This is a genomic window from Pelagibius sp. 7325, from assembly GCF_037652055.1.
Classification (GTDB): domain Bacteria; phylum Pseudomonadota; class Alphaproteobacteria; order Kiloniellales; family Kiloniellaceae; genus Pelagibius.
In genome coordinates this window covers 224,823-281,118 of record NZ_JBBKAH010000003.1, presented here as the reverse complement: position 1 = coordinate 281,118, position 56,296 = coordinate 224,823, and the positions used below count along the sequence as shown (strand labels likewise).

Genomic DNA, 56,296 nt, shown 5'->3' with positions numbered 1-56,296 from the left:
TGCTGTTCGCCACGGGGCTGCGCATCGACGACATCGGGAGCTATCGCCGGTGGCAGCCGACCGTGCGCCTGCTGCTGATCGCCATGCCGCTCACCGTGGCCGCGGTCGGCGGCCTCGCCTGGGGGCTGGCCGGCATGACGGTGGCCGGTGCGGTGATGTTGGGCGCGGTGCTGGCACCGACCGATCCGGTCCTGGCCGGCGACGTCCAGGTCGGACCACCGCAAGAGGGCAATGAACACCCCGTGCGCTTTACGCTCACCGCGGAGGCCGGGCTGAATGACGGCCTCGCCTTTCCTTTTGTCTATCTGGGGTTGCTCATCGCCGCGCTTGGCCCCGACCCCTCGGCCTGGCTAGGCGAGTGGCTGCTGCGCGACGTGCTGTACCGAATCGTGGTGGGCGCGGCGGTGGGTGCGGCAGTCGGCTGGCTGCTGGGCCGCAGCCTGTTCGCCACCTGGAGCGCCGGTGCCATCGAGAAAAGCGGACCTGGCGTGATCGCCTTGGGCGCGGTCTTTCTGTGCTACGGCATCGTGGAGCTGGCGGAGGGCTACGGCTTCATCGGCGCCTTCGTCGCCGGCCTCGTCTGCCGGCGGGTCCGGCAGGAGCATCATTTCCACCAGCGCCTTCATGCCTTCAGTGAGGCGATCGAGCACGCGCTGACCGCCATCCTGCTGTTTCTCGTCGGCAGCACTTTGCCAACTCAGTGGGGTGCGCTTGACTGGCGCCATTCCGTGATCGGCTTTAGTCTTCTGCTCGTCATCCGTCCACTCGTCAGCTGGTTGTCTTTGAAGGGCACCGATCTCGTTTCGCGCGACCGCTGGATCGTCTGCTTCTTCGGCGTTCGTGGTATCGGTTCGATCTATTACATTGCCTATGCCACCGGCCACGTCGAATTCATCAACGAGCGACCGCTGTGGGCGCTCGTCGCCTACACCGTGTTCGCCTCCACCGTTATCCACGGGACAACCAGCTTCCTGGTCGACCGCTTCGCATCAAAGCGCGGGACGATGTGAGTGCCGCCACATCCTCTAGTTGGGGCGGGAGCGTCAACTTCTTCCCCCTTCAGGACTTGTCGTCTCTCAATCGCTGGTAAGGTGGGGGAGATGGCCAGCACCGCTTTCAGTATAGGAGGGGGGCCGTCCGTCGGCGAATCAGTGAAGGTGGCAGAAGGCAATCGTCGCCGCGGCGAAGCGACGCTCGCTTCTGACAAGTCGGCCGAGTTTTTTCTTTTAATCACCGGGGCTTCGCAAAAGCGAAAAGCGGCCTATACTATGCGCTTCGGGGATAGGGAGACGCATCCGAAAGGACAGTGGATGTCCAGGAATGCGAAAGCGTACTGCGCCGCGTTGGCAGTCTTGATTGCCTTTCCGCTTCTACTCAGCCTGTGGAGCGGAAGCGTGGCGTTGCTGGCGATTTTGATTATCGGCATGGGCGCCTATGCGCTTGGCGTGTGCTTCTTGGCTGTTGCCTTCTGGTATCGCTACCGCAACGGAACCTGGCCGGTCGAACTGCCGGAGGAGCCGCGGGATCCGCAGTACCAGTCGTGGGAGGAGGCGCGGTAAATCCGCTCCGGCGGACCCTCCGCCCGGCGCCGCCTGCGGCCATGCGGCTGCTTTGCCTGGCGATGCGGCGCAGGGCTGTAGCGACCGGCTGAGTGTGAACGGCGCATGAAACAAGGCCCTGGTGCGGCGATACCAGGGCCTTGTCCCGTTCTGGAAGAGCCGTTCCCTCGTTGCGCGGCGGCTACATCGCCGGCTGCCAGTCCTTCAGGGTGTCGTACTTCATCTGCCGCTTCTCCTCGTCCGGGGCGCCCCAGTTGAAGCCGAAGGAAGCGCCTTCCCAGGAGCCGTAGCTGGGATTGGGCAGCATGATCCACTCGCGGCCCCAGCGCGCGGCGTTGTCCCGGTAGAGCTTCAGGCGCTCGGCCTCTGAGACCTCAACGCCGTCCACGAAGTCGCCGAGGTTGTCGCCGATCGAAAGCACGATCCGGTACTTCTCGGCGATCGCGGCGCGGCGCGTGCCTTTCTCGGAGGTCCATGCCTCCTTCTCGCCGCGCAGCAGCACCCTGTCCTCGCCGGCATCCCGGCCCTCGACCGGATAGCCGAGGGCGGCCAGGTTCGCCCGCGTGGCCGCTTCTTCCGGACCCTTGCGGTTGGAGACGTAGAACACCGCGACCTCGTTGGCGACGGCGTAGCGGATGAACTCCAGGCTGCCCGGGATGGGGTCCGAGACCTCGGCGCCGACGAAGGCCGCCCAGGTCTTGGAGCCGTAGTGCTCGCCGTTCTCGACGATCCAGGCCTGGTATTCGGAGTTGTCCAGCACGGTCTCGTCGACGTCGAGGATCACCGCCGCCGGCTTCTGCTCATAGCCGCTGCCCTGCTCCGGGGCCGCGGTCCAGGTCGGGTCGGCCAGGGCCTGGTTGAGGCGCAGCATCGCCAGGGCGTAGAGCGCCTGGGTGCTGGCCTTGTACTCGACCGACTGCTGCATCCAGTAGGCGGCATTGGTGCCGTCGTTGGCGGCCGGTGCCGGGGCGGCACTCTGGGCCATGGCCGCCCCGGCCGAGAGGGCGCCGGCCAGCACGAGGCCCAGGGTGACGCCGGTTTTGGGGGCAATGCCGCTCTGGAGGGCAACGCCGGGCCCGGCCAGCGGGCGGCTGCTGATTCCTGTTTGCATGTTTCGAGGATCCCTATCCGTTGTTTGCCCGCGGCGCTGTCCGCCGCGCCGGCTTTTGCGGATTTTGCCCCAGCGGGCGGCCGCCGCCAAGCGGCCCCCTTCCAATGCGCAACGGCAGAGGTGCCGGCCGAGCGGGCCATCCCAGCCGGTTTGCCAAGCGGCTCTAGAATTGGAATTCCGCGCGCGGCAGCTTGTTGTCCTCGATGCTGTAGGCGGTGCGGCACTCGGGGATCTGGCTGGGATCGATGCCGTATTTGGCCTGGAGGTACTTGCGTACGGCGGCCCCACGTTCGGTCGCCAGGGCCAGCAGGGCTTCGACCTCCGCGTCGCTGGGCTTGGCGATCGGCTGTGATTCCGGGGCGGGCGCGATCCCTTTGTCCGGCGGTGCGAGCGCCGCCGCGGCGTCCTCGCTTGCGGCGCCGCTATCTGGCGCCGGCAGAGGCTCCTCCAGCGGGTCGCCCCGCAGCGCCACCAGGTCGGCGCGGCCAGCGCGCCCGCAGGTGCGGATGCTGATGCCCGGCTTGCTGGCGAAGAGTCCGCCCATCTGGTCGGCGACGCTCTTGCCGTCCTCGGTAAGTTCCGCAGTGCCGGGTATGAAGGGTGCGGGCTGCATCTCGAAGGTATTGCCGTCGGACCCGAACCAGTTGGTTGGGAAGACCGATGCCATCGCACCGGAGATCGCCTTGCTGATCGCTTCACTGTAGTCGACCTGCGGTTCAGCGACGGTTCCGCTTAGCGGCAGGCCGAAGGCGATTACGCCTTTGTCATCCTTCAGAATGCTGACTGCGAAGCCGACCGGCAGGCCGATGTCGGCTTTGATTTCCTCGGCGGTCTGTTCGGAGATGGGCGTCACGAAAAGATCGTCTATGCGAAGATCGATCGCACCACCCAGGTCGCCTTCGGCGGCGTTGGCATCAATCGCAGCGGTGAGTTCGCCGCTTTCGATGTTCACGCCGGTCATCTTTGCCGCATAGGGCGAGAGTATGGCCAAGAGCAGACCGTCGATCTGGGAGGACAGCTCGAAGTCGGGCTTCGTCTTCAGCGGCGCCCCCCAACCCTGCAGCTGCACCTTCGATGTTTCGTTCACGGCAAGCGCCAGGACGATGTCGGTGCGGGTCTCCGGCGCGGCGGTATCGAAGGGACCGGCCTTCAGTTCCTCCAGCATGATGTTCGCCTGCAGCGGCGGCTCGACACTGCGGTCGGTGATCTCGATCGTCGAACCCGCTGCCAGCGTCAGCGTGCCCAGCTTGAACTGCATGTCGAAGCCGGCGGGCGCGGCGTCGTCCGGCGCCGTCGCCGCCTGCGCAGAGTCGGTTTGGGCCGCCGTGGTCTCGCTTGAGGCGGTCGCGCTTTCGGCCATGCCCGGCAGGGGCAGGGCGAGCTTCGCGGTCAGCTCGCCGAGCGCGATCTGTTCGACCGCCGCACCCTCGGCAGAGTTGCCGCTGAGGCCGGTGATCGAGAGGCCGGCGAGGTCGACGCTCTGCGGTGTCTCACCGCCGGTGTGCGCCGCGATGCCGGTCACCTCCACCGCGCCCTCGGCGCGCACGGCGCCGTCCGCGAAAGCGAGCTCGGTGAGCGGCGCCTGCAGTGTCGCCACCGACGCCTCCGCCATTTCGCCACCGGGCAGCGGCAGACGCGCCGCGAGGCCCGCGAGGCGGGTCTCGGTGGCGAGGGTGACGCCGGGCGCCGCAGTGTCGAAGCCGGAGGCCTTCAGTCCGGCCAGCTCGTTCTCGAGGGAGTCGATCGACAGCGAGAACGCTTCAGGGGCGGCGCCGGCTGAGAGCGTGACGCCGGACAGCTGCGTGGCGAGGCCGCCCTCGACCGTCGCCTGTTTGTTCAAGGGGGCGACCCTCACGTCCTGCAGGTCGCTGCGTGTGCTCGCAAGCGAGAAGGAGAGCGGGGCGTTCCCACCGCGATCCACCGACAATCCGGTCAGTTCCAGGCTGCCGGCGACCCGGGCCGCTTCGCCCTGCTTGCCGGTCAGCGTGAAGGTCGGGAGGTCGAGCGCCAAGCTGTCGCCGGTCAGCGTGACAGCGCCGGCATCGCCCGGCAGGGTCGCCGCCAGACCCTTGAGGCCGACGGTCAGCGGCCCGCCGGCCTCTTCGTCGCTCGGCGTCTCGCCGATGCGGAAGCGGTCGGTGGTGAGGGAGAAACTGTCGAGGTCGAGCGCGGTACCCTGGTCGTCCTTGGCCGCGAGCCCCTGGAGCGCGACGGCGAAGTCGAAGTTCAGCGCCGTCTCCTCCGGCGTCAGGTCGAAATCGATGGCGCGAGAATTGGCGCGGAATTCGGCGAGGTTCATCTCGGCCCGGCCGTTCTCCACCGCCAGGCGCAGGCCCGAGATCACGGTGTCGAGGGAGCCGTTGGCAACCCAGCCGGTGTCGAGCGCCTGGCTCGCCACCTCGCCCAGATGGACGCTGACCTGATCGAAGCTGAGTTCCTGCCCGGGTACGCCATCACGGGCGGCGACGCGCAGCAGACCGTCTTTGAGGGTGAGGGTCGGTTCGCCATCGGCCGAGAGGTGGTGCCGCAGGGCGTCTTCGCCCAGCTGCCGCGCCCAGCCGATCAGCAACTGAACGATGCTGGATGCCGGCCCACCGCCCGGCGCCGCTTCCTGGCGGGTTTCGCTCGTCGTGCCTTGGCGCAGCTGGGCGCCCTTCTCGAAGTCCAGGCTGTCGACGGCGAGGTCCACTGCACCGATCTCCAAAGCATCGCCGGTGGCGGTGGCAAAGGTCAGTTTGCCGCCGGTCAGCCTGAACTGCCCGGTTGCCGTGGCGCTGCTGTCCGGCTGCAGCTGTTGGCGCAGGTCGACCTTCAGGGTGGCGTCGTCAAGGGTGACGGTCTCGCCGGTTTCCGTGGCGATATCGAAGTCTTTGAGATGGTAGGTTCCGTCTACCGTCCCTTCCAGGCGGCCGTCGCCGAAGATTGAGTAGTCGTAACGCACTTCCGTCACGACGGTGCCGTTCTGCCGCGCGAGGCCTGTCGGCCCGATGAAGCGCGCGATGCGGTCCAGCGTGATTCCCTCCGCGCGCGTGCTCAGTGTGGCGACCAGAGGATCGCCGAGGGGAATGATGGTGCCGTCGAGGGTAAGGTCGATGTCGTTCAGGCGGCCCTGCAGTGCGAAGGTCGTCGGTTCGTCGGGCGTCCAGCTGCGCAGTCTTTCCAGAGTCATGCGCTGAAGGTCGATGGTCAGCGTGCCGCCGCTGAGATCTTCGAAGACAAGGCGGCTATCGGAGAACTCAAAATTGTCGCCGCCGAAGCCAAAGTCCGATCCGCCTTCGGTTTCCTCTTCGCGCTCCGCTGAGATTGTTTCCTCTTCTTCCCCATTGGCAGCGGCGAGGTCGCGCAGGTTGATTCCGTTGATCTCGATAGCGCCGTCCTCCAGCCGCGTGATGTAAAGGTCGACGCCCTTCAGAAAGAAGGTGCGCACGAAGGCACGGCCTTCGAAGAGCTGCTTGAAGCTATAGTCGAAGCCGGTCTCGCCGAGTTGACCCTGCTGCGCCTCGCCCGCGTGGAAGGTCACCGGACCGGCGCGCACTTCGCTGTTCCAGAGGTCGATATCGACCGTGTCGATGCCGTCGTGCTGGATACCCAGTTCTTCCAACTGGGATTCGATGACGTAGCGCGCCAGCGGGGTGGGCAGCACGAAGACCACCAGGACGAAAAGGACAACGGCAATGCCGGTGCCGATGCCCGCACGGATCGCCAGTCGCCGCCGCCGGGCGTGGGGGGAGGAGGCTGCGCTTGCCGGCTTGCTGCGGCCCGTCGCCGTGTCCGTCTTGTCCGACTTGTCAGTCAAGGCGCTGGTCCTCCCTGATCTTCCGCCCTTCGGCCGCCGTCCTGACGGGCCGCTACCGCGTTTGATCAGAGCCTAGCGCAAAACCTCAGGCGGAGTGGACTCGCAATCCGCCCAGGGCAGGGGACCAAATTCCCATACCCGGCTGGGGCGGCGCGCTACCAGCTCCGCAGAGCGCGCAGTTGGGGCGTTTTCTTGTGCTGGTTCTCCTCCATACGGCCCAGCAGGGTGTCGAGCTCGGCGATGGCGTCCAGCAGGTAGGGCCCCTTGTTCAGCATGACGCATTCGGCCCGGGCGGCCATGGCGGCGTCGGTCATTTCACCGCGCGAGGGCGTGCCCTTCTTGATGAGATGTTCCAGCACCTGGGTCGCCCAGATCACCGGTACGTGGGCGGCCTCGCCGATCCACAGGATTTCCTCCTGCATCTCGGCCAGGCGGGCGAAACCGATCTCCACGGCGAGATCGCCGCGCGCGATCATGATGGCGGTCGGCTGACGTCCCGCTGCCTGCACCAGAATGTCCGGCAGATTCCTCACCGCGCGCGGCGTTTCGATCTTCAGGATGAGGGAGAGTTCGCGCCAGTCGTCGGGCCGGCGATCGGCGAGCGCGGCCTGCAGCAATGCGACGTCCCCGGCGGACTGCACGAAGGAGAAGCCGATGCCGTCGGCGTGAGCCGCGACGAAATCAAGGTCGCCGCGGTCCTTGTCGGTCAGGGCGGCGACCTGCAGGTCGCTGTCGGGGAAATTCAGGCCTTTCTCCGACTTCAGGCGCAGGCCCTTGTCTTCGGCGCGGGTGACGCGGGCGAGAAAGCCCCAGTCGGCGACGCTCTCGACCACGGCGCCGAGCTTGCCGTCGTCGACGAAGAGGCGATGGCCCGGGCGCGCCGCCGCCAGCGCCTGGGGCAGAGTGCACTCGACCGCGAAGGCCTTGATGGCGACGTCGATGGCGTCGAGCCCGCCCGGGGGCACGACGGCCAGCAGGTCGTCCCTGGCAATGCGCTTTTCCTTCCGCGGCAGGCGGACCGCGCCGGTCCGGATCTTGGGACCGGCGAGATCCATGAGGATCTTGAACCGCCGCCCGGTGGCGCGCTCGGCGGCCCGCGCGTGGTCGATCATCCGCTGCCAGGCTGCGGCGTCGTCGTGCGCACAGTTGATGCGCAGGGCCTCGACGCCGCGCGCGGCGAGTTCCAGCATGAAGGACGGGTCCTCAGCCGCCGTGGCAGGACAGGTGACCAGCAGGCTGACAGGGCGGTTGGGATTGGGCGGGCCAAAGACCGCGCGGGAACGCTCCGCCAGGCGCGCCTCGCCGGCGAAGAAGGCATCCGGTGCGGGCTCGACCTCGGCAGGCCGCCCGGCCAGGGCCGCGAGCGCGCCGCGCACCGCCCGCAGGCCGGGCAGCACGCGGCTTTCCAGGCGACCGAGCGAGGAAAGGCCGAGCTGCATCAGCGGGCGCTGCAGCGGCCGCAGATCGCGGTGGCGCAGCGCCAGGTAATGCGCCAGGTTGCGCGCGCTTTCGGCGAAATCCGGGTGCTCGATGCAGGATTGCCAGCCCGCGGCGCGGGCGTCGCCCTCGCGACTTACCTCCGACAGCAGGCTGTCGATCTGACGCGAGAGCTCGGCGATATCGGACATGAAAGACGCTCCAGGACACTAGGGACTGGGACGGCCGGAGGGGCGCCCGGTGGGGAGCCTACCCAAGGTCCCGGTCAATTTCGTGACAGGCGTCCCGCCGGCAGCCAGAGGCCACGGTTGACCCCGATCTTTGGACTGGATTCTCGATGTATGGGAAATCGAATCATCGCTATTGCGGAAAGGGGCCTCTTCTTGGCTCCATAGGGCTGGCTCATCTGGCTCTTGGGACGGGGCCAGGGCTTGCCCTATACCAGGGGCAGCTTACGCGCAGCCGCGCGGCGGGGCGCTGCATGACGGAGCGATCCTGACGGAACGATCCCCAGAAGAACCCAGGGAAGAGGAATCTCATCCAATGAAAATGACGACCGAGGAAGCCTTCGTGAAGGTGCTGCAGATGCACGGCATCCAGCACGGCTTCGGGATCATCGGCTCGGCCTTCATGCCGATCTCGGACCTCTTCCCCCAGGCCGGAATCAAGTTCTGGGACGTCGCCCACGAAACCAACGGCGGCCTGATCTGCGACGGCTACACCCGCTCGACCGGCAAGATGGCCATGGCCATCGCCCAGAACGGCCCCGGCGTTACCGGCTTCGTCACCGCCGTGAAGACCGCCTACTGGAACCACACGCCGATGCTGCTGGTGACGCCGCAGGCGGCCAACAGAACCATCGGCCAGGGCGGCTTCCAGGAAGTCGACCAGATGCCTATGTTCCGCGAGATGGTGTGCTACCAGGAGGAGGTGCGCGACGCCTCGCGCATCGCCGAGGTGCTGAACCGCGTCATCGAGAAGGCCTGGCGCGGCTCGGCGCCGGCGCAGATCAATGTGCCGCGCGACTACTGGACCCAGGTGATCGACATCGAATTGCCGCAGATCGTGCGCCTGGAGCGTCCGGCCGGCGGCAAGCGCGCCATCGCCGAGGCGGCGGCGATCCTGTCCAAGGCCAAGTTCCCGGTCATCCTGAACGGTGCCGGCGTGATCCTCGCCGGCGCCATTGCGGCCTCAAAGGCCCTGGCCGAGCGGCTCGACGCGCCGGTGTGCTGCGGCTACCAGCACAACGACGCCTTCCCCGGCTCGCATCCGCTGTCTGTCGGACCGCTCGGCTACAACGGCTCCAAGGCGGCGATGGAATTGATCGCCAAGGCCGACGTGGTGCTGGCTCTGGGCACGCGGCTCAATCCTTTCTCGACGCTGCCCGGCTACGGCATCGACTATTGGCCGAAGTCAGCGGCGATCATCCAGGTCGACATCAATGCCGACCGCATCGGCCTCACCAAGAAGGTCTCCGTCGGCATCCAGGGCGACGCCAAGCTGGTCGCCGAGCAGATTCTGGCGCAGCTGTCGCCCGATGCCGGCAATGCCGGGCGCGAGGAGCGCAAGGCGCTGATCCACCAGACCAAGTCGGCCTGGCTGCAGGCGCTTTCCTCGATGGACCACGAGGACGACGATCCCGGCACCACCTGGAACGAGCGCGCGCGCCAGCGCGACGCCGACCGCATGTCGCCGCGCCAAGCCTGGCGGGCCATCCAGGCGGGCCTGCCGAAGGACGCCATCATCTCCTCGGACATCGGCAACAACTGCGCCATCGGCAACGCCTATCCGACCTTTGAGCAAGGCCGCAAGTACCTGGCGCCGGGCCTCTTCGGCCCCTGCGGCTACGGCTTCCCCTCGATCATCGGCGCCAAGATCGGCTGCCCCGACGTGCCGGTGGTGGGCTTCGCCGGCGACGGCGCCTTCGGCATCTCCATGAACGAGATGTCGTCGATCGGCCGCGAGGAGTGGCCGGCCATCACCATGGTGATCTTCCGCAACTACCAGTGGGGCGCCGAGAAGCGCAACACGACGCTGTGGTATGACGACAACTTCGTCGGCACCGAGCTCGATCCGCACCTCAGCTACGCGCGCGTCGCCGAGGGCTGCGGCCTGAAGGGCGTCACCGTGAAGACTCAGGAAGATCTCACCCGCGAGCTGGCCGCCGCCTGCAAGGCGCAGGACGACGGCGTCACCACCTTCATCGAGGTGATCCTGAACCAGGAACTGGGCGAGCCGTTCCGCCGCGACGCGATGAAGAAGCCGGTCGCCGTCGCCGGCATCGATGCAAAGGACATGCGCCCGCAGACGCCGGCCTAATGCGGTGATGCGGGCGGCGCAGAGAGTGAGCCCCCTGCGCGCCGCCGAAGAAAACAGCCCCGGCGTTTCCGCGCCGGGGCTTTTTCTTTGTCACGCCCGGTAGTCGGGGTTCTCGTAGCCGAAGCGGCAGCCGGCAGCCCAGGCCTTGCGGTCGTTGCCGTGGCTGGGCAGGCCGCCGGCATTCTTAAGCAGGCGCGCCGTGTGCAACAGGTTCCAGGCCATGATGGTGGTGTTGCGCTGGGTGAATTCGTTATCAAAGCCGGCCGGTCTGCCGTCGACGTCGTCGCCGTAGGAGGGACCGGGGCCGGCCTCGCCGATCCAGCCGCAGTCAGCTTGGGGCGGGATCATGCAGCCGAGGTGCTGCAGGGCGTAGAGGATGGTCATGCCGCAATGCTTGATGCCGTCCTCGTTGCCGGTGACCACCGCGCCGCCGGTCTTGCCATAGAAGACGCTCTGGCCTTTGTCGTTCAACTCACCGGACATGCCGTAGAGCCGCTCGATGAGCACGCGGCAGACCGAGCTTTCCTCGCCCAGCCAGATCGGCGTGCCGATGACCAGGATGTCGGCTGCCTGAACCTTGGTCCAGAGTTGCGGCCAGTCGTCATGGTCCCAGCCGTGCTCGGTCATGTCGGGATAGACGCCGTAGGGAACGCGCTGGGAGGCCATGTGGACGTTCTCCACGTCAACGCCGACGCGGCTCATGATCTGCTCGACCACCGAGAGCAATACCCGGGTGTGCGACTGCGCCGGCGCCTTCTTCAGGGTGCAATTGAAGACCACGGCCGACAGGTCGGAAAAGTCGGTGGGGTTGTCGTTGCAGAGTTGTTCCTGCTGCGCTGTAAGAGTCATGGCGCTTCATGCTCCGTCGCTGGTTCGGAGATCCCGAAAGGGGCATGAGGTTAAGGTTGTGCCGCCTCGCCGAGAGAACAAGGACTCTTGTTTTGGCGCGTGCAGGAACCATCACGCCCGGGTTGCGTTCGAATCTCCAAGTGTCGGCGCCGGGTCGGTGGCCGGCCGTTCCACATCAGGAAAGGGAGACGGCGACATGGCGGCAAGCAAGTCCCGCGGCAAGACGGTTCAGTATGGCGAGCAAAAAATTTCGCGGGGCGAAGGCGGCGAGACCCACCAGACAGCCGGTGGAGATGTGCCCACGCTGACGACCCAGCAGGGCGTGCCTGTTGCCGACGACCAGAACAGCCTGAAGGTCGGCGAGCGCGGGCCTACCGCCCTCGAAGACTTCCATTTCCGCGAGAAGATTTTTCACTTCGACCACGAGCGCATTCCCGAGCGCGTGGTGCATGCCCGCGGTTTCGGCGCGCACGGCTATTTCGAGGCCTACGAATCGCTCAGCGATATCACGCGAGCCGACATCTTCCAGCGCGCGGGCGAGAAGACGCCCGCTTTTGTGCGCTTCTCGACCGTGGCCGGGAACAAAGGCTCGGCCGACCTGGCGCGCGACGTGCGCGGCTTCGCGGTGAAGCTCTATACCAAGGAAGGCAACTGGGACATCGTCGGCAACAACATCCCGGTGTTCTTCATCCAGGACGCCATCAAGTTTCCCGACCTGATTCATGCCGCCAAGCAGGAGCCCGACCGCGGCTTCCCGCAGGCGCAGACGGCGCACGACAACTTCTGGGACTTCATCTCCCTGACGCCGGAAAGCATCAACATGGCGCTGTGGATCATGTCCGACCGTACCATTCCGCGCTCGCTGCGCTTCATGGAAGGCTTCGGCGTGCACAGCTTCCGGCTGGTGAACGCCAAGGGCAAGTCGACTTACGTGAAGTTCCACTGGAAGCCGAAGCAGGGCATGCAGTCCGTGGTGTGGAACGAGGCGCTGAAGATCAACGGCGCCGATCCGGATTTCCATCGCCGCGACATGTGGGACGCCATCAAGTCCGGCGACTATCCGGAGTGGGAACTGGGCCTGCAGCTGTTCGACGACAGCTTCGCCGACCGCTTCGACTTCGATATTCTGGATCCGACGAAGATCATCCCGGAAGAGGAAGTGCCGGTGCGCATCGTCGGGCGGCTGGTCCTCGACCGCTGCGTCGACAATTTCTTCGCCGAGACCGAGCAGGTGGCCTTCTGTACCCAGAACATCGTGCCGGGGGTCGACTTCACCAACGACCCGCTGCTGCAGGGCCGTAACTTCTCCTACCTCGACACCCAGCTGAAGCGCCTGGGCAGCCCGAACTTCACGCACCTTCCGGTCAATGCGCCGAAGTGTCCGTTCCACCACTTCCAGCAGGACGGCCACATGGCCTTCCACAATCCGGCGGGACGCGCCAACTACGAACCCAACTCCTGGGGCGGCAAGGAAGGGGGGCCGCGTGAAAATCCGGAAAGGGGATTCACCTCCTATCCCGCGCCCGAGGCCGGCGACAAGCGACGCGTGCGCTCGGAAACCTTCGCCGACCACTACAGCCAGGCGCGCCAGTTCTATATCAGTCAGACCGACGTCGAGCAGGCGCACATCGTGTCCGCCTTCGTGTTCGAGCTCAGCAAGGTCGAGACTCCCGCGATCCGCGCGCGCATGGTGTCGCACCTGCTGAACGTCGACAAAGACCTGGCAAAGGCGGTCGCCGAGGGACTGCGTCTCGACGAGATGCCGAAGCCGGCGCCGGCCGCCAAGCCCACCAAGACGGACCTGAAAGAATCGCCGGCGCTCAGCATTCTGCGCAATCCGCCGGAGAGCTTCCGCGGCCGCAAGGTCGGCGCGCTGGTTACCGACGGCGCCGATGCCGCGCTGCTCGGCGCGCTGAAGAAGGCCCTGGAAAAGGAAGGCGCCACGCTGAAAATCGTCGCGCCCCACATCGGCGGCGTGAAGGCCAGCGACGGCACCTGGATCAAAGCCGATGAGAAGATCGACGGCGGTCCTTCGGTGGTGTTCGACGCCGTGGCCGTGCTGACGGACCAGGCCGGCGCTGCGAAACTGGCCAAGCACCCGGTGGCACGCGACTTTATCACCGACGCCTTCGCGCACCTGAAGTTCATCGCTTATGCGCCCGCGGCCAAGGACCTGCTGGAAGGAGAAGGCGTCGATACGGCGGAAGGCGCCGGAGTCATCGCCCTGGCGAAGAAGCCGGATGCGGACCGCTTCGTGACGGCCTGCCGCGACCTGCGGTGCTGGGCCCGCAATCCCTGAGGTGATGACGCAGAGCGTGGTTCGGCGCGTCGGCGCCGGCTCGAAGGAAGGGCACAGGCTGCGCCTTTTCCCGCCGCCTGCTAGTAGGCCCCGGCCACTTCGGCGCGGACCGCCGCGCGCAGGTCCGGCGGCAGGCCCCAGGAGTACTGCGTGAGGATGTCGCGGTAGATCTGCGTCCACGCCGGACTCTCGGGGGCTGCGAGACGGTCCTGGCGGTTTCGCAGGGTGCGTGCCAGCTCCGCGACGTTGTGATAATCCGGCCAGATGATGTGTGCCGCCTCGAAGGCCGCCAGGGCGGCCTCGGCGTCGCGGTCGATCAACGCCTCGAAGCCGCGCCGCTCGGCGGCGGCGGCGCGGGCCTCGCGGCTCTCCCCGGCTGCCGCCGCCAGGTCCTGCTGTACCCCGGCGGGTGCCGGGGCTGGCGCCTGCTGCGCGGCCTGCACCTGCGATATCTCGCGCGACAGGTTGCGCTCCAGACTGCTCAGCTTGGTCTGGATGTCGCCGCTCAATTGCGGGTTCGGCGCGGCCTCCCCGGTCGCCTGACGCTGGGTCTCCAGCAGCAGCCGGATGTCTTCGATCTCCGCCATCGTCTGGGATTCGATCTGCTCGACCCGCTCGCCGATCCTGAGACCGAAGATGTCGACCTGGCGTTCGGAGAGGATCTGGCGGACGTCGTCCTGGTAGATGACGACGACGACCAGCGCGACCGCCGGCCACATGAAAGCCTTGATGTAGTCGAGCACCAGGCGCCCCAGCGCGTAGCCCTTGCCGCTGTCATCCGCCATGCTTGCCTGCCGCCATATTTCCCTGCCTCCGCGATCGCTGCCTGGGCGCAGGCTAGAGCCTTCTGCCGCCGCATAACGTGGCGAATGCCACATTGCGAGAGAGACCCATGCTGATGCGGCTTCGCGCGGATCTTCCGCGGCGGGCCGGTCCAGCCGGCTGCGTCTCCGCAAGGCAGCCCTAGTCGAGAGCCGCCGGAGCGGCTAGGATCGCCGCCCAGTCAAAGGTTTAGCCCGCCACCGGATTCCCCTTGCCGAAGATCTTCAGCAGAGCGATTGCCGCCGCGCTCGGTGCGGTGTTCCTGGCCTCCGTCGCGCTCGGCGCGGCGCCGCTGGTTTCGATCGCGATCCTGGCCGTGCTGACCGCCTTCCTGTGGGCGACGCTGGCGATCCCGGCGGAGCTCACGGCCCTGGTGTTCTTCACCGCCCTGCTGCTGACCGGCCTGGCGCCGGACCACGTGGCCCTGGCGGGCTTTGAATCCAAGGCGGTGTGGCTGGTGTTCGCCGGCCTGGTGCTGAGCGAGGTCATCGGCCGCCACGACATGGGCCATGCGCTGTTCGACCGCCTGCTCGGGCGTCTCCGGTCCTACCCGGCGCTGATTTGGCTGGTGGCCGCGACCGGCCTGATGATGTCCTTCCTGATCCCCTCGGCCATGGGCCGCGTGCTGCTCTTGGCGCCGCTGGTGCTGGCGCTGGCCGACCGGCTGGGCTTCGCCGAGAACGATCCACGCCGTCACGGCCTTTTCATCGCCACGGTGCTGGGCGCCGTGGTGCCGGCCTTCACCATCATAACTTCCAACGTGCCGAACCTGGTGCTGATGGGCGCGGCCGAGGCGATCTACGACCGCACGCTGACCTACGGCGAATACCTGGCGCTGAACTTTCCGATCCTGGGCCTCGGCGCTTTCCTGCTGATCCCCACCCTGGTCCTGTATCTGTTCCCGGGTGAGAGACGCATCGTGCTGCCGGAAAGCCGCCCGGCACCCTGGACCCGCGACCAGGTGAAGATCGGCTTCCTGCTGGCGGTGACCCTGGCGTTCTGGACCACCGACAAGCTGCACGGCATCTCCTCGGCCTGGATCGGTCTTACCGCCGCGGTGTTCTGCCTGATGCCGGGCGTCGGCCTCATCCCGCCGCAGTCGATCGGCAAGCTGAACTTTGGACCGTGGTTCTTCGCCGCCGGCTCCATCGGGCTGGGCGGCGTGGTCAGCCACAGCGGCCTCGGTGCGCTGCTGTGGGGCCAGGTCGACGCCGTTGTGCCCTTCGCGGGGCTCAGCGATCCGGTCAAGTACGCAGTGGTGCAGGGCACCGCCATGCTGATGGCGACGGTCACCACGCTGCCGGCGATCCCGGCGGTCTTCACGCCGCTGGCCGGTGCCATCGCCGAGAGCCTGCACTGGCCGCTCGACGCCGCGCTGCTGGCGCAGGTGCCGGCCTTCGTTATCTTCGGATTTCCCTTCCAGGCGCCGCCGGTGCTGGTGGGACTGACCTTTCTCGGCGTGCCGCTCTCGGCTGCCATGGGGGTGATGCTGCGCTATCTCGTCATCGCGACGCTGGTACTCTCGCCGCTGCACTATCTCTGGGGCCGCCTGCTCGGCGTGTTTCCCTAGACCGCCGTGGCGCTCCGGAGGGCGTCCGGTGACGCCGCGATGCGCCAGGCGGGGAGGATGAGAGTGGCGGTGGTGCCCTCGCCGAGGCGGCTTTCCAACTCCAGGCTGCCGCCGTGCATCTCGATCAGCGCTTTGGTCAGCGGCAGGCCGAGACCGGTACCCTCGTACTTGCGGTTCAGCGCGCTGTCGATCTGGCCGAACTGGCGCAGCGCGACCGGAATGTCCTCGGGCGCCATGCCGATGCCGTTGTCACGCACCTCGAAGACGTATCCGCTGTCCCCGCCGCAGCGGATGTGGAGTTCGACCTCGCCGCCTTCGGGTGTGAACTTGATCGCGTTGACCAGCAGGTTCAGCAGCGCCTGCTTCAGCTTGCGCTCGTCGGCGCGCAGTGCCGGAAGTTCCGCGGCCGCACTGCAGGCGATCCTCACGCCGGAAGTCTCGGCCCGCTGGCGCACCACCCGCATGACCGTGCCGGCCAGTTCGCCGACGTTGAGGATTTCCTCGTCGAGCTCGTCGGCACCGGCCTCGATCTTGGAGAGGTCGAGAATGTCGTTGATGAGGCTCAGCAGGTGCAGGCCGGAGCTGTGGATGTCCTCCAGGTAACCCTGGTGCTTGGGATTGCCGCCAAGTCCCGGCTGCTGTGCCATCATCAGTTCGGAAAAGCCGATGATGGCATTCAGGGGCGTGCGCAGCTCGTGGCTGATGTTGGCGAGGAACTCCGACTTCGTGCGGTTGGCGGTTTCCGCTTCTTCCTTGGCCGTCAGCAAGGCTTTCTGGATCGCCACCTGGTCGGTGATGTCGCGCCCGGTGCCGCGGTAGCCGCGGAAGGTGCCGTCCTTGTCGAACCAGGGATTGCCGTTGATCGACAGCCACACCGTCTCGCCGTTCGGCTTCTGGCGCGGGTGCACGAAGTTGCGGAAGGGGCGGTGCGCGTCCAGGTCTTCCAGCTGTTGCTGCCAGACCTTGGGATCGACATTGGGAATGCCGGTTTCCCGGCGCGTCTTGCCCATCAGCAAGCTCTCGGGGACGCCGGTGACGGCGGTGTAGCGCTCGGAGAAAAAGCAAAAGCGTAGCTCTTCGTCCATCTCCCAGAACCAGTCGGAGCTGGAAGCGGCAAAATCCTCGAACCGCTTTTCGCGCGCGTGCAGGTCTTTGCGCCGAATGTCGGACAGGCGGCTGAGCAGGGCGTTCAGCGCGGTGACCGTCTCGCCGATCTCGTTGTCCGCCTCGATGTCGAGCTTATAGTGCTCCGCGTTCAGCGGATCGGCGTGCGCCGCCGTGAGGTTGCGGTGGATCGCCAGCAGCGGGTTCAGCACGCTGCGGCCGATCACCGCGACGGTCACGCCGGAGACAATGAGGGAGAGGATCAGGATCAGTGCCGCGATGCGCAGCACGTAGGCGGCCAGGTCCCGTTCGATCGCGGTGGTGTCGAGCCGGGCGACGGCGGTGAAGGGCAGGCCGCTGACCACCGGCGGCCACAGGATCTCGTGGCTGTTGCCGTCGGAGCGGCGCACGGTCGGGTCGTCGCCGCGGGCGAGCGAGCGCTCCGTTGCGCCGCTGCGCGCCAGGGGGGCCAGGACGGGACGCCTGCCTGCGGCGGCCAGCAGCCTTCCGTCCTCGGCGTAGATCGCCATGCCTTCGACAGAGACCTGGGCAAAGGCGGGCCAGCTCTGTTCCAGGATCTCCGCCGGGCTGTGCTTCTCGTACCAGCCCAGCGCCGCCTTCGTTATCTGCAGGGCCTCCGTTTCCTGGTGCTCGTAGAGCGCCTCCTGGCGCTTCAGGTAGGAGGGCAGCAGGAACGCCATCTCGACCGCGAGAATGCTGAGGCAGACCAACAGGGTGATTCGCCGGCACAGGCGGCAGGCAAGCAGTTCGCGAGCTTGCGTCAGTGAGAGGAACCCGGTGGGCATGAAGAGGCCTGCGGCGCGGCTGTGGTCGAGCGCACCCTTTGTACCGCTTTCGCCTTCAGCCTTGGTTAATCGAAGCGGACAATATTCCCGCGCAGATCGTATCCCGGCGGCAACCCGGCCAAAGCCTTGAAACCGTTACAAACTGGCGGCCAAAGTGCTGGAATGCATAGGCCTTTGAAGCCCCAGAGGTCCCGGTCTATGCGACTTTAGTAGGGTGGGCGCTCCCGGGGGCCTTCGTTAACATGGCGCCACGGTGCTCAGGGAACCGAGCAGGTCACGGGAAACCGCCTACCGGTTCGCCAGACAGGGCATCGCGCGAAAGGTCGGATTAAAGAAGGGCCGCCGGGACAGCGCCCAGAAGCCCCTATCCCCAGAGGAGGAATGCATGAGCTGGACTACCCCGAAAATCGTCGAAATCTCCGTCGGCATGGAAATCAACAGCTACGCCTGCGCGGATCTTTGATTCTGCCCCCGACGGGAGCACGATAGAGGCCGGGATCGCTGTCGGACGCCCGTTCGGCGGAGCCCCGGCCTTTTTCTTTTGTTGATCGCCCCGGTGCTTGGCGGCCGGCGGCTCTCCCCCATGCGAGGAGCATGCGGTTGTGGCCGGACGGCTGACACGGGGCCAGCCTTGGGTCGAGGGGTGGTGCTACAGGTCCTGGTACTGGGCGCCGCGGCCGGCGGCGGCTTTCCGCAGTGGAACAGCAACAACGAAGCTTCGCAGCGTGCGCGGCGCGGCGATCCGCTGGCGCGCCCGTCGAGCCAGTCGTCCGTGGCGGTTTCGGCCGACGGCGACAACTGGGTGCTGCTGAACGCTTCGCCCGACCTGCGCCAGCAGATCAACGACAACCGCCCGATGCATCCGCGCGCCGGGGTGCGGCACAGCCCGATCCGCGCCGTGGTGCTGACCAATGGCGACGTCGACCACGTGACCGGCCTGCTCACCCTGCGCGAGCGGCACCCACTGGCGGTCTATGCCACCGGGCGCGTGCTCGCGGTGCTGCGCGACAACACGATCTTCAACGTGCTGAATCCGGAATTCGTCGACCGCCGGCAGATCCGCCTGGGCGAGGGCTTCCGGCCGCAGAGCAAGGAGGGCGAGGATCTCGGCGTCGTCATCACGCCCTTTGCGGTGCCCGGCAAGGTGGCGCTGTACCTGGAGGACGACAAGGCCGGCGACGGCAACTTCGGCACCGTCGAGGAAGACACCATCGCGCTGAGGATCGAGACCGGCAGCAGCAATGGACACGGCCCGCGCCGCTTCCTCTATGTGCCGGCCTGTGCGCAGCCTTGCGACACCCTGCGCACCGAAATGCAGGGCGCCGACCTGATGATGTTCGATGGCACCCTGTGGCAGGACGACGAGATGCGGTTGCAGGGCGCCGGCAGCAAGACCGGACGCCGCATGGGCCACATGAGCCTTTCCGGTCCTGATGGCACGCTGGCGACCTTCGCCGACAGCCCCGTCGCCCGCAAGGTGTTCATCCACATCAACAATACCAATCCGATCCTGCTGGCCGACTCGCCCGAGCGGGCCGCGGTGGAGCAGGCGGGCTGGGAAGTCGCCTACGACGGCATGGAGATCACGTTATGACCCCGGCATCTACTTCAGCGGCTTCGCCTGCCGCAGATATCGTGACTCCTCTGGCGCCGTCGCCTTCCGGGGGGCGCCTGCTGTCGCGGGAGGAGTTCGAGGAGCGCATCCGCCAGATCGGTGCCGAGCGCTACCACTCGCTGCATCCCTTCCACAAGCTGTTGCACGGCGGCAGGTGCAACCACGGCCAGGTGCAGGCCTGGGTTCTGAACCGCTACTGCTACCAGAGCCATATCCCCTTGAAGGACGCGACCATTCTATCGCGTATGGAGGATCTCGAGTTGCGCCGAGAATGGCGCAAGCGCATCGAGGACCATGACGGATCGGCCCAGGGCGAGGGGGGTAACGAGGGCGGTATCGAGCGCTGGCTGGTGCTGGCCGAGGGCGTCGGCCTGGACCGTGCATATGTCGTCTCCGGCGCCGGCATGCTGCCGGCCACGCGCTTTGCGGTGCAGGCTTACGTGCACTTCGTGGGTGAGAAGTCGCTTCTAGAAGCCATCGCTTCCTCGCTCACCGAACTCTTCGCGCCGAAGATCCACAAGGAGCGTATCGCCGGCCTGCTGGAGCACTACGACTTCGCCAATGAGCGCACCATCGCCTACTTCAAGCGCAGGCTCACCGAGGCGCCCGACGACGTGAAGTTCGGCCTCGACTACGTGCTGCGCGAGGCGCGCACGCGCGACCAGCAGGAACAGGTGCTGGCAGCGGTGCGCTTCAAGACCGACGTCTTGTGGGCGCAGCTCGATGCGCTCTACCATGCCTATGTGTCGCCCGGACACATCCCGCCCGGCGCTTTCGTGCCGGAGGGCTGCGTGCCGGTGACGGAACTGGATCTCTAGCGAGGCGACATGGCGGAGCGCATCACCATCACCGAGAAGTCGGTGCCCGGCCTGCCGGTGGGCGTGAAGCTGCGCTTCGACAAGCAGCGCGACCAGTGGGTCATCCTGGCGCCGGAGCGGCTTTTCGTGCTGGACACCATCGCACTGGAGATCGTCAAGCGCTGCGACGGCGCCGCCTCGGTGGGCGAAATCGTCGACGACCTGGCGGCGACCTTCGCGGCGCCGCGCGACGTCATTCTGAAGGACGTCGGCGCTCTGCTGCAGGACCTCGCCGACAAGCGGATACTGGCGGCATGAGCGATCTCGGTTTTCCTCTCGCCATCCTCGCCGAGCTGACGCACCGCTGTCCGCTGCAGTGCCCCTATTGCTCCAACCCGCTGGCGCTGGAGGCGGCGAGCGCCGAACTCACCACCGCGCAGTGGCGGGCGGTGATCGAGGAAGCCGCCGACCTCGGCGTGCTGCAGATTCACTTCTCCGGGGGGGAGCCGACGGCGCGCCGCGACCTGGAAGAGCTGGTCGCGGCCGCCTCGGCGGCGGGGATCTACACCAATCTCATCACCGCCGGCGTGCTATTGAGCCGCGATCGTCTTCAGGCGCTCGTGAAGGCGGGACTCGACCACGTGCAGCTCAGCTTCCAGGACAGCGAGGCAGCGGGTTGCGATCGTATCGGCGGCTATCAGGGCGGCTTCGCCAAGAAACTGGAGTGCGCGCGCTGGGTGAAGGACAGCGGCCTGCCGCTGACCCTCAACATGGTGGTGCATCGCCAGAACCTGGCGCATCTGGAGGACCTGCTGACGCTGGCCGAGGACCTCGGCGCACAGCGCGTCGAGATCGCCCACGTGCAGTACTACGGCTGGGCCTACCTCAACCGCGCCGCCCTGATGCCGAGCCGTGCACAGCTGGAAGACGCGACGGCGGTGGTGGAGGCGGCGCGCGAGCGCCTCAAGGGGATCATGGTGATCGACTACGTGGTGCCGGACTACTACGCGCGGCGTCCGAAGTCCTGCATGGGCGGCTGGGGCCGCCAGTTCCTGAATATTTCACCAGCGGGCAAGGTGCTGCCCTGCCACGCGGCAGAGTCCATCACCAGCCTGACCTTCGACCGCGTGACCGAGCGCGGCCTGCGCGACATCTGGGAGAACTCGGAAGCTTTCAAGGCCTACCGCGGCACGGCGTGGATGCCGGAACCCTGCCGCTCCTGCGAGCGCAAGGAGATCGACTGGGGCGGCTGCCGCTGCCAGGCCTTCGCGCTGACCGGCGAGGCGGGGACCGTCGATCCGGCCTGCGCAAAGTCGCCGTTGCACGCCGAGATGCAGGCGCTGGCGACGGCGGAGTCCGGCAAGGACGTGCAGGACTTCACCTACCGCACCCGAAAGGCCGGCGAGGCGGCGGCGCAGAAGGTACCGGAGACGCTCGTCTAGCTCAGCCGGTTAGTTCAGCGGATTGGAGCCGTCACGCAGGCGGAAGCCGCCGAAGCCCAGTGCCTTCGCCTTGTCGAAGTCGGCTTTGGCGCGTTCGCTTTGCGCGCCGCGCTGGTAGGCGGTGCCGCGGTTGGAGTAGGCGCCGGCGAAGCCGGGGTCCAGGAAGATTGCCACGCTGAATTTCACGATGGCGTCGTCGTACTGCGCGGCCTGCAGCAGCTTGCGGCCTTCGTCGTTGAACCGCTTCGCCAGCGCCGCGGTCGTCAGGCTGCCGCTGTCGAGTTCCTGCCGATAAGGCGCCAGCTCGGCGTCGATCCGCCCCTGCGCTTCGGCGGAGGGGCCGGCTTCCGGCGCCGCTTCGGCGTCTGGCGGCGGCAGGGCGGCGACTTGGTCTTGCGGCTCGACAGGCACCGGCGCGGCGTCGAGGGGCTTCAGCTTGGGCGGCGCCGGCGGTGGCGGCACGATAACCTTTTCCGCGACGAGTTCTGGTGCTGGTGTTTCCTCCGGCCCGGCACCCAAGTCTGGCAAGGGGACGGGGAGGGGCGGCGGCATGGTGTCCGCCGTGGCGGGCTTCACCTTGGCCGCGTTCAAGGCCGCGAAGGCGGCGGCGACGCCGCGCAGTTCGTCCAGCAACGCCGCGCTGGGCTCCGGCGCACCGGGCGCCACCGCGAAATCCTTGTACCGGCGGATAGCCTCGGTGGTATCGGCGTCGACGATGCCGTCGACCGGCCCGGGGTCGAAGCCGAGGTCGCGCAGCAGGGTCTCCATCTCCGTCAGTGCCGCCGGGTCGAGAGCGCGCGCCGGGGCGGCCGCGAGCAGCAGTGCGGCGGTGGAGAAGAGCAGGAGCGAGAAGCGCCGAGACCCGACCATGCGGCCATTCTACCGCCGGATGAGCCGGAATCGACCCCCTTAAGCGGCCGGACTCAGGGGCTTGGAGTTCGAACCATTTTGGCCGGCATTGCCCGCTGGGCCAGCCAGTCCCGCGGCGCCAGGCCGAACTGGCGCTGGAAGGCGCGGGCCAAGGCCGTCGGGCTGGCGTAGCCGGCCTCCGCGGCCACCGCCTTGAGGGGCCGGCCGGCCAGCAGCGCCTGCTTGGCAAGCGCCAGGCGCAGGGTGGTCAGGTAGTCGCCGGGAGAGACCCCGACCCGGGCCTTGAAGGCGGCGGCGAAGGTGGAGCGCGACATGCCGGCGATCTCCGCCAGGCGCTCAAGATTCAGTGCACGCTCCGGCGCGCCGTGCATCGCGGACAAGGCGCGCGCCAGCCTGGGCTCGGAGAGCCCGGCTAGCAGGCCCCGCTCCAGCGTTCCCCGCGCGATGCAATGGCGCAGCAGCATGATCAGCAGAAGCTCGATGAGCAGGTCCACCGCCGCCCGCTGTCCGAAGTCCTCGCTGAACGCTTCGTCGAAGAGCCGCTGCAGCACCGGCGCCAGGCCGTCGAGGTCATCCAGGGCGATGACCAGCAGGTCGGGGAAGCCGAGCAGCAGCAGCTCCGCCTCCGGGCTGTCGAAAGCGAGTTGGGCGCAGATCAGATCGGCGCCGGCGGCCTCGTCGGCGTCGATGCGGTGCCCCGTGGCGCGGGCGAAGAGGATGAGACTGGGCCGCGCGATGCGCAGCGGCGGCTGGCCGGCTGCGCGCAGTTCGACCGGGCCACGGCGCACCAGGTGCAGGTGGCCGCCGTTTCTCCCCACGTAGTCCTGGGTGCCGCACAGGCGGCCGGAAAAGAACACGCTGGCGCCCAGGCTGTGGCGGTTCAGCCAGGGAAAGAGGGCGGCATCTTCGGACGAACGGCGTGTTTCTTCGGACAACAGGTCAGGCCCGCGTCGCTAGGTTTTGCTCAAGGGCCGGCGCGCGCCGCCCGAGAGAAACCGAGTTCATTTTGGAGTGAAACGTCATGTCGAATATGATCAAAGCTTTTCGTAGCGCCCTGTTGTCGGCGTCCCTCGCCGTCGCCGTGGTGCCGGCGATGACCGAAGCCGCCGCGGCGGTCGAGGAAGTGAACATCGTCGATGGATATGCCGTCCACGGCTACGACGTGGTGGCCTACTTCACCGAGGGCAAGCCGGTGGCGGGTAACGATCGCTTTACCGCCGCGTACGACGGCGCTACCTACCGCTTCACCAGTGCCGCTCACCGCGATGCCTTCGTTGCCGCGCCGGCCAGGTATGCCCCGCAGTACGGCGGCTTCTGCGCTTTTGGCACCGCCATGGGCCGCAAGTTCGATGGCGATCCGACGGCCTGGGCGATCGTCGACGACAAGCTGTACCTGAACCTCAACAAGGACGTTCAGGCCAAGTGGAAGACGAACGTTCCGGGCTTCCTGCGCGGCGCGGAGAACAACTGGCCGCGCATCCGCCCCCTCGCCGACGCGCAGCTCGAGGCTGCGCCGCCGGCGGGCGTCACCCTGGGCGCCCAATAACGTCCGACAGCCTAGTCCAGCAAGGACCTGGAGACCGGCTCCGCCTCTGGTCTCGGAAGCCCGCCCTGGGCGGGCGGCCTGACGGCATGCGGTGTTTCCCCGACACCGCATGCCGTTTCTCGTTGGGTATGGAGCGGAGCGACCGCTACTCCGGCATGGTCGCGGTGATCTTGATCGAGGCATACCAGGCCGAAAGGTCGGCGATGTCCGCATCGCTGAGATCCTTGGCGACCACCGACATGATCTCGTGCTCGCGCTTGCCGGAGCGAAAAGCCTTCAGCTGGGTTTCCAGGTAGATCCGGTTCTCGCCGGCGATATGCGGGGCGATGGGAATCTTCGCGATGCCGTCGATGCCGTGGCAAGTCTGGCATTTCTTCGCCTTCTGGCGCCCGGCGGCGGCGTCGGCCGCCCAGGCGCTGGATGTGAGTGTCGTGACGGTAAGGCAGGCGATGGCGAGGGCCGCGAAGGCCGTTGCCGGCAAGCGAGTCGTCGTCGCAGTCATCGGAAACGTTCTTCCTTGCGTGAACAAGAACGGCGGCCGGGTTGAACCGGCCGCCGTTGCCTTGGGTTCCCGCGGCTTACTGGCCGTAGGAGATGCGGTAGATGGCGCCGGCGAGATCGTCGGACACCAGGATAGAGCCGTCGCGCAGCTCGGCGATGTCGACCGGCCGCCCGAGGTACTCGCCGTTCTCATCGATCCAGCCGTCGGCAAAAACCTCCGTCTCTCCGACCGAGCCGTCCTCGTTGACCGCCGTGAACATCACCCGCGCCCCAACCGGGGTGGTGCGGTTCCACGAGCCGTGCTGGGCCGAGAAAATGCCGCCGCGGTATTTCGCCGGGAACTGCCTGCCTTCATAGAAGTCCATGCCGAGGTCGGCCGCGTGGGCCTGCATGGCGACCGCCGGGAAGACCACGTCGGCCGGCGGCTCCGAATCGCTGTACTCGTTGGTCCGCACGTCGCCGCCGCCGTACCACGGGAAGCCGAAGTGCTGGCCCTTGGCGGTCTGGCGGTTCAGTTCGCCCGGCGGGATGTCGTCACCCATGCCGTCGACCTGGTTGTCGGTGAACCACAGCTCGCCGTTGGCGGGATTGAAGTCATGACCGACCGAGTTGCGGACGCCGTAGGTATAGACTTCGCGGCCCGTGCCGTCGGTGTTCAAGCGGATGATGCCGCCGATGCCCTCCTGCCTGTAGAGGTCGAGCTTCTCCGGCGCGGGTACGTTGAACGGCTGACCGAGCGAGATATAGATCTTGTTGTCCGGCCCGATTTTGCAGACGCGCGCCGTGTGGTTGTAGCTTTCCTCCGACACCGGAACCAGCTTGCCCTGCGGCACGACCTCGAAGGCCGCCACGTCGGGGCTCTCGTAGAAGAACTCGGCCGCCGGGTAAACCAGCACACGGTTCTGCTCGGCGATGTAGAGGAAGCCGTCCTCCGAGAAGCAGGGCCCGTTGGGGATCGAGAAGTCGATCGACGGCGCAAAGCGCTTCACCTCGTCGGCGACGCGATCCTTGTTGCGGTCGGTTACCGACCAGACGTCGGTCTTGCGGGTACCGACGAAGGTGACGATGCCCTGCGGGCCGACCGCCATGTGGCGGGCATCCGGCACGACGGCATAGAGCTCGATCTTGAAGCCGTCCGGCAAGTTGATCCGCTTCAGGTTCTCGCGGATGCCGGCGGCGTAGTCGCCGCCCTGTTCGACGACCTTGAACTCCTTCACGCCGGTGGTCTGGAACTGGCCGAGTTTCTCCAGATTGCTTTGTGCGAGCGCCGGCGTCGCCACCATCAGGGCGGCCAGCGATACGAGGGATAGAGCTTTTCGCATATTAGACTTTCCTCCCGTTAGCTTGTTGTTATGGCGAAAGCCTAACGGGTTTGCGGAACGGCAGGTAGTAGGAAGATAGTTGATACGGGGCCGCTAACACTATGGCGCGCCAAGTGGTTTGCCCGTCATACCATTGGTCATACCAATCCGGGGGTCGGACGGCTAGTCGGGCTGACGGTCGCTCTCGGCGGGACGGCTTTCGGGGCGCGTGGCGACGTAGAGGGCGGCCAGCGCGATCACCGCGACGGTGACGAGGATGCTGGCCAGGGACAGCGGCGTCACGGCGACGATGCCGGCGGCGATGAGCATGCCGATGAGGGCGCTGGCTTTCGCCTTGCGCGCGATGACGCCGTGACTGAGAAACGCCTCAACCGCGGGCCCGACGCCGGGCCAGGCGAAAATCTTGCGGGCCATGGCGGGGCAGCCCTTCGCGAAGCAGCCGGCGGCGATGATCCAGAAGATGGTGGTCGGCAGCACCGGCAGCATGGTGCCGACGAGGCCGATGGCGAAAAAGGCGTAGCCGGTGCCGGTCCAGGCCCAGGCCAGGCGCCGGCGGGCGGCGGTTTCGCGGTCGTCTCGGGCGGCGGCTTGGCTGGTCATGCTGGCCTTGGGATCTCGTAGGGGCCGCTGGAATCCGGTTCGATCCAGGAAATAGGCCGCTTCGACCGTTTTACCAAGCCTTTCTTTAGATTGGATTGATGGCGCATCCGGGCCTTATTGGCGTTGCCAAGCCGGCTCCCGCGCAGCATCTTGCCAGCGTCTTGCGAGGCCGCCTCGGCAATGCCAGTAAGGGGCCGGTCCGGATCTAAGGGGGAAACGCAATGCCGCGCCTGTTCATCGCCAGCGCCGTCCTGCTTACGCTCGCCGCCTGCGCGGCGCTGCAGCCGGCGGGACGCTACAGTTCCGCCATCCTGCCGCCGGAAATCCGCGCCGAGTTGCAGGCCGGCGACGGCGCATTCGCCCCGGACCAGATGTATGTGAGCGAAGCGGTGGAGGGGCGCAGCTTCGACAAGGTGATGATCGATCCGATCATCTTCTTCTCGCCTCTGGAGGCGCCGCGCAGCATCAGCCCGGAGGACCGTCAGACCCTGCTGAACAACTTCCACATCCTGATGGGCCGCGAGTTGGGCAAAGACTTCCTGCTGTCGACCGAACCGCAGCGCGGCACCGTGCGCGTGCAGTTCGCCCTGCTGCCGGTGACCCAGGAGGAAGTCGCCATGGATACCGTCGCTATGGTGGCTCGGGAAGACCCGGAAAAGCAGATCGTGGTGGATACCCTGGCCAGCCCGTTGACGCCAAGCGCCGACCTGCTGGTCGAGGCGCTGTGGACCGATGCCGTCACCGGCGCGGTGCTGGGCGCCACCGTCGACCGCCATTTCGGCCAGGCCAGCTTCAACGGCGACTCGTTCAAGAGCTGGGCCGATGTGAACCGCTATCTGGAGGCCTATGCGGTGCTGGTGCGCTACCGGCTGTGCCGCTTCCAGGGCCACGACAACTGCGTGGCGCCGCCCACCCCCCTCGGCTGAAACGAACGGGATCCGCGCCGGAGGGCTCTCTCGTGCAACCCGTGTCGCCGCCGCGTTACCCATAAGCGTTCGCGAAAACCGCAGCCTGGGCTATACTTTAGCGCATACGGGGGCTTCTCCCGAGTCTGCCGAGCATCAGGGGCCGCCTGCAGGGCCCCCCGGCTTGGCCGCAAAGGGGAAGCCAGGGTCGCTTCGGGGGAAGTGATTTGGCCTTTCTTGACAAGCTTGCCGGCAGCATGCTGCGCGGCCAGGGGTGGTCGCGCGGTTCGCCCTTGCTGAAAGCCTGCGTTGCGGCCGCCGCCTTGATCGCGGCGGCGGAGCCGGCGGTCAGCCTGGCCCGGCGGGCCACCATCGATCAGATCCTCGACGAGCTGCGTGCGCAGCAGCACTTCGACCTGGGGCAGGGGATCGAAGCCTTCCAGAACGGATTGGAGCGGCTGCGCCAGGAGGGCGCCGCGGCGCGCCACGCCGCCTTGGCGACCCTGACCAAGCTGAGCGCCGATCCGGCTGCGGTCGACCTGGTGATGCGCGTCGCGCAGGCCGTCGCCAAGGCCGACGGCCCGGCAGGCCCGGAGGTGCGCGCCCGTGTCGCCGAGATCGCCGCCGCCCTTGGCGCTGCCGAGCCGGTCTTGCATGACAGCCTGGAAAGCACCGAAGCGCGGCCCGGCCGTGTCATCGTCGTCGGCAACGAAAAGGGCGGTACCGGCAAATCGACCACCGCCATCCACCTCGCCATGGGGCTTGCGGGCAGGCTTGCCGGGGCGCTTGAGGAGTCGCGCGCGGGCGCGGAGACGGCGGCGTTGGCAAGGGTCGCCTGCCTCGATCTCGACAGCCGCCAGGCAACGCTGTCGCGCTTCTTCGCCAATCGCGCCAGCGCAGCGCGGGACCGCGGCGCACCGCTCGTGGTGCCGCGCTATGCCCGGCTCGAACCGGCGACGGCGCACGGCGCCGAGACGGATGGGGCGGCGGAGCGCGACCGCCTGCGGCAGGCGCTTGCGGAGCTGGCGGATCACGACGTGGTGGTGATCGACACGCCCGGCTTTGCCTCTCCGATGGCCCAGGCGGCGCACGCCCTCGCCGACGTTCTGGTGACGCCGATCAACGACAGCTTCGTCGACATCGATGCCCTGGCCGACATCGATGTCGAGCGCCGCGAGGTGCTGGCGCCGGGTCCCTACAGCACCTTTGTCTGGCAGCAGCGCGACCGCCGCGTCATCGCCGGTGAGACGGAGTTCGACTGGATCGTCGTGCGCAACAGGATCCGCACCCTGGACAGCCGCAACACGCGGGAGATGGCCGGGCTGCTGGAGATCCTGGCGCGCCGCCTCGGCTTTCGTCTGCAGCCCGGCTTCAGCGAGCGCGTGGTTTACCGTGAGCTGTTCTTCCGGGGGCTCACCCTGCTTGATCTTTCGGAGGCCGAGCTGCCGCGCGGCAGCCGCGCCAGCTTCCGGCATGCCCGCCAGGAGGTCGTGGACCTGGTCGATGCGGTGACTACAGCGGCAGGCCGTAGTACCACGGGGCGAACAGAGTAAAGGCGATCCAAACGAGCAGGATCAGCGGTGTGCCGACCTTCACGAAGTCCATGAAGCGGTAGTTGCCCGGCGTCATCACCACCAGGTTGGTCTGGTAGCCGATCGGCGAGGCGAAGGAGCAGTTGGAGGCGAAGATCACCGCCACAGCGAAGGGCTCCACCGGCACGCCGAGCACATGCGCGAGATCGACGGCGATGGGCGTGAACAGCACCGCGGTCGCCTTGGTGCTCAGGACGTTGGACAGCAGCGCCAGCAGCAGGAAGAAAGCGGAGAGGACATGGCCCGGCTTGGCGCCTTCCATCGCACCCTCCAGCAGCTCGGCCAGGAAGGTGGCCCCGCCGGTTTCCTGCATGGCCGCGCCCAGCGCCAGCGCCATGGCGATGGTCAGCACGATCTTGCGGTCCAGCACGCGGATTGCATCGTTCAGCGTCAGGATGCCGGCGGCGATCATTGCCGTCGCGCCGCAAAAGGCTGCCAGCGCGATCGGCACGACGCCGAAGGACGAGGTCACGATCACCGCCAGGAAGATCAGCGCGGCATTGCGCTTGTGCTCTGGTGTCACCAGCGGCTGGCGCGACCATTCCATCAGCACCACGCTGCGCTCGCCGCGCAGGTGGTCGATGTCTTCCGGCCGGCCCTGGATCAACAGCACGTCGCCGTCCTTCAGCGGGATGCGGGTGATGCGCTCGCGCAGCATGCGGCTGCGCCGCTCGATGCCCAGCACAATGCAGTGGTGCCGGTAGCGGAAGCCGATCTCCTCCAGCGTGCGGCCGACGAGTTCGGACTCTGGGCGCACCATGACCTCGGCCTGGATCTGCCCCGGCGCGGTCCAGGGCGCGCGCCCACCGCCGGTGTCGGCCTCCGCATCGTCGCCGTCGCTGCGATAGGCATTGGCCATCAGCTCGGGATGCAGCAGTTCCGGCTCGCCCTTGGCAAGTTCGCCCAGCGCCTGGCGGGTCGCCGCGATGATGACCAGGTCACCGGCCTCCAGGGGAAGATCCTCGAAGGGCGGCACCATGGCGCGCTCGCCGCGCTGAATCATCAGGACGGTGATGTTCTTGAGGTCGGGAAAGATGCCGCCGACAGGCCGCAGGCCGACAAGACGCGAGCCCGGCGGAACGCTGATCTGGGCGACGAAGTGGCGGCTGCGCTCCTCCACCACGCCGGCCAGGGGCGCGCGGTCCGGCAGCAGGCGCGGGGCGACGAAGAAGAGATAGAGCAGGCCGGTGCCGGCCAGTACAAGGCCGGGAATGGTGAAGTCGAAGAAGCCGAAAGGCTCCTCGCCGAGGTCGTCCAGTTCCAGCGAGACCAGGAGGTTGGTCGAAGAGCCGATCAGCGTGGTCATGCCGCCCAGCACCGAGGCGAAGCTCAGCAGCATCAGGTAGCGGCTGGGCGACTGGCGGAAACGCCGGGTCAGCGCCTGCATGATGGGGATGAAGAGCACCACCACCGGGATGTTGTTCAGCACGGCGCTGAAGGCAACCACCACCACCAGCATGAGCGCGATGGCGAAGGCGCGGTTCTGCCGCGTGAAGTGGATGACGGTGTTGGCGGCGTCGTCGAGCACGCCGGTGCGTGTCAGCCCTTCGCCAAGCACCAGCAGCGCGAGCACGGCCATCAGCGCCGGGTTGGCGAAGCCGGAGAACAGGCGGCGCAGGTCCAGCAGGTCCCCGCCGCCCGGCCCCAGCACCGGGAAGAAGTGGAAGAACAGCATCAGCGCGGCGATGACCGCCAGCGCCGTCAGTTCGATGGACAGCGCCTCGGTGGCCAGCACCGTCAGCGCCACGACGATCAGCAGGAAGAGCACGCCCATTTGAAAGGGCGCCAGGAGCGCGGGATCGATCATTGGACTGAGCTAGCCGGGCCGCCGGTCGAAGACGAGTGCCGGGGACGGCACGGCCGCCTTTGCCCGGCCGGTCGCGGGGGCCGCGAAGGGAAGTGAGGGAGAGCCCCGCAAGGGATTGCCGTTGCCTGCCGTATCGCTTGAACGCAAGGAAGACCGCCCGCTCTGCTGCCGTAACGAGGGGGCGTTTTCCGCCCCCGGGACTTCTTGAGCCCGCATTCTACATGAAAATGCCCGAAGTCAGCAGCGCATAGACGCCGGCCAATACGGCCATGGAAATCGCCGTATAGGCGAGATTCCACTTCCAGGTCAGCTCGACGCCGCTGTAGCCGGAGGCGCGCGCCAGCATCAGCGTGCCGGAGGCAAAGGGCGCGCCCAGGGTGCAGACCGCGGTGCCGGCGGCAATCGCTAGCACCACGCTGGTGGGATCGGCGGGCACCGCGCCCAATTCGGTCACCAGGCTGCCGAGGAAAACCGCGGTGGTGATGGGGCTGAGCGCCACCAGGCCGAAGAACCACACGGTAAGCGACAGCAGGGAGAGGAAGACCCAGCCCGGCATCTCGGCGACCGAGAGGACGCTCGCCACCTGCTCCGCCGGGACCAGCGCGGCGGCCAGGGTGCCGATGAAGCCGGCGGCGCCGAGCGAGACCGCCTCGCGCTGGAACGACGGCAGGCCGACCGCGGTGACTCCGGCGAGGCGGCGCAGCGTGGCGGCGGCGCAAGGCCGCAGGGCGACGGACGCGACGGTCGGCCCGGGCGGTTGCTGCTGCATGAAGACCCAGACCAGCAGCACGATAGGCGCCGCCAGCATGACGCCGCCCACCAGAAGCACGCCGCCCCAGGCGGTGAACAGCAGGGTGAGGCCGAACAGCAGGGCGCTGACGGCCCCGAGTCGCAGCAGCGCGGCGTGCGGAAAAGGCAGGTCTTCGCGCTGCGGCAGCCGGCCGCGGGAGCGCAGCCGGCGGCGCAGCGGGAGCCAGCGCAGGGTGTCCTCGGCCCAGCCGACCGCCAGCATCAGCACCGCCAGACAGATGCCGGTGACCACCAGCCGGGCGGGATCGACGCCGGGAATGAGGGTCGGCAGGATCGCCTGGGTGACCGCTGTCGGCGCCCAGAGAAGGAACCAGGCGAAGCCGCGCAGCAGCGCGGTGAGCTGGCGCCGCTCGCGCAGCAGGGCGATCTCGTCCAGATCTTCGCGCTGGCGGTGGTCGCCGCGCACGCCGCGCTGGATGATCGGTGCCAAGAGGCTGAGCGAGCCGAGATTGATCAGCACGGAGAAGAAATGGGCGCCCAGGAAGACGGCGAGGAAGCGCCGCTGCGGCGGCTGCTGGGTCACGTAGGTGCCGCACTGCAGGACGGCGGGCGAGGTTATGCCGCCCTCGCGCAACAGGCCCATCAGCAGGATGAAGGCAGCGAGGAAACTGGCGCGGTCGAGACCGTGCAGCGCCAGTTCCCAGGGCTGAGGCTGATAGATCCAGGCGAGTGCCAGCAGGGCGCCGCAGAGGGCGAGCAGGTATCCCTCGCGCAGGCGCAGCCGGCGCCAGCCGATGATGGGCACGCCCAGCAGCAGCACGTGGCTCGCCATTTCGGCCAGCGGCGCTTCGGCGAAGAGCACCAGCAGTTCGCAGCCGCTCAGCGCCAGCAGCCAGGGGCCGAGCAGCAGGTTCGGTTCGCCGACCGGGCGGCTCAGCCCCGCGCCGCCGGCGGCCGGTTTCACGAAGCGGCGTCCCGGCGCGGCACGAAGCGGACAGCCGCGGCGAAGCGCTCGCCCGGCTGCAGTACCTGCAGGCCGGTGTCCCCGCGCTCGGCGGCGAGATTCACCGCATCGGTGCAGTGGCTGACCGGCTCGGCGCAGAAAAAGTTCTTTCCCGCGGGCGTGTAGACCACCAGGAAGGACAAGGCCGCGTCCGCCTCCAGCGTGAGGCTGGCGCGGCGCTCCGGCCAGTCGATGACCGCGCGGCCGGCAAAGCCGGTGAAGCCGTTGTCGAGCGGCGTGGCGTCGGGCGAGACGCCCCCGCTCAGGTTGGCGTCAAGAAGTTCGGTCGGCATCACCTCGGCGTCGGTCGCCCACATTCCCTCGACCGAGGCGGTCAAACGGCAGGCCGGCGTGCGCGGGAAGTAGGGATGCAGGCCGAGGCCCGCGGGCATTGCCGTGTCGCCGGTATTGGTCACCGCGAGTTCGACGGTGAGCGCGCCATGGTGCAGCGAAAGCCGTTGTTCGGCGCGGTAGGGCGCGGGCCAGTCGCTGCCGTCGTGCTCGTAGAACAGAGCGAGGCTGGCGCTGTCCTGCGCCATCACGCGCCAGGGCAGTTTCCAGCCGTGCCCGTGAATCGTGTGGGGCGCCGGCGCGAAGTTGGCTTTGAGTTGGTGGTCCCGCCCGGCGAAGCGGAAGCGTCCCTGGCGGATGCGGTTGGAGTAGGGAACCAAGGGAAAGCAGGCGCTGTCGTTGGGGGTGAGGTCGGCGCCCGGCGGTGCCGGACGCAGCCAGTCGACGCCGCCGCCGGCGGTGTGCCAGCGGAATGCGGTGATGCAGCCGCCCTGGGCGGGGGCGACCTCAAGCTCGGCAGGGCCGTCGCTGAGACGGATGCGGGATGGGTCTGGGCTTTCGCGCATGGCGGCGCCGGTCATCCTTTGAGTGGGCTTCGTTGGATCGGCTTTGCTCGGTCGGCGCCGAGCCCCCCGGGCGCGGCAGGGCCATTCTACGGGTTTGCCAAGGGCTTGTGCCAGGGGCCACGGCCGCATGGCTGCTTTGCGCTCCCCTTCTCCGTCGTGGCGTTCCCCTTAATAGTCACAGAGGACCAATGGATATGACGGCGGGAGAGGCGTAGGCTGCCGCGACAGGCAAGCGGCGGACAATGCGCTGCGCCTGCCGTTCCGCCCGCCAGAGACGGCGCGACGCGCACCCATCGCAGGTAGTTTCTTTCAAGCCGGCTGGTGAGGCGCACGGGCCCCGGGGTGCGGCCCCCCTCACGGAAGGGGAGGCGACAGGATGCCGACATCCGCTAGTGACACGCTCTACGACTGCATCGTGCTCGGCGCCGGCATCAGCGGCGTCACCGCGGCCCGCAACCTGCAGCAGGCGGGCTGCAGCGTGCTGCTGCTGGAAGGCTCCGACCGCATCGGCGGCCGCATGAAGTCTGTGCGCGACTTCGTGAAGAAGGACGGCAAGCCGGTGCCGGTCGAAGGCGGCGCCGAATACATCCACATCGCCGAGCAGGACCGTTATCTGGAGTTCTGGCGCGAGATCCGCAAGCACGGCTTCACCGCCTCGCCGCTGCACAAGTGCGGCATGGGGATACTGAAGATTCCGCGCAACCGCATGTATTTCAGTCCCTGGGCGCGCACCAAGATGCTGGCCGAGGTGATCGTGCAGCCGGAGTTCTGGGACCTGCCCAAGGCGCTGGAGGCAATCCAGGAGTTCGATGCCGAGGCTAATCCCGACATGACGGCAAAGACCTTCGCCGAGGACTATGCCGCGCGCAACGGCCTGTCGCGGCGCGGCCTTGCGCTGCTCACCTATACGCTCTCCGCTCACACGCCGGGCGCCCTCGACGTCATCTCCATCGCCGGGCTGAAGACCGACGCCATCGTCGACCAGTTGATGGAGCGCAAGGAACTGCGCATGGAGCACGACGGTGCCAAGCCCTTCGGGCTGTGCGGCTTCGACACGCTGCCGGCGAGGATTGCCGAGGAGTTCAGAGCGGCCGGCGGTGTTATCGAGAAGAGCCGCGCAGGCTCGACCGCGCGCAAAGTGACCAAGGTCGAGCGCCGGAACGACGGCCGGATCGTGGTGACCACCCAGGGTGGGCAAAGCTATGCCGGGCGCAGCGCCCTCTGCACCTTCTCCGTCGGCATGCTCAATCCCGACAGCGGTGAGGGTGACGCCATCTTCGGTCCGCTGCTCACGCCGCTGAAGCGCGAGGCGCTGAGCCTGGTGCGCATGGGCGCGATCACCAAGTTCAGCCTGGAGTTCAAGCAGCGCGTGTGGGTCGACGACGGCGGCGAGTCGTCCGGCCACATGACAGTGCTGAGCAATCCGCTGGGCAAGGCGCGCACGTTTTTCTCCTCGTTTCCGAAAGAGCATCTGGGCCCGCACGTGCTGACCGGCCTGCTGATGAATCAGGACCACGACCAGATCGCCGCGATGAGCGACGAGGAAGCCGTCGCGCATGTCTTCGCGGCGCTCGGCAAGGTTTACGGGCGCGCGCGGCGCTGGACGCAGAAGACGGTGCTGGCCGGCGAGACGGTCGGCGGCAAGTTCAGGCCCAATTACCTGCGCCAGGACTGGTCGAAGGACCCCTTCGCCAAGGGTGGCAACTCCTATCTCGCTTTCGCGCACCCGCGCCCAGGCGGCATGCTGGCCAAGGACGCCCGAGAGGCGTTGAAGGACCCGCGCGAAACGCTGCCGCTGTTCTGGGCCGGGGAAGGGGTCGCCTCGGCCTACGACCGCAAGTACCAGCCCCTCGCAGTGCACGGTGCCTACATCAGTGGCGTGCGGGCGGCCGACGATATCCTGCATTACCTCAACAATGCCGGCGGCGACTCCGCGCAGTTCGACGGCTACTACAAGCAGCGCTATCTCCGCTGAATTCTCCCGTCGAGATCGCGGTTTTTATCGTGGCGCAAAACCCCTATTCTACGCCGCGGCGGTCAACGGCTGAGTGGGAGTGCTAATGTCGGACGTGCGATGCCTCTGGGAGGCGGCGGCAATCCTGGGTGAGGGGCCGCTGTGGTCGGCGCGCGAGGGTGCCCTTTACTGGGTCGACATCAAGGCACCGGCGCTGCATCGCTACCGCCCGGACGACGGCGACAAGACCTCCTGGGTAATGCCGGAGCGCATCGGCTGGGTCATCGAGCGCGCCAACGGCGAAGGCCTCGTCGCCGGCTTCAAACAGCGCGGCTTCGCCTTTCTTACGCCCGGCACCATGATGCCGGAAACCATCGGCCAGCCGGAGCCCGACTATCCCGACAACCGCTTCAACGATGCCAAGGCCGACGCCGAGGGGCGCATCTGGGCCGGCACGATGGACGACAACGAGCGCGAGGCGACGGGCAGCCTGTATCGGCTGGATGCCGACCTGGACTGGCACCGTATGGACAAGGGCTACGGGATCACCAACGGCCCGGCCTTCAGTCCCGAAGGCGGCACCCTTTATCACACCGACACCGCAGCGGGCACGATCTACGCCTTCGACCTGACCGCGCGCGGCCGGCTGGAGAACAAGCGCGTCTTCGTCACTATTCCGGAGGGCGACGGCTATCCCGACGGCATGACCTGCGACGCGGAAGGCTATCTCTGGGTCGCTCACTGGGGCGGCTGGCGCATCACGCGTTTTGCGCCCGACGGCCGCGTCGACCGGGTGGTCGAGATGCCGGTCTCGCAGGTGACCAGCTGCACCTTCGGCGGCCCCGACCTCGACCGCCTCTACATCACCTCGGCCGCAATCGGCCTCGACGAGGAAAGGCTGGAACGCCAGCCCCTGGCCGGCGGCCTCTTCGAGTTCATTCCCGGCGTGAAGGGCCTGCCGGCGGGACTCTTCGCGGGATGATGAACTAACCCTCTCCCCACCGTGGGAGAGGGTTCATCGCGCTACTTCTTATTCTTCTTCTTGTCCTTCTTCCCTGCCTTCTTGCCGGTCCGCAGGCTCTCCGGCTGGATCGTCAGGCCGTTGAAGTTGGCGACGGCGTCGGCCAGCATCGGCATGTTGTCGGCGCCGCGGTCCATCGCCATCGCCATGGTGTAGGTCTGCTTCACCGCGCTGGCCACCACTGTGGTCAGCTTCTCCGCGTCGGCCAACTGGTTGAAGTAGCGGATGTCCTTGTCGCAGTTGGCCAGCGTGAACTCGTGCGCCTTGGGATCGCCGCCGATCACCCACTTGCAGACGTTCTGGAACATGCCGCTGTTGAGGCCGCCGGCGGAGATCACCTCGTGGAACTTCTCCAGCGGCACGCCGGTCTTCTTGCACGCCGTGAAGGCCTCGGCATAGACCGCGACGTAGCTCATGGCGACGAAGTTGTTGATCAGCTTCATCTTGTGGCCGGCGCCAAGGGGGCCTACGTGGATGATGTTCTCGGCCCAGGCCGCGATCAGGGGATGGACCTCTTTCAGCGTCTTGGCATCGGCGCCGACGAAGGTGTTGAGGCGGCCTTCTTCGGCTTCCTTCGGCGAGCGGCCGAGCGGCGCGTCGATGAGGCGCACCCCCAACGGTGCCAGTTCCTCGGCCAGCGCGATGGTCGAGTTCGGATCGGCGGTCGAACAGTCGACGATGACCAGGCCCTTGTGCGCGCCGGCCTTGATGCCGTCCTTGCGGCGGATGAGGTCTTCCACCTGCAGTGACGAGGTGACGCAGAGGAAGATGACGTCGCAGTCCGCTGCCATCGCTGCCGGGCTCTTGGCCTCCTTGGCGCCACGCTTTACCAGGTCGTTCACCGGCTTGCGGTTGCGGTGGCCGATGACCTGGAGGGGCCAGCCCTTCTCCAGGATGTTCTTGGCCATGCCGTGGCCCATCAGGCCGACGCCGATGAAGCCGACGCGCTGCTTGTCCTTGCCCTTGGTGTCTTTGGCCATGGGGATGTCTCCGATTTGAGTGCTCTTGTGGTCGTTGCGCGGCGCCGCCGTCAGTCGTCGGCCACCACGTGCTGGCGCTGCTCGCCGAGGCCCTCGATGCCCAGGGTGATGACGTCGCCCGGCTTCAGGTAGGTCGGCGGCTTCTGGCCCATGCCGACACCCGGCGGCGTGCCGGTGGTGATGATGTCGCCGGTCTGCAGGCTCATGAAGCGGCTGACGTAGCTGACCAGGTGCGCCATGGTGAAGACCATGGTCTTGGTGCTGCCGTCCTGATAGCGGTGGCCGTTGACCTCCAGCCAAAGGTGCAGGTCCTGCGGGTCGGGCACCTCGTCGGGCGTCACCAGCCAGGGGCCGACCGGGCCGAAGGTGTCGGCGCTCTTGCCCTTCACCCACTGGCCGGTGCCTTCCAACTGGAAGCCGCGCTCGGAGACGTCGTTGACGATGCAATAGCCGGCAACGTGCTTCAGCGCATCGGCCTCGCTGATGTACTTGCCCGGCGTGCCGATGACGCAGGCCAGTTCGACCTCCCAGTCGCACTTCTTGGACTGCCGCGGAATCACCACCGAATCGCCGGGTCCGCAGATGCTGCTGGTGGCCTTCATGAAGATGACCGGCTCCTTCGGTACGTCGACACCCGATTCCGCGGCGTGATCGGCATAGTTGAGGCCGATGGCGACGAACTTGCCCACGCCGCCAACGCAGGGGCCGAGGCGCGGCGACCCGTCGATGGCCGGCAGGGACTCCGGGTCGATTTTCCTCAGCTTCTCCAGCGACTCGGGCAACAGGGCGCTGCCGCTGAGATCGGCGATGTGGCCGGAGAGATCGCGCAAGGCGCCTTTGCGGTCGACGATTCCCGGTTTTTCCTGGCCCACGGCCCCATAGCGCAGCAGCTTCATGGTTTCCTCTCCAGAGGGTAATGATGTCTGTTGAATGTCTCGATCGGCACGGGCCGCTTCATACCCCGGCTCAAGCCGCGGCTCACACTCCGGGTCACACCGGCGTCAGCGCGGGCTTGCCGGCGAAATGCGCCCGCAGGTTATCGACCACGAGGTCGCCCATGGCACGCCGAGTCTCGTGGGTCGCGCTGGCGGCATGTGGCTGCAGCACCACCTGTTCCATCTTGAAGAGTGCTTCGGGCACCTTGGGCTCCTCGGCGAAGACGTCGAGGCCGGCGCCGCCGAGGCGGCCTTCCTCGAGGGCGGCGACCAGCGCAGGCTCGTCGACCACCGAGCCGCGCGCGACGTTGATGAAGACGCCGTTGGGGCCGATGGCGTCCAGCACGGCACGGTTCACGATCTTGTCGGTCGCCGGCCCGCCGGGGCAGATCGCCACGAGGTAGTCGCTGTCGCCCGCCATCTCCACCAGGTCGGCGTAGTAGCGGTAGGGGACGTCCTGCTTGGCGCGGCCGTGGTACGCGATCTCCATGCCGAAGGCCTCCGCTTTGCGCGCGATATCCTTGCCGATGCGCCCGAGCCCGAGAATGCCGAGGGTGCGCCCGCGGATCGACCGGGTCAGGTGCATCGCGCCCTTCAGCCACTTGCCCTCGCGCACGTAGCGGTCGCCGTTGACGATCTCGCGCGAGGTCGCCAGCAGCAGCGCGATGGCCATGTTGGCGACGTCGTCGTTCAGCACGTCGGGCGTGTTGGTGACGATGACCTGGCGCTTGGCGGCATGCGGCAGGTCGATGGCGTCGACGCCGACGCCGTAGCAACCGATGATCTCCAGCTTCGGCAGGGCGTCCATCAGTTCGGCGCTGGCACCCAGATGGCCGCTGGTGGCGATGGCGCGCACCTGGCTGCCGACCTCGTCGAGCAGGGCTTTCTTGTCGGAGACTTCCCACAGACGGTGGACGGTGAAGTCGCTGTCCAGCGCCTCCATGACATGCGGCATCATCGGGCCGACCATAATGAGTTCCGGCTTCACGCTCTTTTCTCCAGCTTTTTGAACGCCCAGGGCAAGACGCGCCCATGGTCCTCTGTTGGGCGCGCGGGGATTTTTCTTTGAGGACGCTGCCTTTCTCTATTGGACAGCGCTACCCATCAATAGCAAACATGGAGCGGACCGCCAAGTTGGCAGCTGCGCTTCCGGCCGACTTCGACCGTCAGTGGCATTGCGCCACCTCGGCCGGAGGGTCAGAATTCCGCCGTTGCCATGGGGTGGCGGCCGGTGCGAGAGGGATTCGAGGGTTGAAGGTCGTTATTACCGGGGGGTGTGGATTTATCGGCCAGTGCCTGGGCCGGGCTTTGCTGCAGCGCGGCAAGCTGACCGGGCCGGACGGATCGGCCGCGCCTGTCGACAGCCTTCTGCTGTTCGATGTCGCGGCGCCCGCGCAGCGTCCGGGCTGGGCCGACGACAGGGTGACCCTCCGCGACGGCGACATCTCCGATCCGGCCGTGGTGCGCGACCTCATCGACCGCGACGACATCTCGGTGTTTCATCTGGCCTCGGTGGTCAGCGGCGGCGGCGAGAAGGACTTCGACCTCGCCATGCGGGTGAATCTCACCGGCGGCCTCAACGTTTTCGAGGCCCTGCGCGCGCGCGGCAAGACGGCAAACGGCCTCCCACGGCTGGTCTTTGCCAGCTCCATCGCGGTTTTCGGCGGCCCCGCCATGACGCCGGCGGTGGGCGACTATACGAAGCAGACGCCGCAGACCACCTATGGCGCGACCAAAGCGATCTGCGAGCTGCTGATCAACGACTACAGCCGCAAGGGCTTCTTCGACGGCCGCTCGGCACGTCTGCCGACGGTGATCATCCGCCCGGGCAAGCCCAACGCCGCGGCCTCCAGTTTCGTCAGTGGTCTCTTCCGCGAACCATTGAACGGCGAAACCTGCAGGATTCCCGTACGCGAGGACACGGTGATGCCCTTGATCGGCTATCGTACCGTCGTCGAGGACATCATCGGCCTGCACGAACTCGATGCTGCGGTGCTGGGCCCCGACCGTGCGGTCAGCCTGCCGAGCCTGAATGTGACGGTGCGCGAGCTGATCGACGCTCTGCAGCGTGTGGCACACGACCGCAAGCTGGGCGACATCGTCTTCGAGCCGGATCCCTTCATCCAGCGGATCTGCGACGGCTGGCCCCAGGATGCCGCTTTCGAGCGCGCCGTACGGCTGGGCCTGCCGAAAGATGCCGGCCTGGACACCATCGTTGAAAACTACATCGAGGATTTCCTGTGAGCGCTGCTCTGAACCGAACCGTCATCGCCGTCGACTGGGGCACGTCGTCATTCCGCGCCTACCGGCTGGACGCGGACGGCGGCATCGCCGAACGCCGGGAGTCGCCCAGCGGCATCCTGCGCGTGCGCGGGGGGGACTTCGCCACCGCGCTGGAGGCCGAGATCGGGCCCTGGCTGCAGCGCGATCCCGATGCGCTGGTGATCATGAGCGGCATGATCGGCAGCCGCCAGGGCTGGCGCGAGTTGCCCTACGTCGCCTGCCCGGCCACGCCGGAGGAGGTCGCCGAGGGGCTGGAGCGCGTCGACTGGGGCGAGGGTGAGGCCTGGATCGTGCCGGGCCTGCTGGACGAATCGCGCCCCGGCCAGCCGGACGTCATGCGCGGCGAGGAAACCCAAGTGTTCGGCGCGCTGAAGTCGCTGCCCGCCGACGGCGGCCTGATCTGCCTGCCCGGCACTCACAGCAAGTGGGTGCGCGTCGGCAAAGGAGCCATCGAGGGCTTCGCCACCTACATGACCGGCGAGGTCTATGACCTGCTGCAGGGCCATTCGATCCTCTCGCGCCTGATGACTAAGGGCGCCGTCGCGGTCGACCGCTGGTTCCTGGAGGGTGTCGCCCTCGGCCAGGCCGGCGGCCTGCTAAACCGGCTGTTCTCGGCGCGCAGCCGCGCCCTGACCGGCGACCTGCCGGAGGACGAGGTGCGCAGCTATCTCTCCGGCCTGCTGATCGGCGACGAACTGGCCTCCGCGGTGCCCGACGAGGCGGTCGAGGTGCACCTGATCGGGGCCCAGCCGCTGGCGGGGCTCTACGAGGCTGCCCTGCAGAAGCTCGGCCACAGTGTGGTCACGCTGGACGGCGATGCGGTGGCTGTCGGGCTGTTCGAACTGGCGCGGCGGCTGGAAGCGCGCCGGTGAGCGCACTCGATCCCTGGCTGAAGGACCTGCCGCTGGTCGCGATCCTGCGCGGCGTGAAGCCGGACGAGGTCGTCGCCCTCGGCGAGGCGCTGATCGAGTCCGGCATCACGGTCATCGAGGTGCCGCTGAATTCGCCGCAGCCGCTGAAGAGCATCGCCGCCCTGGCCGCCGCCTGCGGCGACCGCGCCCTTATCGGTGCCGGCACGGTGCTCGACCCCAACGACCTCAGGCGCATCATCGAGGCCGGCGGCCGGCTGGTCGTCACGCCGAACTGCGAGCCGGCGGTGATCGAGGCCTGCAAGGCGGACGCGCTGATCGCCATGCCCGGCTGTGCGACGCCGACGGAGTGCCTGCGCGCCGTGCGTGCCGGGGCCGATGCACTGAAGTTGTTCCCCGCCGAGGGCATCCCGCCTGAGGTCGTAAAGGCGATGAAGGCGGTGCTGCCGCCGGCGCTGCCGCTCTTGGCTGTCGGCTCCATCACGCCGGACAAGATCGGGGCTTACTGGCAGGCCGGCGTGCGCGGCTTCGGTCTGGGCGGCAGCCTCTACAAGCCCGGCGACGGCCCGGCGGAGGTTGCCCCGCGCGTGGCGCCCTTCCGCGACGCCATCGCCATGGCGCGCGCCGCGGTGGGAGAATAGGCGGCAATGCCGGGTGGTGACACCGACGGCGGAACGGAGATAACGCCGGAAATTCGCGCGATCATTGAGGCTCAACGGGCTGAAAAGAAGCTGGAGCGATCGAACTCCGGGAAGGTCATGCGCCGGCTCGCGAAAAAGCTGAAGTCGCGCGGTTTCAACAGGAGAAGCACCTGGTTCTCGCGTGACGCGGGCTTGGTGGTGCAGTTCCTCCATGTTCACAAATTTACGTTCGGCCCCTGCTTCAGACTCCACTGGGGCATACGGGTGCTCAACGACAGCCGGGCGTTCATCGCCCTCACTGGGCCCGAAGAGACGCAGGGACTCGAGTACGGGGCCGATGACGATTCGCTCGACCGCTGTGCCGAAAGAATGCACCGGATTGTTGCCGGTGATGCAGAGGCGTGGTTCGCCAAGCAGACGACGGAAAGGCTTCTGAAGGCGGATAGCTGTCTGGATGCCTCCGCGCGCTCCGCCCTGCAGCGGGCGCTGGCGGGACAAGTAGACCAGGAAGCGGTAATGCGATCGCGTGAGCTGCTGGGGATCGGTCAGGCCGGAGGCAATTAGCAATCTTGCTGCCTCCCGCCCGTCCGCTATTCCCCGACCGCCTGAACCTGCATCGCCGGGTCGCTGTTCTCGATGTAGCGCAGCACCGGTGCCCAGTCTTCGCGCAGTTCCTCGTACTGCTTGCCGGTCAGGTCGAAGACGCTGAGGCCGCGCCCGGCGATGTCGGCGTAGACCAAGCGGTGGCGCAGGCGGCCGACGCCGGTGTGGCCGACGCCTAGCATGAACTTGTCCAGCTTCGCGGCCATCCGCGTTCCTGCCTGGACCCGGTTGCGCAGGATCCCGACGGCCGCCTTGCTCTTGCGGATCGGCTTCAGCGCCTCGATGTCTTTGAGGAAGGCGCCCGTCACCGGCTCGTCGAAACCCGAGGGCAGCACCGGCACGACGATGACGTCGGCGAGGCGCAGCAGTTCCTCGATCTTCTTCATCTTCATGCCGGCCGGCGCGTCGATGATCAGGCGGTCGAGATCCTTCGGCGGTTTTTCCGGTCCCTCGCGCCAGTCGAGCGCGCTGATCGGCGCCGCGTCGCCGGGGCGCACCTGCAGCCAGCCGAGCGCACTGCCCTGCTTGTCGGCGTCGGCAAGGCCGCTGCGCAGGCCGGCGCCGGCAAAGGCGGCGGCGAGGTGGGTGGCGACGGTGGTCTTGCCGCAACCGCCTTTGGTGTTGGCGACGAGGACGGTGATCATGGGCGCTCTTTCGGGCTTACTTGTTCCAGTACGGCGCGGTCGCGGCGAAGGACTTCCAGGTATCGCGCATCTCCGGTTCGAAGTCGAGCAGGGCGCGGGCGTACCAGCCGATGACCTTGCCGACGGCGCGCTCCAGCTGGCGCGCGCCACTGCCGGGCGGCGAGGCCTCGGTGAGGTCCACCAGCAGATGCTCGGTCACCGCCACGTCGTTCAGATGGCCGAGACTTTCCTGCAGGTCGCGTAGAGCGGCGAGATAGGCCTTCTCGCGCTTGGCGGGATAGAGGCCGCGGAAGAATTCTGTGGTGTAGCGCAGCTTCTTCACCGCGATGCGCAGTTCGTGCCGCGCCGCGGTCGGCAGGCTTTTGAAGCCTTTGCCGCGCTTCATCACCTGGCGGTGCCGCTTGGCCAGCAGGGTGTCGGCAAGGGTGATGAACGGCTGGCCGAGTGCGGCTTCCTGAGCGGCGGTCAACCCGGCGCCGTGCCAGGCGCGGTCTTCCAGCCAGCCGCCGAGGCGCAGCAGGAAGCGGGTGTAGCGCGGCGTCGACAGGGCCTCGCGGAGCTCCTGGTAGGCGCGGGACTGGCGCTCGCGCGCGGCAGTGCGCAGGGCGGCGAGGTCGGGGTCTTCCGGGCGGTCCGCTTCCAGCGGTGCCAGCAGGTCCGACTGGAAGACGTCCCAGTCGCGGGCCGGGCCGAGCGCGTTCAGCGTCCACTTGGCCTCGGTCTTCAGCCAGTCGAGCTGGCTTTCCGGCAGAAGTTCGCCGAACACCGACAGGGCGGAGCGGAAGCGCCTGAGGCCGACACGCATCTGGTGGACGCCTTCGGGGTCGCTGCCGTCGAGCGCGGCGGCCTCGTTGGCGCTCCAGTGTCTGAGGCAGTTTTCCAGCACGGCGGCGAGCGCTTCGTCGACGCGCATCGTCGCCGTCAGGTCCAGCGGCTCGGCGCGCACCCCGGCCGGCCGCCGTCCGGTGGCGAGCGCATAGCCGCGCGCCGACTTGCTGCGCGTCTCGATCTGTGTCGGGGCGATGTCCTGCAGCGCCAGCGCCAGATCGAAGAGGGCGCCGGCCGGCCCCTCGACCAGTTCCAGCTCGATCTCGGCGAGCGTTTCGCGGGCACCCGCCGCCTCGATCTCGCCGCGGTCGAAGGCCGCCTCGATGACCTTCATGCGGCCGAGGGAGTCGGTGCCGTTCAACTCCACCACCTCGCGGTGCACCCGGGTGGTGAACACGGGCCGCAGTTCGCCGGGCAGCAGCAGGCCAAGAGCGGCCCGGATCGCCGGATCGTCGACGATCTCCGGCTGCGGCTCCAGCGAGGGAACCTCGCCCTCCCATTCGCTGCGGCTCAGCACCGCCGAGGCGGCGCTGTCGCCGGTCTTCACGGTCTGGATGAAGCGGGCGCCGTCGCGGCGGATGCGAAAGGCGAGGCCGCGCTTGCGCAGGCGCAGATCGGCGGTGTCGTAGTAGACGTTCTCGAGGTCTTTGACCTTCGGCTTGGTGCCGTCCGGGCCGCCGAGGGGCGGGGCCTGCCACAGGCGCAGCAATACCTCGGGGTCCCCCCGCAGTTTCAATTCGGTCTCGACCGGAGCCGGCGACCCGGGTTTCGTCTCGCTGACCATGCGCGCAACGTCTCGCTCTCGCCAATCGGTTTCGGCCGTGCCGGCACCGATCTGCCGCCGTGGGGGCGTCCGCGACACCAGTCTCATGTCGCGCAATCCTATCCTACCGCCTGACAGGCCCCTGTAATTGACCTGTCGCAGAGCCTAAGATCGCGCCCCACCGATACATTCATTTTCGTTCAGATAGATTTGCGTCCCAGCTCCCTGCTCGGCAAGCGGCGAAGTATGACAGTTTTATTACGACCTGTGGGCTGTCTACGCCGGCGAGGATGAAACCGTAGATTGAGGAAAGAGATGCCGGAACTGCTGCTGCTGCGGCATGCCAAGTCGGATTGGACCAAGCCGGATCGGAAAGACCGCAGCCTGGACGACTTCGACCGGCCGCTGGCGCCGCGCGGCCGCAAGGCGGCGCCGCTGATGGGCCGCTATCTTAGCGAACACGGCCTGCAGCCGGACCTGGTGTTGTGCTCATCGGCCCGGCGGGCGCGGGAGACAGGGGACTTGGTCTTGACAGCGCTAGCATCGGCGCCTGAAATCGGTTATTTGAAGACACTCTATCTGGCGCCGCCGAGCCGACTGCTCGCGGTGCTCCGCCGCCAGAGCCCGGATTGCGGCCGCATCCTGCTGATCGGCCACAATCCCGGCCTGCACCATCTGGCTCTCGCGCTGGCCCGCGATCCGGCGGGGCGACTGGCGGGAACAGCGGCGCAGACGCTGGCGGAGAAGTTTCCGACCGCCGCGCTGGCGCGCTTTCAGGTGCCGGCCTGGCCGGTTCTGGGGGAGCAGCCGGCGACGCTGACGGAGTTCGTCAGGCCCCGGGATCTCGCCGGGGCCGAAGACTAGAGAGTGCGAGAGAGAAGGGGCGGAGCGGGGAGCGCGGACCCCGCAAAACCGTCGCCCGTCCGGCACGCGAGCCGTGCGGGATGCGATAACCAGGAGGATGATGCCCGTGAAGATTGCCAAGATGGACCGGCGCCTGCGCAGCCAAAGCTGGTTCGACGACCGGGAGAATCCCGGTATGACGGCGCTCTATCTGGAGCGCTATCTCAACTATGGCCTGACCAAGGAGGAACTGACCTCCGGCAAGCCGATCATCGGTATCGCCCAGACCGGCAGCGACCTGTCGCCCTGCAACCGCATCCACCTGGATCTTGCCCGCCGCATGCGTGACGGCATCCGCGACGCCGGCGGCATCGCTTTCGAGTTTCCGGTGCACCCGATCCAGGAGACCGGGCGCCGGCCGACCGCCGCGCTGGACCGCAACCTTGCGTATCTCGGCCTGGTCGAGATCCTGCACGGCTATCCCATCGACGGCGTCATCCTCACCACCGGCTGCGACAAGACCACGCCGGCCTGCCTGATGGCGGCGGCGACGGTCGACATGCCGGCCATCGCGATGAACGGCGGCCCGATGCTGGACGGCCATTGGAACGGCAAGCTGGTCGGTTCCGGCACCGTGGTGTGGGAAGCACGCCGCCTGCACGCCGCCGGCGAGATCGACTACGACGAATTCATCGGCATGGTCGCGGCTTCCGCTCCCAGCCCCGGTCACTGCAACACCATGGGCACGGCGTCGTCGATGAACTCGCTGGCCGAGGCGCTGGGCATGATGCTGCCGGGCGCCGCCGCCATCCCGGCGCCCTACCGCGAGCGCGGCCAGATGGCATACGAGACCGGCCGGCGCATCGTCGACATGGTGTGGGAGGAACTCACCCCGTCCAAGATCATGACGCGGGCCGCCTTCGAGAACGCGATCGTGGTGAACTCCGCCATCGGCGGCTCGACCAACTGTCCGGTCCACATCAACGCCATCGCGCGCCACATGGACGTCGAGCTCTCGATCGAGGACTGGCAGACCTTCGGCCACGACATTCCGCTGCTGGTCAATTGCCAGCCCGCGGGCAAGTACCTCGGCGAGGGCTACCACCGTGCCGGCGGCCTGCCGGCGGTGATGGGCGAACTGATCCGCGCCGGCAAGATCAACACCGACGCCATGACCGTCGCCGGCAAGACCATGGGCGCGCTGCACAGCGAGACCGTGGCGAGCGACCGCGACGTCATTCGCGCCTATGACAATCCGCTGATGGAGGAGGCCGGCTTCGTGGTGCTGAGCGGCAACCTCTTCGATTCCGCGATCATGAAGACCTCGGTCATCACGCCTGACTTCCGTCAGCGCTACCTCTCGCAGCCCGGTCACGAGAACGTCTTCGAGGGCCGCGCCATCGTCTTCGAGGGGCCGGAGGACTATCATCACCGCATCAACGATCCGGCGCTGAACATCGACGATACCTGCCTGCTGTTTGTGCGCGGCTGCGGGCCGGTCGGCTATCCGGGTTCGGCCGAGGTGGTGAACATGCAGCCGCCCGACGCGCTGATCCGGGCGGGAGTCATCGAGCTGCCGACCATCGGCGACGGCCGCCAGAGCGGCACCTCGGGGAGCCCTTCCATCCTCAACGCCTCGCCGGAGTCGGCGGTGGGGTCGGGCCTGGCGCTGCTTGAAACCGGCGACCGCGTGCGCATCGACCTCAACAAGCGGCGCGTCGACCTCTTGATCAGCGATGCCGAGCTGGAGGCGCGCCGCAAGGCCTACGCGCCGCCCAAGCTGGAGCACCAGACGCCGTGGCAGGAGATCTACCGCGGGGCGGTGGGGCAACTCGCCGGCGGCGGCTGCCTGGAGCCGGCGACGCACTACCATCAGGTGGTCAAGAACATTCCCCGGCATTCGCACTAAGAGACAGGTCGGCGAGAGTTGCCTCGTCCTTCGAGAAGCGCTCTGAAGAGCGCTCCTCAGGATGAGGCAACTCGATATAAGGATTGACCTCATGGTGAGGCGCGCCGCAAGGAGCGTCGCGAACCGCGAGGTTAATCCGGCACCAAACATGAAGGGGCAAGGTGATGGGAGACAGCCTGGCGGGCAAGTCGGCGCTGGTGACGGCGGCGGCGCAGGGGATCGGGCGGGCCATCGCGCTCACCTTCGCGGCGGAAGGGGCGCAGGTCATGGCGACCGACATCAACCTCGACCGCCTGGAGGAGCTTTCCGGCACACCGGGCATTTCCGTGCGTCGGCTCGATGTGTTGGACCCGCAAGCGGTGAATTCGCTGGCCGCCGAGATGCCGCCGCTCGACGTGCTGTGCAACGTCGCCGGCTTCGTGCACAGCGGCACCATTCTCGACTGCCCGGAAGAGGACTGGGATTTCTCCTTCGACCTCAACGTGAAGGCGATGTACCGCATGATCCGCGCCTTCCTGCCGGCGATGCTGGAGGCCGGCGGCGGCTCGATCATCAACATGGCCTCGGTAGCTTCGTCGCTGCGCGGGTTGCCCAACCGCTGCGTCTACGGCGCCAGCAAGGCGGCGGTGATCGGCCTTACCAAGTCGGTGGCGGCGGACTACATCCAGCAGGGCATCCGCTGCAACTGCATCTGCCCGGGCACCATCGAGTCCCCTTCGCTGGACGACCGCATCAACGCCTTCGCCGACCCGGTGGCCGCGCGCAAGGCCTTCATCGCGCGCCAGCCCATCGGCCGCCTCGGCACGCCCGAGGAAATCGCCGGCATGGCGCTCTACCTGGCGAGCGACATTTCCAGCTACACCACGGGCACGGCGATGATCGTCGACGGCGGCGTGACGCTGTAGCTCCGCCTCACAAACTCGATTGTCATGCTCTGGCTTGACCCGAGCATCCAGGGCAACCGCTCTGCCGCTAGCCCCTGGACCCTCGGCTCAAGGCCGAGGGTGACAGATTGAGGTTGATGGCGGGACGACGCGACTGCCGCTAGAGCGCGTTCTGGTGGCGGTCGCGGGCGCTGACCGCGGCCTTGATGTGCTCGACGGTCAGGCCGCAGCAGCCGCCGATGATCTGCGCGCCCTGGTACAGCCAGTCGAGATAGAACTGCTCCAGGCGCGCCGGCGTGACGATGTCGTGGAAGCGCCAGTCCGGCATCTCGAAGTAGCCGCTGTCGGGATAGGCGCTCAGCGGTCCTTTGTAGCGCTTGTGAATGAGGGCCAGGGCCTCGGCGGTGATCTCCGCGCCGGTGTGCATGACGCCGGCGGCGTCGATGCCGCGTTCCGGGATCATCTTTACGATCTCGGACAAGGGGACGTCGGTCTCCTTGAAGAAGCTCAGCAGGCGGCCGTCGGCGCCGCGCCGGGCGGAGAGGCCGAACCACACCGGCAGGCCGGTGGCGAGCGCCGCTTCAACCACCTTCGGCGTGCGCTTCGGATGGTACATCATCTCCAGCAGCAGAAGCTCGACGCCGGCGGCCTTCAGCAGTTGCGCCAGCTCGGCGAAAGACTCCGCCGCTTCCGCCTCGCTTGGCATCTCATCCGGCGGCGGCACGCGGTCGCTGGCGAGATAGACCATGTGGGACAGCGAGCCCGCCACCACCACCTCCGGATTGCCGGAACGGTCGCGGGCGCGCAGCGCGGCTTCCACCGCGGCGCGATTGATCTCCTCAGTCTTGTCGCCGTAGCCGGCCTGCTTCAGCACCACGCGGGCGGAGGCGAAGGTGTTGGCGGTGATGACCTCCGCTCCGGCGGCGATATAGTCGCGGTGGATGTCGGTGAGGACCTCCTGATTGGCGAGGCTGGCGACGCCGCACCAGGCGGCCGGGTCCATGTCGACGCCGCGGCGCTGCAGCTCGGTGCCGGTGGCGCCGTCCAGGATGACGGTATCGCCGTGGTCGAGGCGTTGTTTCAGGGTGGAGTAAGGCATGGTGGGCCGTCTAGTGGGGCAAAACCGTTAGCATCTTTATGGTGGAGCCAGGCTCCATGAAAGCGCTCGAAGGTTGATAGTTGTGTTGGCAGCGCAGATAATTGCTGCGCCGGACGCGGGGTTCGCGGGAGGCCAGCATAGGACGGAGGATAGATGTTGCGGTTCGTGGTCTTTCTATTGGGCTTGCTTGCGCTTGCCGGCTGTACGGTGCCCGGTGCCAAGGTGCAGTCGCTGAATGTCTCGCGGATCGGGCTGATCAACCTGCTGCCCGCCGAGGCAGCGCAGGTGTACAGGGGGGTGACGGTATTCGAGAATAATATTCAGAGCAAGCCTGTCAGCTGGAGCTTTCCCGATCTCGCTGGGAACATGCTGGCTGACCAGGCCGGTACTTTCGGCGCTACGGTAGTTGATTTGACCGCGTTGCCGGACGTTCGAGCCATCCATGGCGAATGGTTCACGTACGGATACACCTTCGACTTGGGCTATGCGAAGCACGCGCTGCCAGCGGATCGAGAGGCTCTCCTGGCCCGGATGATGGACGAACAAGACCTCGACATAGTCCTCATGCTCGGGGCGGCGGACTACAATGAAGATATTTCCCATGATGAAGCGCACCCCGTAGGCGCTTTTGGCATTTTCGAGCGCCCCAGACTCTTCGGCGATAATCCGATCTCGACTTTCGTTCAGCTGGAAGGCCGGGTCATTGCCGGAACGCCGCCGGCGGTGCTGGAGGACTTGAACGGCAGCAATAACCGTAAGCTGGCGGCCCATGAGCGCTCGCTGACGGTGACCGAGCCCTTGTTTCAGCAGAAAATTGAGCAGCAGCTGCGCGATGCCGTGGCGAAGATCGTCGGCAATCTCGGAATCTGACGAGCTGAGGCCGGAAGGACCTGGGTTGGAGTCCGCCTTCAGGCCCGCGGCAGGCCCGAGGGCGCTCCGGTGGCTTTCATCCGGCGCTCGCGGTAGAGCAGGTAGAGTCCGCTGGTCAGCACGACGCCGGCGCCGACCAGGGTCCAGCTGTCCGGGAAGTCGCCGAACACCATGTAGCCGAGCAGGATCATCGGCAGCAGCTGGATGTAGAGGAAGGGCGCCAGGATCGGCGCCGGGGCGAGGCGGTGTGCCAGGATCAGCAGCCAGTGGCCGAAGCCGCCGATGGCCCCGAGGCAGAGCATCAGCAGCGCGCCTGTCAGATCCGGCGTCTGCCAGAAGTAGGGGATGAAAGGCGTGATCACGATGGCGCCGATGAGGGCGCTGTAGAACTGCGTCGTCACCGCGCGGTCGAGGCCGGCCAGCTTGCGGGTGGTGATCTGATAGAGCGCGCCGAAGAGGGCGCAGAGCAGCGAGAGGCCGGCGGCCCAGTGCACCAGCCCGAGGCCCGGGCGGATGACGATCAGTACGCCGAAGAAGCCGACGACGATGGCCGCCCAGCGCCTGGGGCCGACCCGCTCGCCCAGCAGCGGCACCGCCAGCGCGGCGACCATCAGCGGCGTCGAGAACTGGATCGACGAGGTTTGCGCCAGCTGCAGGAACTGCAGGGCGGCGAAGTTGGAGCAGGTGGCGCCGAAGAGGAACAGCGAGCGCAGGATCTGCAGCCCGGGGCGCTGGCTCACCAGCAGGCCGCGGCCGTGGATCGGCAGCAGGATCGCGGCGGCCAGTACCACATGGCCGACGTAGCGCGCCCAGACGACCTGGCCGACGGAATAGTGCTGCACCAGGTGCTTGGCGGTGGTGTCCAGCACCGCGAAGGAGCAGAACGCGGCGACGATCAGCAGGATGCCGCGGAGCGGCTCGTTGGCGACGGGTTCGATGGTGAAGGGGCGGCGACCTGCCATGAAAACCTGACGGTGGTGGCGGAGAGAAGGCCCGGGCGCGGGCTTGGGTTCGTGTTACCGCTATCCATGCTAGTCGCCGGGCCCCGTCGTTGACACCCCCATCTCCGCAGATGATCCATGCGCCAGGCGGGCGGCTGGCCTGGAGTCTCCGGGCGGTGCCGCCGCATCGGGCTGGACGTCCGCGGAGAACTGCCGTACATGCTTGAGGCCATGACAGAGACCAGCTCCTCCCTGCGCCTCCATGCGCCCGAAGCCGCCCCCGTCCCGGTGGTCTTCGACAGCCCGCACAGCGGCACCGACTATCCCGCCGACTTCGGCACAATCGCGCCGATGGCCACCCTGCGCCGCTCCGAGGACGCCTTCGTCGACGAGCTGTTCGGCGCGGCGCCGGCCCACGGCGCGCCGCTGATCGCCGCCCGTTTCCCGCGCATCTACATCGACCCCAACCGCGACCTCGTCGATCTCGATCCGGCGATGCTGGACGGGCCCTGGCCCGATCCCCTGGTGCCGAGCCGCAAGACCGAGCTGGGCGTCGGCCTCGTCTGGCGCATCATGCCGCCGGACTCGCGGCTCTACGACCGCCTGCTGACGGTGGCGGAGGTCCGCGGGCGCATCGAGCGTTGCTGGAAGCCTTACCACCGGGCGGTCTCCGATGCCTTGGACGCCGCCCACCGGCGCTTCGGCAAGGTCTGGCACGTGAACTGCCATTCCATGCCCGCGGTCGGCAACGCGGCCAGCGAGGACGGCCCGGTGGCGCGCGCCGAATTCGTGCTGGGCGACCGCGACGGCACCACCTGCGAGGCGGCGTTCACCGCCTTCGTCGCGGGCGAGCTGCGCGGCATGGGCTATCACGTGAAGATCAACGAGCCCTACAAGGGTGTCGAGCTGGTGCGGCGCTACTCCGACCCGGCCAAGGGCCGCCACAGCCTGCAGCTGGAGGTCAACCGCAAGCTCTACATGGACGAGAGGACCATCGAGAAGAACGCCGGCTTCGGCGCGCTGCAGGCCGACCTGGCAAAGCTGGTGGCCGCCATCTGCGCCTACGCCCGGGCCCAGGTCGGCGCGCACAGCGCCTGAGTCCGCCTACCAGCTGTTGCGCAGCTCGCGCAGCTTCAGGAAGACCTCTTTGGGGCTCGGCTGCTCCGGCAGATCCGGAAAGGCCTCGCGCAGGCGCGCGATCACCGTCGGGCTCTGCAAGCGGAAAAAGGTGTTCACCTTCTTCTCCTCGGCCAGCGTGGTGATCATCGCGTGGTCGGTGTCCTGGTTGTCGATCTTGGCCAGCAGTGACGAGGCTTCCGCGTTGTCCGGCTCGCGGTCGAGGGTAAAGCGCAGGTTGTTGGCGATGTAGTCGTGCCCCGGATAGACCTGCGTCGTCTCCGGCAGCTTGAAGAGCTGTTCAGCGAAGGTGTGGTAGAGCTCGTTGGGGTGACCGCCGTTATGGCAGTTGCCGGCGCCGGCGTTGAACAGGGTGTCGCCGCAGAAGAGGCCCGGCTGGTCCGTGTGCGACAGCAGGCAGACGTGGCACATGGTGTGGCCGGGCGTGTCCAGCACCTCCAGTTCCACCGTCTTGCCGACCTTCACCACGTCGCCGGCGCCGAGGCCGCGCGCCACGTCGGGAATGCGGTCCTTGGCGTTCTTGTGCGCCAGGATCTTCGCGCCGGTCGCCGCCACCATCGCCTTGTTGCCGCCGATGTGGTCGCCGTGCTCGTGGGTATTGAGGACCTGGGTGATCTCCCAGCCGTGCCGCTTTGCCGCCGCCAGGCACTTTTTGTGATCGAGCGGATCGATCGCCAGTGCTTCGCCGCTCTCGGGACAGGCGATCAGGTAGTTGAAGTTGCGGTAGGCGTTGGCGGTCCAGATCTGCTCGACGATCATCGGGGGGACTCCTTGGCTTCGATCTCTCGGATGTTTGGACTCAGCTTAGCGGATCGACGGCGCGCGGACCATGGCAGTGGACTACTTGATGAGGGCGATGAGCTCGCGGAACTCGGGCGTCGCGCCGCGCTCCAGCCATTCGAAGACCACCATTTCGGCGGTGACTGGCGTGGCCGCCATCGTCTGCCAGCTTTCCTGCGGCGGCCGCTCAGCCTCGGCGAGGCAATCGAGCACCAGGAAGACCGCGGTGCCGGGCGGCAGGCGCTTCATTTCCGCGCTCTCCAGCGGACCCGCGCTGACCAGCTGGTTGCGCCCGGTGGCAAGGCCGACGCGCCAGTTGGGGCTGTTCACGCTGACTGCCGGGACGTTCAGGCGCTCGGCCGCCGCGCGCAGCAGCGCGAGGTTGCGGACGGCCTCCGACGGCGGCGGATCGCCGGGCAGCAGCAGAAGCGAGCGTTTGGCGGAGAGCAGCATGAGCTTTTCGCGAAGGTGGGCTTCGATCCACGATAGGCAACGCGCCGGACGAAGCCAAGGGGCGGCGCGCCGCTGGCCATTCGCCGCCATTCTCCCTATACCCTGGGTCCTCCAGACCCTGTTCCGCCCCGACCGGAGATGCCGCCATGACCGAAAGCGCCAGCCGCGCCGAAACCCTGCGACGCCTGCTCGCCGAGCCGCAGCTGGCGGTGATGCCCTGCTGCTTCGATGCGCTCTCGGCCAAGCTCATCGAGCAGGCCGGCTTTTCCGTCACCTTCATGAGCGGCTTTGCCGTGTCCGCCGCGCGCCTCGGCTTGCCGGACACCGGGCTCATCTCCTACGGCGAGATCGTCGATGCCGGGCGCGGCATCTGTGCGGCGACCACCATCCCGGTGATCGGCGACGGCGACACCGGCTACGGCAACGCGGTGAACGTGAAGCGCACCGTGAAAGGCTATGCCCAGGCCGGCTTCGCCGCGGTGATGATCGAGGATCAGGTCTGGCCGAAGCGCTGCGGCCACACCCGCGGCAAGGCGGTGGTCGACCGTGGCGAGGCGGTGGCACGCATCCGCGCCGCCGTCGATGCCCGCGAGGAGCTGCGCGCGGCGGGCGGCGACATCCTGATCCTCGCGCGCACGGACGCGCGGGGGACCGACGGCCTCGATGAAGGCCTGCGCCGCGTCGAGGCCTTCACCGCGGCCGGCGCCGACATCCTGTTCCTCGAGGCGCCGAAGTCCGAAGACGAGATGCGCGCCTTCTGCCAAGCGACCGACAGGCCGACGCTTGCCAACATGCTGGAGCAGGGCGAGACGCCGGTGCTGCCGCCGCAGGTGCTGGAAGAGATCGGCTACAGCCTCGCCGCCTATCCGCTGACTTTGTTGTCAGTGGCGATGAAGGCGATGCAGGACGCGCTGGCGTCTTTCAAGCAGGGCGAACACCCGCAGAACCTGCTCGATTGGGACAGCCTGCGCGAGGTGATCGGCTTCAACGCCTACTACGACGAGGAGGAGCGCTACCGCGGCTAGAGGGCTGCTGAAAAATGGCTCCAGCCTGTGGCCCATCCTTCGAGACGGCGCTGACGCGCCTGCCTCAGGATGAGGGTGGAGTTTGAAATGATTGACCTCATGCTGAGGAGCACGCGAGAGCGTGCGTCTCGAAGCACGAGGTCAATCAGGCCGTCAGCCTTTTTCAGCAGCCTGCCAGCGCTCAGTCGAGCCGGCCTAGCAGGCGGTCGATGGGGGCGTAGTCGTCGGTGAGGACCGGCGGATCGCGCCGCGCGACCAGGGCGTCGACGGCGCCGGCAGAGAGCCGGCCGGCCGGCAGCAGGTCCGGCGGCGCGCCGGTGATCTGCGAGAACGCGCTCGGCGTTTCGGCGGCCAGCACGATGAAGACCAGGCGCGCGTCCGGGTCGGGCGTGGTGATCTCGGCCCAGACCTCGACGCTGGGGAAGACCGCGCGCAGCGTGCGCACGATGGCCGCCAGGGCGTCCAGGCGGTCGGCGAAGTCGATCACGTTCATCAGGTAGACGCCGCCGGGGTTGAGGCGGGCGCGGATCAGGTCGAAGAACTCCCGCGTCACCAGGTGCGCCGGCACCGCGATGTCGGTGAAGGCATCGCCGATCACTACGTCATAGGTCGTCGCATCGTTGCCGAGCGCGCGGCGGGCATCGTCGTGCAGAATGCGCGCGCTCGCAGGATCGAACCAGAAGTCGCTGATGGCGGTGGCGGTGACCGCGGGATCGATCTCGGCGACCGTGACCGCCGCGCCGAGGCCGGCGGCGTGCCAGGCGCGCGGCACCGAGTAGGAGCCGCCGCCGATGAAGAAGGCGCTGAAGGGACGCTCGGCCATGCGCGCGCGGGCGAGACCGTCCAGCATGGTGCCGTGCGGCGTCACCATGCGCGTCGGCGCCTGCGCGACGGAGATGCCGTGGCCCAGGTGGTCCAGCACCATGAGGCGGGCGGGCTCGCCCACTTCCGCCGACACGTCGAGCACGCGGATGCAGAAGTAGTCGCTCTCGCGGGTACAGGGATCGGGCTGCGCGAGGCCGAGGCCGGCGAGGCCCAGCGGCAGCAGCAGGCCGGCAGCCACGGCGGTGATGGCGGAGAGGGCACGGCGCGCCCGGCGGGCGGCGCCGAAGGCGGCGAGGGCGAGCAGCCCGTAGACGGCGGTGACCGTCGCCAGGGTGCCGACCGAACCAAGCCAGGAGATGAAGAGGAAGCCCGCCAGCAGCGTGCCGGCGATAGCGCCGATGGCGCCCGCGGCGAAGATGGCGCCGAGCGCCCGCCCGGCCTGGGCCGGGCGCGCCGCGACGGCGACCTTGGCCAGCACCGGCGCGGGAATGCCGGCGAAGAAGGACGGCAGGAAGAACACCAGCGCGGTCAGCAAGGCGATGGCAGCCAGCGGATCGGTGAGGCGCGGCAGCAGCAGCGCCGCGCCCCAGCGCAGCACGAAGACGGCGCCTGCCGTGGTCAGCGCGGCGCCCACCATGCTCCAGCCGGTGAGGATCAGCGCGCGGGGCGCCGGCCGCTCGGCGATGAGGCCGCCGACCCAGTGCCCGGCGGAGAAGCCGGCCAGCACCAC

At 67.5% G+C, this 56,296-nt stretch carries 49 protein-coding genes (2 of these 49 only partly in view); 25 read left to right on the top strand and 24 right to left on the bottom strand.

The features are described 5' to 3' along the window. A protein-coding gene (locus WDC82_RS10410; protein WP_340117235.1) for a cation:proton antiporter crosses the window boundary here: on the top strand, positions 1-1,010 show its 3' portion. It extends 241 nt beyond the left edge of the window; only the last 1,010 of its 1,251 coding nucleotides appear in the window; its start codon lies off the left edge, out of view; the stop codon is at positions 1,008-1,010. 90 nt (positions 1,011-1,100) lie between these two features. After that, the gene (locus WDC82_RS10405) at positions 1,101-1,559 is read left to right on the top strand and encodes a hypothetical protein (RefSeq protein ID WP_340117234.1); all 459 of its coding nucleotides are present in this window, start codon (positions 1,101-1,103) and stop codon (positions 1,557-1,559) included. A 181-nt stretch (positions 1,560-1,740) separates the two neighbouring features. On the opposite strand, the gene WDC82_RS10400 is transcribed toward WDC82_RS10405, so the two are convergent. The 3 genes from WDC82_RS10400 to WDC82_RS10390 form a co-directional block, all read right to left on the bottom strand. Next, the gene (locus WDC82_RS10400; RefSeq protein ID WP_340117233.1) at positions 1,741-2,670 is read right to left on the bottom strand and encodes an HAD family acid phosphatase; all 930 of its coding nucleotides are present in this window, start codon (positions 2,668-2,670) and stop codon (positions 1,741-1,743) included. Between the two features lie 163 nt (positions 2,671-2,833). Continuing rightward, positions 2,834-6,466: a DUF748 domain-containing protein gene (locus WDC82_RS10395; protein ID WP_340117232.1), complete on the bottom strand. Its 3,633-nt coding sequence runs from the start codon at positions 6,464-6,466 to the stop codon at positions 2,834-2,836. Between the two features lie 155 nt (positions 6,467-6,621). Next, positions 6,622-8,094, bottom strand: a complete 1,473-nt coding sequence (locus WDC82_RS10390) for a pyruvate kinase (protein ID WP_340117231.1) — start codon at positions 8,092-8,094, stop codon at positions 6,622-6,624. 352 nt (positions 8,095-8,446) lie between these two features. Here WDC82_RS10390 and xsc point away from each other — a divergent pair, with 352 nt between their 5' ends. Further along, positions 8,447-10,222, top strand: coding sequence for a sulfoacetaldehyde acetyltransferase (gene xsc / locus WDC82_RS10385; RefSeq protein WP_340117230.1), 1,776 nt, complete (start codon positions 8,447-8,449; stop codon positions 10,220-10,222). Positions 10,223-10,312: 90 nt separating this feature from the next. Here the strand turns inward: xsc and WDC82_RS10380 are convergent, their stop codons facing one another. Beyond that, complete coding sequence (locus WDC82_RS10380) at positions 10,313-11,071, bottom strand: NAD(P)H-dependent oxidoreductase (RefSeq protein WP_340117229.1); 759 nt, start codon at positions 11,069-11,071, stop codon at positions 10,313-10,315. Between the two features lie 196 nt (positions 11,072-11,267). On the opposite strand from WDC82_RS10380, the gene WDC82_RS10375 reads away from it, so the two are divergent. Next, positions 11,268-13,370, top strand: coding sequence for a catalase (locus WDC82_RS10375; RefSeq protein WP_370661544.1), 2,103 nt, complete (start codon positions 11,268-11,270; stop codon positions 13,368-13,370). 80 nt (positions 13,371-13,450) lie between these two features. On the opposite strand, the gene WDC82_RS10370 is transcribed toward WDC82_RS10375, so the two are convergent. Further along, positions 13,451-14,155: a hypothetical protein gene (locus WDC82_RS10370; protein ID WP_340117227.1), complete on the bottom strand. Its 705-nt coding sequence runs from the start codon at positions 14,153-14,155 to the stop codon at positions 13,451-13,453. A gap of 248 nt (positions 14,156-14,403) precedes the next feature. Between WDC82_RS10370 and WDC82_RS10365 the strand changes: the two genes are divergently transcribed. Further along, positions 14,404-15,762, top strand: coding sequence for an SLC13 family permease (locus WDC82_RS10365; protein ID WP_340117226.1), 1,359 nt, complete (start codon positions 14,404-14,406; stop codon positions 15,760-15,762). On the opposite strand, the gene WDC82_RS10360 is transcribed toward WDC82_RS10365, so the two are convergent. Beyond that, positions 15,759-17,672 carry an ATP-binding protein gene (locus WDC82_RS10360; RefSeq protein ID WP_340117225.1) on the bottom strand — a complete coding sequence of 638 codons (1,914 nt, stop codon included), beginning with the start codon at positions 17,670-17,672 and terminating at the stop codon, positions 15,759-15,761. The two genes, WDC82_RS10365 and WDC82_RS10360, sit on opposite strands and share 4 nt — an antisense overlap. Positions 17,673-18,057: 385 nt before the next feature. Between WDC82_RS10360 and pqqA the strand changes: the two genes are divergently transcribed. From pqqA to pqqE, 5 genes are all read left to right on the top strand, one after another. Continuing rightward, complete coding sequence (gene pqqA, locus WDC82_RS25195) at positions 18,058-18,135, top strand: pyrroloquinoline quinone precursor peptide PqqA (protein ID WP_367576131.1); 78 nt, start codon at positions 18,058-18,060, stop codon at positions 18,133-18,135. Between the two features lie 183 nt (positions 18,136-18,318). Then, entirely contained in the window at positions 18,319-19,266 is a 948-nt protein-coding gene (pqqB, locus tag WDC82_RS10355; protein ID WP_340117770.1) for a pyrroloquinoline quinone biosynthesis protein PqqB, read from the top strand. Continuing rightward, a complete protein-coding gene (pqqC, locus tag WDC82_RS10350) occupies positions 19,263-20,105 on the top strand; it encodes a pyrroloquinoline-quinone synthase PqqC (RefSeq protein WP_340117224.1) in 843 nt (280 codons plus the stop codon). Before pqqB ends, pqqC begins: the two co-directional genes overlap by 4 nt. Positions 20,106-20,114: 9 nt before the next feature. Beyond that, a complete protein-coding gene (pqqD, locus tag WDC82_RS10345) occupies positions 20,115-20,402 on the top strand; it encodes a pyrroloquinoline quinone biosynthesis peptide chaperone PqqD (RefSeq protein ID WP_340117223.1) in 288 nt (95 codons plus the stop codon). Then, positions 20,399-21,526, top strand: a complete 1,128-nt coding sequence (pqqE, locus tag WDC82_RS10340) for a pyrroloquinoline quinone biosynthesis protein PqqE (RefSeq protein WP_340117222.1) — start codon at positions 20,399-20,401, stop codon at positions 21,524-21,526. Before pqqD ends, pqqE begins: the two co-directional genes overlap by 4 nt. Before the next feature lie 9 nt (positions 21,527-21,535). Here the strand turns inward: pqqE and WDC82_RS10335 are convergent, their stop codons facing one another. Beyond that, the gene (locus WDC82_RS10335) at positions 21,536-22,396 is read right to left on the bottom strand and encodes a peptidoglycan-binding protein (protein ID WP_340117221.1); all 861 of its coding nucleotides are present in this window, start codon (positions 22,394-22,396) and stop codon (positions 21,536-21,538) included. A 53-nt stretch (positions 22,397-22,449) separates the two neighbouring features. Further along, on the bottom strand, positions 22,450-23,331 hold the full coding sequence (locus WDC82_RS10330) for an AraC family transcriptional regulator (protein ID WP_340117220.1): 882 nt from the start codon (positions 23,329-23,331) through the stop codon (positions 22,450-22,452). Positions 23,332-23,417: 86 nt separating this feature from the next. Between WDC82_RS10330 and WDC82_RS10325 the strand changes: the two genes are divergently transcribed. Further along, positions 23,418-23,942 carry a YHS domain-containing (seleno)protein gene (locus WDC82_RS10325; protein ID WP_340117219.1) on the top strand — a complete coding sequence of 175 codons (525 nt, stop codon included), beginning with the start codon at positions 23,418-23,420 and terminating at the stop codon, positions 23,940-23,942. 145 nt (positions 23,943-24,087) lie between these two features. Here the strand turns inward: WDC82_RS10325 and WDC82_RS10320 are convergent, their stop codons facing one another. The 3 genes from WDC82_RS10320 to WDC82_RS10310 form a co-directional block, all read right to left on the bottom strand. Beyond that, positions 24,088-24,444: a cytochrome c gene (locus WDC82_RS10320; RefSeq protein ID WP_340117218.1), complete on the bottom strand. Its 357-nt coding sequence runs from the start codon at positions 24,442-24,444 to the stop codon at positions 24,088-24,090. Between the two features lie 76 nt (positions 24,445-24,520). After that, entirely contained in the window at positions 24,521-25,765 is a 1,245-nt protein-coding gene (locus WDC82_RS10315) for a PQQ-dependent sugar dehydrogenase (protein WP_340117217.1), read from the bottom strand. Positions 25,766-25,927: 162 nt separating this feature from the next. Next, positions 25,928-26,365 (bottom strand): YbaN family protein, encoded by a 438-nt coding sequence (locus WDC82_RS10310; protein ID WP_340117216.1) that lies wholly within the window; start codon positions 26,363-26,365, stop codon positions 25,928-25,930. A gap of 221 nt (positions 26,366-26,586) precedes the next feature. Between WDC82_RS10310 and WDC82_RS10305 the strand changes: the two genes are divergently transcribed. Together WDC82_RS10305 and WDC82_RS10300 are read left to right on the top strand one after the other, a co-directional pair. Next, positions 26,587-27,291 carry a DUF3313 family protein gene (locus WDC82_RS10305; RefSeq protein ID WP_340117215.1) on the top strand — a complete coding sequence of 235 codons (705 nt, stop codon included), beginning with the start codon at positions 26,587-26,589 and terminating at the stop codon, positions 27,289-27,291. Positions 27,292-27,497: 206 nt separating this feature from the next. Next, on the top strand, positions 27,498-28,823 hold the full coding sequence (locus tag WDC82_RS10300; RefSeq protein WP_340117214.1) for a division plane positioning ATPase MipZ: 1,326 nt from the start codon (positions 27,498-27,500) through the stop codon (positions 28,821-28,823). On the opposite strand, the gene WDC82_RS10295 is transcribed toward WDC82_RS10300, so the two are convergent. The 3 genes from WDC82_RS10295 to WDC82_RS10285 form a co-directional block, all read right to left on the bottom strand. Beyond that, positions 28,783-30,669, bottom strand: coding sequence for an SLC13 family permease (locus WDC82_RS10295; protein WP_340117213.1), 1,887 nt, complete (start codon positions 30,667-30,669; stop codon positions 28,783-28,785). The genes WDC82_RS10300 and WDC82_RS10295 overlap by 41 nt on opposite strands. Positions 30,670-30,886: 217 nt before the next feature. Beyond that, complete coding sequence (locus WDC82_RS10290) at positions 30,887-32,383, bottom strand: hypothetical protein (RefSeq protein WP_340117212.1); 1,497 nt, start codon at positions 32,381-32,383, stop codon at positions 30,887-30,889. Then, complete coding sequence (locus tag WDC82_RS10285; RefSeq protein WP_340117211.1) at positions 32,380-33,279, bottom strand: aldose 1-epimerase; 900 nt, start codon at positions 33,277-33,279, stop codon at positions 32,380-32,382. The genes WDC82_RS10290 and WDC82_RS10285 overlap by 4 nt, the downstream gene beginning before the upstream one ends. A gap of 376 nt (positions 33,280-33,655) precedes the next feature. Between WDC82_RS10285 and WDC82_RS10280 the strand changes: the two genes are divergently transcribed. Both WDC82_RS10280 and WDC82_RS10275 read left to right on the top strand, forming a co-directional pair. Continuing rightward, on the top strand, positions 33,656-35,254 hold the full coding sequence (locus WDC82_RS10280) for an NAD(P)/FAD-dependent oxidoreductase (protein ID WP_340117210.1): 1,599 nt from the start codon (positions 33,656-33,658) through the stop codon (positions 35,252-35,254). An 85-nt stretch (positions 35,255-35,339) separates the two neighbouring features. Further along, complete coding sequence (locus tag WDC82_RS10275) at positions 35,340-36,215, top strand: SMP-30/gluconolactonase/LRE family protein (RefSeq protein WP_340117209.1); 876 nt, start codon at positions 35,340-35,342, stop codon at positions 36,213-36,215. Between the two features lie 41 nt (positions 36,216-36,256). Here the strand turns inward: WDC82_RS10275 and WDC82_RS10270 are convergent, their stop codons facing one another. The 3 genes from WDC82_RS10270 to WDC82_RS10260 form a co-directional block, all read right to left on the bottom strand. After that, the gene (locus WDC82_RS10270; RefSeq protein WP_340117208.1) at positions 36,257-37,234 is read right to left on the bottom strand and encodes an NAD(P)-dependent oxidoreductase; all 978 of its coding nucleotides are present in this window, start codon (positions 37,232-37,234) and stop codon (positions 36,257-36,259) included. A 50-nt stretch (positions 37,235-37,284) separates the two neighbouring features. Then, positions 37,285-38,130, bottom strand: coding sequence for a fumarylacetoacetate hydrolase family protein (locus WDC82_RS10265; RefSeq protein ID WP_340117207.1), 846 nt, complete (start codon positions 38,128-38,130; stop codon positions 37,285-37,287). 94 nt (positions 38,131-38,224) lie between these two features. Beyond that, entirely contained in the window at positions 38,225-39,157 is a 933-nt protein-coding gene (locus WDC82_RS10260; protein WP_340117206.1) for a 2-hydroxyacid dehydrogenase, read from the bottom strand. Positions 39,158-39,420: 263 nt separating this feature from the next. On the opposite strand from WDC82_RS10260, the gene denD reads away from it, so the two are divergent. From denD to WDC82_RS10240, 4 genes are read left to right on the top strand one after another with little or no spacing between them, the layout of a single operon-like run. Further along, positions 39,421-40,413, top strand: a complete 993-nt coding sequence (denD, locus tag WDC82_RS10255) for a D-erythronate dehydrogenase (protein ID WP_340117205.1) — start codon at positions 39,421-39,423, stop codon at positions 40,411-40,413. Next, entirely contained in the window at positions 40,410-41,324 is a 915-nt protein-coding gene (locus WDC82_RS10250) for a 2-dehydro-3-deoxygalactonokinase (RefSeq protein WP_340117204.1), read from the top strand. The genes denD and WDC82_RS10250 overlap by 4 nt, the downstream gene beginning before the upstream one ends. After that, on the top strand, positions 41,321-41,962 hold the full coding sequence (locus WDC82_RS10245) for a 2-dehydro-3-deoxy-6-phosphogalactonate aldolase (RefSeq protein WP_340117203.1): 642 nt from the start codon (positions 41,321-41,323) through the stop codon (positions 41,960-41,962). Before WDC82_RS10250 ends, WDC82_RS10245 begins: the two co-directional genes overlap by 4 nt. Before the next feature lie 6 nt (positions 41,963-41,968). Continuing rightward, positions 41,969-42,526 (top strand): hypothetical protein, encoded by a 558-nt coding sequence (locus WDC82_RS10240; protein WP_340117202.1) that lies wholly within the window; start codon positions 41,969-41,971, stop codon positions 42,524-42,526. Positions 42,527-42,552: 26 nt separating this feature from the next. Here the strand turns inward: WDC82_RS10240 and WDC82_RS10235 are convergent, their stop codons facing one another. Beyond that, a complete protein-coding gene (locus WDC82_RS10235) occupies positions 42,553-43,209 on the bottom strand; it encodes an AAA family ATPase (protein WP_340117201.1) in 657 nt (218 codons plus the stop codon). A gap of 16 nt (positions 43,210-43,225) precedes the next feature. Further along, on the bottom strand, positions 43,226-44,821 hold the full coding sequence (locus WDC82_RS10230; protein ID WP_340117200.1) for a CYTH and CHAD domain-containing protein: 1,596 nt from the start codon (positions 44,819-44,821) through the stop codon (positions 43,226-43,228). A gap of 294 nt (positions 44,822-45,115) precedes the next feature. Between WDC82_RS10230 and WDC82_RS10225 the strand changes: the two genes are divergently transcribed. From WDC82_RS10225 to WDC82_RS10215, 3 genes are all read left to right on the top strand, one after another. Continuing rightward, the gene (locus tag WDC82_RS10225; protein ID WP_340117199.1) at positions 45,116-45,664 is read left to right on the top strand and encodes a histidine phosphatase family protein; all 549 of its coding nucleotides are present in this window, start codon (positions 45,116-45,118) and stop codon (positions 45,662-45,664) included. Between the two features lie 100 nt (positions 45,665-45,764). Beyond that, positions 45,765-47,552, top strand: coding sequence for an IlvD/Edd family dehydratase (locus WDC82_RS10220; protein WP_370661543.1), 1,788 nt, complete (start codon positions 45,765-45,767; stop codon positions 47,550-47,552). Between the two features lie 164 nt (positions 47,553-47,716). Continuing rightward, the gene (locus tag WDC82_RS10215) at positions 47,717-48,457 is read left to right on the top strand and encodes an SDR family oxidoreductase (protein ID WP_340117198.1); all 741 of its coding nucleotides are present in this window, start codon (positions 47,717-47,719) and stop codon (positions 48,455-48,457) included. A gap of 139 nt (positions 48,458-48,596) precedes the next feature. On the opposite strand, the gene WDC82_RS10210 is transcribed toward WDC82_RS10215, so the two are convergent. Further along, entirely contained in the window at positions 48,597-49,535 is a 939-nt protein-coding gene (locus tag WDC82_RS10210; protein ID WP_340117197.1) for a homocysteine S-methyltransferase family protein, read from the bottom strand. Positions 49,536-49,688: 153 nt separating this feature from the next. On the opposite strand from WDC82_RS10210, the gene WDC82_RS10205 reads away from it, so the two are divergent. Beyond that, positions 49,689-50,405 (top strand): hypothetical protein, encoded by a 717-nt coding sequence (locus WDC82_RS10205; protein WP_340117196.1) that lies wholly within the window; start codon positions 49,689-49,691, stop codon positions 50,403-50,405. Between the two features lie 38 nt (positions 50,406-50,443). On the opposite strand, the gene WDC82_RS10200 is transcribed toward WDC82_RS10205, so the two are convergent. After that, entirely contained in the window at positions 50,444-51,367 is a 924-nt protein-coding gene (locus WDC82_RS10200; protein WP_340117195.1) for a DMT family transporter, read from the bottom strand. 210 nt (positions 51,368-51,577) lie between these two features. On the opposite strand from WDC82_RS10200, the gene WDC82_RS10195 reads away from it, so the two are divergent. Next, positions 51,578-52,444, top strand: coding sequence for an N-formylglutamate amidohydrolase (locus tag WDC82_RS10195; protein ID WP_340117194.1), 867 nt, complete (start codon positions 51,578-51,580; stop codon positions 52,442-52,444). Positions 52,445-52,450: 6 nt separating this feature from the next. Here the strand turns inward: WDC82_RS10195 and WDC82_RS10190 are convergent, their stop codons facing one another. Further along, positions 52,451-53,242 carry a hydroxyacylglutathione hydrolase gene (locus tag WDC82_RS10190; RefSeq protein WP_340117193.1) on the bottom strand — a complete coding sequence of 264 codons (792 nt, stop codon included), beginning with the start codon at positions 53,240-53,242 and terminating at the stop codon, positions 52,451-52,453. Positions 53,243-53,323: 81 nt separating this feature from the next. Continuing rightward, positions 53,324-53,716: a hypothetical protein gene (locus WDC82_RS10185; RefSeq protein ID WP_340117192.1), complete on the bottom strand. Its 393-nt coding sequence runs from the start codon at positions 53,714-53,716 to the stop codon at positions 53,324-53,326. A gap of 146 nt (positions 53,717-53,862) precedes the next feature. Here WDC82_RS10185 and WDC82_RS10180 point away from each other — a divergent pair, with 146 nt between their 5' ends. Next, entirely contained in the window at positions 53,863-54,741 is an 879-nt protein-coding gene (locus tag WDC82_RS10180; RefSeq protein ID WP_340117191.1) for an isocitrate lyase/PEP mutase family protein, read from the top strand. 181 nt (positions 54,742-54,922) lie between these two features. Here the strand turns inward: WDC82_RS10180 and WDC82_RS10175 are convergent, their stop codons facing one another. Further along, a protein-coding gene (locus tag WDC82_RS10175; RefSeq protein WP_340117190.1) for a fused MFS/spermidine synthase crosses the window boundary here: on the bottom strand, positions 54,923-56,296 show its 3' portion. It continues 177 nt past the right edge of the window; 1,374 of the gene's 1,551 nt are visible here — the last part of the coding sequence; the start codon falls outside the window, past its right edge; it ends in the stop codon at positions 54,923-54,925.

What these genes read in the sequence shown, in the direction of transcription:
- WDC82_RS10405 (WP_340117234.1), top strand. Translation starts at nt 1,101, where the DNA reads ATGGCCAGCACCGCTTTCAGTATAGGAGGGGGGCCGTCCGTCGGCGAA.
- WDC82_RS10400 (WP_340117233.1), bottom strand. Translation starts at nt 2,670, where the DNA reads ATGCAAACAGGAATCAGCAGCCGCCCGCTGGCCGGGCCCGGCGTTGCC.
- WDC82_RS10390 (WP_340117231.1), bottom strand. Translation starts at nt 8,094, where the DNA reads ATGTCCGATATCGCCGAGCTCTCGCGTCAGATCGACAGCCTGCTGTCG.
- xsc (WP_340117230.1), top strand. Translation starts at nt 8,447, where the DNA reads ATGAAAATGACGACCGAGGAAGCCTTCGTGAAGGTGCTGCAGATGCAC.
- WDC82_RS10380 (WP_340117229.1), bottom strand. Translation starts at nt 11,071, where the DNA reads ATGACTCTTACAGCGCAGCAGGAACAACTCTGCAACGACAACCCCACC.
- WDC82_RS10375 (WP_370661544.1), top strand. Translation starts at nt 11,268, where the DNA reads ATGGCGGCAAGCAAGTCCCGCGGCAAGACGGTTCAGTATGGCGAGCAA.
- WDC82_RS10370 (WP_340117227.1), bottom strand. Translation starts at nt 14,155, where the DNA reads ATGGCGGATGACAGCGGCAAGGGCTACGCGCTGGGGCGCCTGGTGCTC.
- WDC82_RS10360 (WP_340117225.1), bottom strand. Translation starts at nt 17,672, where the DNA reads ATGCCCACCGGGTTCCTCTCACTGACGCAAGCTCGCGAACTGCTTGCC.
- pqqA (WP_367576131.1), top strand. Translation starts at nt 18,058, where the DNA reads ATGAGCTGGACTACCCCGAAAATCGTCGAAATCTCCGTCGGCATGGAA.
- pqqC (WP_340117224.1), top strand. Translation starts at nt 19,263, where the DNA reads ATGACCCCGGCATCTACTTCAGCGGCTTCGCCTGCCGCAGATATCGTG.
- pqqD (WP_340117223.1), top strand. Translation starts at nt 20,115, where the DNA reads ATGGCGGAGCGCATCACCATCACCGAGAAGTCGGTGCCCGGCCTGCCG.
- pqqE (WP_340117222.1), top strand. Translation starts at nt 20,399, where the DNA reads ATGAGCGATCTCGGTTTTCCTCTCGCCATCCTCGCCGAGCTGACGCAC.
- WDC82_RS10335 (WP_340117221.1), bottom strand. Translation starts at nt 22,396, where the DNA reads ATGGTCGGGTCTCGGCGCTTCTCGCTCCTGCTCTTCTCCACCGCCGCA.
- WDC82_RS10325 (WP_340117219.1), top strand. Translation starts at nt 23,418, where the DNA reads ATGTCGAATATGATCAAAGCTTTTCGTAGCGCCCTGTTGTCGGCGTCC.
- WDC82_RS10320 (WP_340117218.1), bottom strand. Translation starts at nt 24,444, where the DNA reads ATGACTGCGACGACGACTCGCTTGCCGGCAACGGCCTTCGCGGCCCTC.
- WDC82_RS10315 (WP_340117217.1), bottom strand. Translation starts at nt 25,765, where the DNA reads ATGCGAAAAGCTCTATCCCTCGTATCGCTGGCCGCCCTGATGGTGGCG.
- WDC82_RS10310 (WP_340117216.1), bottom strand. Translation starts at nt 26,365, where the DNA reads ATGACCAGCCAAGCCGCCGCCCGAGACGACCGCGAAACCGCCGCCCGC.
- WDC82_RS10305 (WP_340117215.1), top strand. Translation starts at nt 26,587, where the DNA reads ATGCCGCGCCTGTTCATCGCCAGCGCCGTCCTGCTTACGCTCGCCGCC.
- WDC82_RS10295 (WP_340117213.1), bottom strand. Translation starts at nt 30,669, where the DNA reads ATGATCGATCCCGCGCTCCTGGCGCCCTTTCAAATGGGCGTGCTCTTC.
- WDC82_RS10285 (WP_340117211.1), bottom strand. Translation starts at nt 33,279, where the DNA reads ATGCGCGAAAGCCCAGACCCATCCCGCATCCGTCTCAGCGACGGCCCT.
- WDC82_RS10280 (WP_340117210.1), top strand. Translation starts at nt 33,656, where the DNA reads ATGCCGACATCCGCTAGTGACACGCTCTACGACTGCATCGTGCTCGGC.
- WDC82_RS10275 (WP_340117209.1), top strand. Translation starts at nt 35,340, where the DNA reads ATGTCGGACGTGCGATGCCTCTGGGAGGCGGCGGCAATCCTGGGTGAG.
- WDC82_RS10270 (WP_340117208.1), bottom strand. Translation starts at nt 37,234, where the DNA reads ATGGCCAAAGACACCAAGGGCAAGGACAAGCAGCGCGTCGGCTTCATC.
- WDC82_RS10265 (WP_340117207.1), bottom strand. Translation starts at nt 38,130, where the DNA reads ATGAAGCTGCTGCGCTATGGGGCCGTGGGCCAGGAAAAACCGGGAATC.
- WDC82_RS10240 (WP_340117202.1), top strand. Translation starts at nt 41,969, where the DNA reads ATGCCGGGTGGTGACACCGACGGCGGAACGGAGATAACGCCGGAAATT.
- WDC82_RS10235 (WP_340117201.1), bottom strand. Translation starts at nt 43,209, where the DNA reads ATGATCACCGTCCTCGTCGCCAACACCAAAGGCGGTTGCGGCAAGACC.
- WDC82_RS10230 (WP_340117200.1), bottom strand. Translation starts at nt 44,821, where the DNA reads ATGGTCAGCGAGACGAAACCCGGGTCGCCGGCTCCGGTCGAGACCGAA.
- WDC82_RS10225 (WP_340117199.1), top strand. Translation starts at nt 45,116, where the DNA reads ATGCCGGAACTGCTGCTGCTGCGGCATGCCAAGTCGGATTGGACCAAG.
- WDC82_RS10220 (WP_370661543.1), top strand. Translation starts at nt 45,765, where the DNA reads ATGCCCGTGAAGATTGCCAAGATGGACCGGCGCCTGCGCAGCCAAAGC.
- WDC82_RS10215 (WP_340117198.1), top strand. Translation starts at nt 47,717, where the DNA reads ATGGGAGACAGCCTGGCGGGCAAGTCGGCGCTGGTGACGGCGGCGGCG.
- WDC82_RS10210 (WP_340117197.1), bottom strand. Translation starts at nt 49,535, where the DNA reads ATGCCTTACTCCACCCTGAAACAACGCCTCGACCACGGCGATACCGTC.
- WDC82_RS10205 (WP_340117196.1), top strand. Translation starts at nt 49,689, where the DNA reads ATGTTGCGGTTCGTGGTCTTTCTATTGGGCTTGCTTGCGCTTGCCGGC.
- WDC82_RS10200 (WP_340117195.1), bottom strand. Translation starts at nt 51,367, where the DNA reads ATGGCAGGTCGCCGCCCCTTCACCATCGAACCCGTCGCCAACGAGCCG.
- WDC82_RS10195 (WP_340117194.1), top strand. Translation starts at nt 51,578, where the DNA reads ATGACAGAGACCAGCTCCTCCCTGCGCCTCCATGCGCCCGAAGCCGCC.
- WDC82_RS10190 (WP_340117193.1), bottom strand. Translation starts at nt 53,242, where the DNA reads ATGATCGTCGAGCAGATCTGGACCGCCAACGCCTACCGCAACTTCAAC.
- WDC82_RS10185 (WP_340117192.1), bottom strand. Translation starts at nt 53,716, where the DNA reads ATGCTGCTCTCCGCCAAACGCTCGCTTCTGCTGCTGCCCGGCGATCCG.
- WDC82_RS10180 (WP_340117191.1), top strand. Translation starts at nt 53,863, where the DNA reads ATGACCGAAAGCGCCAGCCGCGCCGAAACCCTGCGACGCCTGCTCGCC.